Consider the following 57,671-nt stretch of genomic DNA (forward strand, 5'->3'; position numbering starts at 1 on the left):
TCAGTTTCGGCAGGTCGAAGGACATGAAATACGGGATCATCGAAAGCACGACGATCATCAATATCCAGAGTTGCTGCTTCTTGGTGTGCGTCCAGATATAGCGGGCTAGGCTGGGTTCCATATGCGGCTGTGGACCCTTCAGTTGGAAAGATGCAGGATGTAAAAGCACCTGCTGGCGAATAGCATATCGGCGATTTCTTCGTCGCCAGCGGCAAGCTCGAAGCTGCAGTGCACGGAGATTGTCCTGCGCTCAACGATGGCCGGAACCTGCGAGGCGGCGCGATCCAGTTCCGGCGCATGGTCGATGACAACGACGTGGGAATTGGCGATCAGCGAAGACTGCAGCTGGCCGAACGGTTCGCGGCTTCCGTAGGGTTTTGGCGAATAGCCGAGCGGCACGAGGCCCCGGCTGCGCGGCTGGTGCTGCCAGATGGACGCCGCTGCTCCGGACAGATGCAACAGGCTCTCTCCGGCACCGGGCAATGGCGAAGCAGCTTGCAGCATAATCACATCCGCGAATCAACAGCCTTGCGCGAGGCAAGATTGCGTTGTGTCGCCCGAAATCCCAACATACAAGGCGAATATGATGGATGTCACGCAACCACGCAATGCCGGCTTGGACTGGCACGAGCAAGCCTTGGACCTCACGCGCGGAATTGCCGCCTATGTCAACTGCCCTCTCGTGGCAGGGCTGGCGCGCGTCGTGACCAAGCATCCGAAGGCCGATATCGCCAACGCCTTCAACCACAAGCAGGTCGCCTGCAAGATGTGGGCGCTCGATAGGCTGTTCGAAAGCTGCGGCGGGCGGTTCGAGCGCATATGGGTTCTGGGTGGATGGTACGGCATATTGCCGGCAATGTTTTTCAACGACGCCCGCTTCGACATCGCGGCGGTCGATAGCATCGACATCGATCCCGAAGTCGCGCCGGTCGCCCGGACCCTCAACCGGGAAGCCGGCGACCGGTTCCGGGCGCTGACGGCAGATATGTACGCACTCGACTATGCGGCCGGGCGGCCCGACCTGACGGTCAATACGAGCTGCGAACACATAGCCGATCTGCGCGCCTGGCTTGCTCTGCTTCCGCGGGGCATGAATGTACTGCTACAATCGAACGATTATTTCAGCGAGCCAACGCACATCAACTGCGTGGCCTCACTTGCAGCCTTCGAAGCAATGGCGGCGCTACGGGAGGTGCGGTTCTCCGGCGAACTACCGACAAAAAATTATACGCGCTTCATGCTGATTGGAACTGTTTAATGCATTTCGCCCGCGTAGCGGTTTTGGGACAACGACGTGGATAAAAACAAGGACTTGAAGCGCGTCGCACGAACCTCGCCAGACGCGCGTTAGAATCCATCGTCTGTTTGATCATATACTTTTCCGAAACCGGGCCTCACTTTTAGGGACCAGGTTCGATACCGCTCACGCAGGATTTGCGCCGAGTGACGCGCGCCTTCCAGATCGAGACGATGCGCGGATGGCGTCGGTCCCACAAGCGCCTGTTCGATCGCTTGCGCCAAACCTTCAGGCGTCAGGTCATTTTCCATCAGCACCGTTGCAAGACCGAGTTCTTCGAGCATCAGGGCGCGAACCGTCTGTTCGGTTTCCCCGCCGGCTGCAAATGGAACGAGCAGGGAGCGACAACCCGCGCGCAGGACATCGCAGACCGTGTTGTAACCCGCCTGCGAGGCTGACAGGCGGGCGCCGGTCAGCAGGCTGGCGAAATCCTCGCGGAACCGGAAGATGGACAGGCCCGGCGTGGCATCGTGTGCGATCGCGTCAAACTCGTCTTTCGGCAGGTTTGGGCCGGTGATCAAACACCATTTCCAACCGTTGTTAGCATTCCGCGCCGCTGCGATGGTGGAGCTGACAAGGCTCTTTCCGGCAGCCCCGCCGCCAACCGACACCAGAACGTCGAAGCGCTCGGAGGTCGCGGGCGCTGGCGGCGCGGCAACGAGCCCTGTGTAGGTGACCTCGGTCCTGATCGCCCCAGCCAGTGGAAATGTCTTGTCGATGGTTGCGAAAGCCGGATCGCCGTGGACCATGACAAGGTCGAAATGCCTGTTGATGAGATCGACCGTTTCCTCGTTTCGGCCCGGCTTGACGCGCTCCTGAAGGATATCACGGACGGACGTCGCCAGCAGCGGTCTGGGCGATGTCGCGTCGATGGCCTCGATCAGCGGCAAGAGTTCGAAACGCATCTGCCGGCGTCCAAATGGAAACGCCTCGACAATGACAATATCAGGCCTGCAATCCCGGAATGCCTGCAGCAGCAGCTCCGAACGCCATTTCTTGAAATCATCATCGATGGGTTTGCCCTGCAGGTCGACGAGTCCGGAAAATCCTTCATCACCGGAGGTGACAGGTGGCAGGGTTACAGATTTTACACCCCGTCCCGGAAACCCCGCGATCGGCGCCCCGCCGGTCACGACGGTTACGTCAAACCCGTCATCGACCAGAGCCGCCGCAATGCGGCTGGCGCGCGCGAGATGGCCGATGCCGAGCAGGTGCTGGACATAGAAGAAAGCGCGCAGCCGCTTCATTCGGCGGCCCGCCACTCCCGCTCGAACAGTTCCTTGAGCTGTCCAATGCTTGCCATATGATCGAAATTGCCGCGCACGCGCCGCTCCGCGGCCTCGCCGAGGCGGGCGCGCAGCACGGGATCACGGATCAGGCGCTCCAGCGCCTGTGCCAGGGCAATTGGGTTTTCCGTCGGAACCAGCAGCCCGGTTTCATCCGGCGATAAGAGCTCCGGCACGCCGGAAATATCGGTCGACACGCAGGCAAGCCTCTGGCTGGCCGCCTCCACCAGAACATTCGGCAGACCGTCCCGGTCGCCATTTGCGGTGATCCTGCAGGCCAGGGCGAAGATGTCGGCGCCTCGGTAGTGCTCAAGCACCTCCTCCTGCGCAAGCGCGCCTTTCCAAGAGACGCGACCATCCAGTCCGAGCTTTTGCGCCAGCGCCTTGAGCCGTTCCAGTTCCTCGCCACCGCCGATATGCTCGAAACGCCACGCCAAATCACCAGGCAAGAGGGCGAGGGCCTCCAGCAACGTATCGTAACCTTTCTTTTCAACGGCGCGCCCGACACTCAAAACGATAACCGGTTCGTCCGGCGCCGAGCCATCATGCTGTTTTCGCGCCTCGCCGAAACTGCCGAAGCGATCAAGGTCGAGCCCATGATAGCTCAGATGCACAGAGGAGCTGCCGTTAGCGAGTTTTTTCAGACGGTCGAAGCCGGTTTTCGTGCAAGTGACTGTCCAGCGCGCCGAGGAAAGCTTGCCGGCCAGATCCCAGTCCGCCGAAGTCCAGATGTCCTTGGCATGGGCCGAGCAGCTCCAGGGCAGTCCACGAAGCTGGCTGGCATAGCGCGTCACCGATGCCGGCGTATGCGCGAAATGTGCATGCAGCCAGCCCGCGCCTTCCGGCCATTCGGCCGCCAGCACGAGCGCTTGCCCGAAGCGGCGCGCGCGATTGCGCGTAAAGTCGCGGGGGATATCGCTAGCCAGCGATCCGAGCGCGCGCCAGAAGCCCGGCCACAGCATACAGGCAAACAGCGAGCGAACCACGCGCAGCGGCTCTTCATGCAGATATTCCGGCAGATAGTGGACGAGCGCTTTGATCTCGTCATGCACGGGGTGGCGTTTTGAGTCGGTCGGCCGCCTGAGCGCGACGAGTATCAGGTCGAACCCCGCACGCTCCAGACCGAGCAGTTCCTGCGCGATGAAGGTTTCCGACAGCCGTGGATAGCCCTTCAGAACCACGACGATCTTGCGATGTTGCAACTCAGTTCATGCCTTCAATGACCGAAAGGTGATGGCCGGCCCGCCGGTCGAGCAGTTCCGCGACGATTTCGGAAATATGAGGCAGCCCTTCCAGCGTCAGATGCGGATTGCTCTGCGATGGGCGGGGCCGCTCCGGCAGCACCTTCAGTGCATTGGCAAACCGCTGGGAATCCTCGGCTTCTTCCGGCAAAAGCATCTCGATGAGGCCGAGTTCGGCTGCGCGCCGTGCGCGGATCAGTTGTTCCTCGCGGGGCGTGACGCGCGGCACGATCAGCGCCGGCTTGTCGAAAGATAGTATCTCGCAATAGGTGTTGTAACCGCCCATCGCCACTACCGCCTTGGCGCCGGCAATCAGGTCTTCCATGCGGTTGTCGAACTCGATCATCTTGATGTAGGGGATCTTGCACCCCTTCTTGAGCAGCTTGTTGCGCTTGCGCGCCGGCATGTAAGGCCCAAGCACGATCAGCGCCCTATGCTGCAATTGCGGATCCTGGTGATAGGCATCGATGACGTCGTGGATCAGGTCGGCGCCGTCACCGCCGCCACCGGTGGTAACGAGGATATAGTCGCCCTCGGGCCGGTGGCCGGGCAACTCGTTCCGCTGCAGGCTCCGTTGCAGGAACCCGACGAACCTCATCTTTGCCCTGATAGCCGGCGGCACATCCAAGCCAGTCAACGGATCGTAGAAATCCGGCGGACCATAGGCCCAGACCTTGTCGTAGAACAGGCCTATCTTGCGCATCACATCTTTGCGTGCCCACTCCGCTTCGAGCAGATGCGGCGCGTCCATCACCTCGCGCAGGCCAAGCACGAGCGTGGTGCCCCGCGTCTTGAGGTAGGACAGAGTGTCCTCAATCTCACCGCGCAGGCCGAGCGGTTCCTTGTCGACGATGAAGATATCCGGCCGGAAGGTCTCGGCGGTGTGGCGGATGATCGACTGGCGCATCCTTAGCGTCTCATGCAGATCGATATCCTTTTCCAGCGAGGTGTATTCGCCGTTGCGCAACTTGATGACGCTGGGGATCTTCACGAAGTCGACACGGGCGCGGTAGTCGAAGGCGCCAGCGATAGTCGCACCCGAAATGATAAGCACCTGAAGTCCGCGGAAATCCTCGACCAGCGAATGCGCGATTGTCCGGCAGCGCTGCAAGTGGCCGAGCCCGAACGTGTCGTGGCTGTACATGAGAATTCGAGCGTTTTGTACGTGATGGGTCATTGCTGAACGTCTTCTAGAATTCTCGCCTTGAGGACCGTAGGCGACCCCGCTTCGAAACCATCCTCGCGGGTCATCCACCGACCTGTTTGAAACATGAGGCCGCAATTTTCAATTTGTACTACCCAGGAGGTCCAAGGATGCCGCTCTTTTTGATCGTGTCTTCAAGCTGATCGTCGTCCGCTATACGACGTTCGACAATGTCGTCCAAGCTCATTAATCACCTCAAAGTTCGGGCTATTCAAGCCGCCGCGTGACAGCGCCTCGCGGCCGAAAGTGGCGCAAGCTATCACCAACTCGAAGGTATTCTGTGGAATGCCTGTTGGATAGGCTTTCTGATTGCCTGAGCCCGAAACTAGATGGAATGGCGAATATCGCCTCGGCAGGAGCGGGCCTAGATTCCGTATTATTGTCTTGGGGATGGATCGAAGGGAAACCCGGTGTCCCAAAGTTCGGCAGAAGCCATCCCTCTTGATTCCAATAAGCCCCGGTCTCTCCGAACTCCATTGGTTTCGGAGCGGTGAAGACGAATTCCGCTATCCTGCCAATATACCTAATTGCTTGATCGGCATACGAAACGACAAGGTCGCCGGGCGTCGCACGGCGCATATTGTTGTAGAACTCACTTCGCGCGCCATTGCTCTCGGTCTTGGGGGACCAAAGGTGCTGCCCATCAATCTCTTGAAGGGCGGTCTGATTATGAATCACCCACCAGAACTGAGCCATCTATCGCCCAGGCTAGCCGGAAATTCGGCAGGAATCGAGTGGATGCCAGCGCTCACAGCCGCCTGTAGTAGGATGTATGCAACACCGGTTGCTTGTCGATCGCGACGGCTTCGGCTAATGCCTTAGCTGGGGCGGTGACGGTACTTTTCGAGACGGCTTGGGCGCGGCGTCGAACGCTGCAAGGTGCAAAAAAATCGGCCGATTGGCCCCGATAGTTGGCGAAATCTCAAAATATCTTTTTGTGGCGATTTTCCCTTTAAAATCAAGAGCGTAATTTTTTGTCAATGAGTTATATGCTGTTTGAACAATCGAGTGGGAATGAGGGAGCGCGAATCTGGAATCCAGAAGATTGAGCTGGCCGCGTCGATCTCGATCAGTACATCGTCAGTCCGCAATGCTGGCTCCGGCATCTCGCTAAGCCGTTTTTCCTTTCTAAGAAGTTTTCTCTGGATAGAGCAGTTTTCGCGTCGATCTCGGCCGCTTATTCCTGGCGCTGCCAAATCTGCGAACGACCCAGCAATGACACGCCTATGTAGCCGCGCACGTTTAGCTTCTTGCCGCCATCGGTCACGTAGATCTTGCTGCTATAGGTTTTGCCATTATCCGGATCGAGGATTTGGCCGCCGGTAAATCCGGCGCCATCCTTTTTCAGGCCGGACAGGATCACCAAGCCGAAGACGGGCGCATTCTTGAGCGCGCCTTCGCACTTCGTACAGGTCGGGCTTTCGTTCGGGGCTAGGAAGACTTTCTCGATCTTGCCCTGCAAGCTCCCATTCGCTTCCGTGATGCGGATCAGCGCCCTTGGTTTGCCGCTGACGTCGTCGACGTTCCTCCACAAACCGACTGGCGAGGCATTGTCCGCCCTCGCTGCCGAGGACGCGAGCGCGGCGACCACGGTGAGCGCGATAACGGCAGATTGTTTCAGAATACGCATTGCGATGTTCTCCGAGAGGATAAGGTGCTGCCGTCGAGTTGGGATGGCTGCCGCGCAGGCGCGGCCCCGATGGGCTCATGGGTGGCTTGAGGCGGCGATCGCGGGATAGTCGGTATAGCCGGCGGAGCCGCCGCCATAGAGCGTCGCCGGGTTGAACTCCGCCAGCGGCGCGCGCGTCCTCAGCCGTTCCACAAGGTCAGGATTGGCGATGAATGGGCGCCCGAAGGCGAACAGGTCCGCCTTGCCGTCGGCAAGCTGCGACGCAGCGAGGTCGAGGTCATAGCCGTTGTTGGCGATATAGGTGTTGTTGAAGCGCCGGCGGAGCGATCCGAAGTCGAACGGCGCGACATCGCGCGGTCCGCCCGTGGCGCCCTCGACGACATGGACGTAGACGATGCCCAAGGCGTCGAGTTGATCGACGATATAGTCGAACTGCGCCTGGGGGGCGCCGCTCGAGACGCCGTTGGCGGGCGAGATGGGCGAAATCCGGATGCCGGTACGCTCAGCGCCGATCTCCTCGACCACCGCAGCCGTAACGTCCAGCATCAGCCGGGCGCGGTTCTCGACCGATCCGCCATAAGCATCCGTGCGGACATTGGCGCCGTCCTTGGCGAATTGGTCCAGCAGATAGCCGTTGGCGCCGTGAATCTCGACGCCATCGAAGCCGGCCTCAATGGCGTTCGCGGCTGCTTGCCGGAAATCGTTGACGATCCCCGCAAGCTCGTCGAGCGCCAGCGCTCGGGGCTCCGAAACCTCGACGAAGCCGTTGTTCACGAACGTCTTGGTCGCGGCCCGGATCGCCGAGGGCGCGACGGGCGCGGCGCCATGCTCCTGAAGGTCGACGTGCGAGACGCGGCCGACATGCCAGAGCTGCAGGAAGATCCGGCCACCCTTGGTGTGCACGGCGTTGGTGACCTTGCGCCAGCCGTCGATCTGCGCCTGGGAGTAGATGCCGGGCGTGTCCTGGTAGCCCTGTCCCTGCTGCGAGATCTGCGTAGCCTCGGAAATCAGCAGGCCGGCCGACGCGCGCTGGCCGTAATACTCCGCGGCGAGATCGCCTGGAACGAAGCCTGGGCCAGCACGATTGCGCGTCAGGGGCGCCATGACGATCCGATTTGAGAGGGTCAGCGAGCCGAGAGTATAGGGCTCAAACAGTGTTTTGCTCGTCATAGGTCACCTTTGTTTGTCCCCGCCGCGGCGGGGTCGTTTATCGAAGTGGCTGCGTTGGTGCTCAGGCGACCGTGCGGTACCGCTCGGCGGGATGTTCGTTCCGATAGTTCGGAAGCATGGCCTGGCGCGCGGCCTGAAGCGCGTCCCACTGCCCGGCATCGGGAAGCGGCGGGATGGTCACCGGTTCGCGGCGGTCGAAGCCGACCAGCGCCGCATCAACCAGATCGCCCACCTCCATCACGTTGGAAAGCGTGTTGATGTCGGCGCCGACGTGGTCCCAGATCTCCGTTCGCGTCGTGGCGGGAAGCACGGCCTGGACGTAGACACCCTTCGGCGCGAGCTCGAGGCTGAGCCCCTGCGACAGAAACAGCACGAAGGCTTTGGTTGCGCCGTAGACTGTCATGCCGAACTCCGGCGCCAGGCCGACCACGGAGCCGATGTTGACGATCGCTCCTTCGCCGGCCTTCGCAAGACGCGGGGCCATGGCGCTGGCAAGTCGCAAAAGTGCGGTCGTGTTGAGCGCAACGAGCCGCGCGACGTCGTCGGTACCCTGCTCGATGAAGCTTCCGCCGATGGCCGTTCCGGCATTGTTGACGAGGATCCCGATGCGGGCGTCATCGCGCAGCCTCGTCTCCACCGTTGCAAGCTCGGCAGGCTGCGTAAGATCAGCCTGGATGATGTCGATCGCCACGCCATTTTCCTGACGCAGACGGGTCCCCAGAGCCTCCATTCGTGCCATGTCACGGGCAACCAGCACGAGGTCGTGCCCGCGGCGCGCGAAGCGCTCGGCATAGGCGGCTCCGATGCCGGTGGAGGCGCCGGTAATGAGGACTGACGGGATGGTGGTCATGGCATTGCTCTTTTCTCTGATGGAACCTATATTCATGACGATCATCATGATTGAAGTTAAATATGATAGCCATCATGTAAATGTCAACAGGGGTCCGGCGGAGAATTTGAAATGAAGGTCAGTCGAGAACAGATGGCGGAGAACCGTCGCCGAATTCTGGATGTCGCGAGCCGGCTGTTTCGCGACAAGGGGTTCGATGCAGTCAGCGTGGCGGAGGTGATGAAAGCCGCCGGGCTCACCCATGGCGGCTTCTATGGCCATTTCAGTTCGAAGGACGACCTGATCGCGCAGACCCTTGCCCATGTCCTCGCCCTGGACGCAGGTGGAGAGGGCGATCTTCGCGCATATGTCGATGCCTATCTTTCGCCCCGTCATCGCGATAATGCCGCCGGTGGTTGCCCAACGGCGGGCCTTGTTGCGGCCATCCGCCATCAGACCCCGGCTACACGCTCGGCCATGACCGAAGGCCTTCGCTCGCAGATCGACCGTATCGGCAAGGCGCTCCCGGAGTTTGATGCGGCAGACAGACGCCGCGTGGCGATCGGAAGCTGGGCGGCGATGGTAGGAGCAGTGATTATCGCTCGGGCGATCGACGATCCCACGCTTTCGGATGAGGTGCTGGAACAGACACGTGCCTGGATCAATGCCGGGCTTGGTCAACAGTTTGCCTCTGCATGAAGCCGGGAGCCCTTAGTGTCGCCGCCACGGCCTGGCAGGCATAGCGAGCGACACGGACCTCACGAATGGGGCCTTCCATCCGCACTCCAAAAGACAGCGCTGGTTCTACGCGCCGCAGCCGGCAAGGCCGGCACCGACGCGCCGAGCAGGCCCACAGGTCGATCAGAGCGCGCTTAGATAGATCGACAGAATGTCCTGGCTCCCGAGCGGCCGGGGGTTGTTGTCGATCAGGCGCTTTATGGCAAAGGCCTCCTCGGCCCAAATCGGCAAATCTTGCCCCTGTCGCGCCATGGCGCGACAGACGCATTTCGATGCCGAGCGCCTGGCAATAGTCCATGGCGCTCGTCAGAATGTCGTTGGCACGCGCACCAGCGCCGAGGCCCAGCATAGAGGCGACGCCAGCAGTCTTGTCTGGGCAGGCAGACGCGTTGAAGGCCAGCACGTGCGGGAAGATGATGGCGTTGGCCAGCCCATGGGGAAGCTTGAGCCGCGTGCCCAGAGGATAGGCCAAAGCATGGCCACCGGCGGTATTGACCGGCCCAAGCACACCCCACCGTAGTAAGAGGTCAGCATCATCCCGGCCCGCGCTTCGGTATCCGCCCCGTCGGCGACGGCGCGCCAGGTAGCGGCCCACCAGGTCGATGCCGAGGCGGGCATAGCCGTCGATCAGCGGATGAGCCTTGATATTGGTGTAGGTGCTGTCGTCATGCGGCAAGAAATGTGGGCGAGATGACTGTGCGCCAAGGAGTTCAGAAGGATCTTGTCGCGATGATCATGGGTGTCACTGAAACAGCGTCATCCAGAAATCATGCTGCTTTGTGAAAGTGGATTGGCGCGGTCGATGGAAAGTCGATCGATGAGTTCCTCCACTTTCCCGAGGCTGAAGATATCCTCAAGCGCCAAATAAGCAGCGCCAAAAAGCGCACTGTCCTTCTGCGGATTGGCAAGTACGATCTGCAACTCGCGCGTGGCAAGTGGAAGGCATCGCTGGTAGACAAGCTCGCGGATACCCGACAGCAGAAACTCTCCACCCTTGGCGAGTGTGCCGCCCACCACGATCAGGCTTGGGTTGAGAATACTGACGACATCGGAGGCGACTTCCCCGATCACCCGCCCAGCGCTGCGCAGCAGCATCAGGGCTTCCGGCTTCTGCATTTCAACAAGCGATATGACATCACGGGCGTTCTCCGCCTGGAAGCCTTTGCTCGAGAGGTCCCGGGCAATCGCCCAGCCACCGGCGCGGGCTTCGACACAACCGAGCTTGCCACAGCGGCACAAAGGCGCGTTCTCGGAATTGAACTGGATATGGCCGATGTCGCCGGCCGCGCCCTGAGCGCCACGAAAGATCCTGCCGCCTGCGATAATGCCGCTGCCGATACCCGTTCCCGCTTTGATGAAGAACATGTCATCCACATGCGGGAAATTCTGGCGATGCTCGTGGATCGCCATCAGGTTAACGTCATTTTCGACATAGATTGGCACATCGAAGCGACGGCGCAGCCAGCCTATGATGTCGAATTCATCCCACCCGTGAAGGACCGAAGGACCGACGACGCGACCGCGTTTGAAATCGACCGGCGTGGGCATGCTGAGGCTGACCCCAAAAAGGGAGCCGTGGCTGGTTCGGGCCTTCGCTGCCAGGACGTCGAACCCATCGGCAATCTGCTCAAGGGAAGCCGCCGGTCCGTCCGACGCGTTGAACGGTATTGTACTTTGCGAGACAATCGCGGGTTCGAGGTCCATGGCGGCGAGATGGATGTAGGCTTCGCCAATATTGGCGACGAGAAAGAAACCCGCCCGTTCATTGATCCCAAGCACGCGCGTCGGCCTCCCGCCACTCGGCATGGTGCGCGCCGTCTCGCGGATCAGGCCCGAGTCAATCAGCGCATTCAGGCGCTGGGTGACAGTCACTCGCGACAATCCCGACGCGTCGAGCAACGCCGACCGAGACGTGGCAGCACCGGTAGCAATAAGCGAGAGAATTTCACCGCTGTTCGCAAGGGCGGGATGCTCCGCCGTACCATTTGTCCTGGCCATTCCGGTCTTCCCTGTTTGCCCGAGATTTAGCCACAAACCCAAGGGAGATAAAGGCTTGTCCGCAAGAAAGCCTTGTATATTTTGAATAAAAATATACAATACTACGTTGACTTATAGACATATCTATGGCTAAGAGGGCGCCTTCTGGGAGAACCAACGAACTTGCGTGGCTGACCCGCGCTGTTCCGACGTTTCTACGTCACTCGATCAAACGGGCCCTCACATGTTGTCAGCGCAGAAGGACTTCGCCCACCCAGATCTCCTGGCGAACGCCATTCGCGCGCTGTCAGTGGATGCAGTCGAGAACGCCACCAATCCCGTCTGGCCTGACCGTGATCGCGTCGTGCTCAGCAATGGCCACGGCTCGATGCTGCTCCAGGCAGTCGAGAAGGCGGTTTACAGGCCACTCGAGAAACAGCAGGCGAGATGACCGCAACCTACGTCATCGGACTGGACTACGGCACCGGGTCAGCCCGCGGCGTTCTGCTTGACGCCGCAACCGGCGAGCAGATCGGCAGCCACACGCATGCCTATCGCCATGACGTCATGACGCAAAGCCTTCTTGACGGCACGCCCTTGCAGCGGTCATGGGCGTTGCAGAACGCCGCCGACTATCTCGATGCGGCGGAAGAAATTCTAGGTGTGTTGGGGCGCGGACGGGTCATCGAGTCGATCGGGCTGGGCTTCTCGGCAAGCTCCCCGATGCCGACCACCACCGACGGCACAGCCCTCTCCGAACTTCATCCCGGCGAGCCCCATGCCTATGTAAAACTGTGGAAGCATCGCGCCGCGCAGCCCTATGCGGACGCGATCAACCGTGTCGGCGGATCCTTCCTGCGCAATTTCGGCGGCAAGCTTTCCGGGGAATGGCTGCTTCCAAAGGCCGCCCAGATCGCGGGCGAAGCACCGCACATATGGGGCGCGGCCGGCCGGTTTATCGAGTCCGGCGATTGGCTTGTCTGGCAGCTGACCGGCCGCGAAGTGCGAAGTCTGGGATTTGCAGCGTACAAGGCCCAGTATTCCGAGACCGAAGGCTATCCGCAGGGCATCGTGCCCGGCCTGTCCGAAAAGCTCTCGGTGCCGCACCGTATTGGCACGCCGGCTGGAAGCCTGTCTGAGGCATGGCGGGCGCGCACCGGAGTCGGCGGTCGCGCGATCGTCGCGGTGGCGGTCATTGATTCACACGTCGTGCTGCCCGCGGTTGGGGCCGTGTCGTCCGGCTGTCTCGTCGGTGCGCTCGGGACTTCGGCTGTCTATCTCTTGTTGAACGAACAGTTCCGTCCTTTGCCGCCCGGCATTGAAGGCGTGGCCAAGGATGGATCGGTTCGTGATCTCTGGTGCTACGAGGCCGGGCAGGCCGGGTTCGGCGACACGCTCGCCTGGTTCGTGAAGGCCTTTCCGCGTGGTGCCGACGAAGCAGAAAGTTTCCGTGTCTACAATCGCGAGGCGGCCGGGCTCGAACCCGGCGCTAACCATCTCGTAGCGCTCGACTGGTGGAACGGCAACCGCGTGCCGCTCGCGGATTCAGACCTCAGCGGCATGCTTGTCGGCCTCACCACCGAGACCACGGGCGTCGGCATCTACCGCGCACTGATCGAGTCACTGTGTTTTGGCGCTCGCACGGTGGTCGACCTCTTCGAGGCCGGCGATTTTGCTATCAACCGCGTGATCCTGACGAGCGGGCTGGCTCAGAACAATCCATTGCTGGTGCAGATCATGGCCGACGTGCTGGGGCGTGTCGTAGAGGTTCCAAGCATTGCCCATGCAACGGCCGTCGGCGCGGCGGTCCATGGTGCGGTCGCGGCCGAACTGGTGAACGGTTTCGCCGAGGGCACGGCCCGGTTCGGCGCGCGCACCTTCACGCCCTATCGGCCCCGTCGCGAAAGCGCGGCCGCCTACCGGTCTCTCTACAAGAATTATCGGCAGCTCAGCGACAGCCAGGCCGTGCGCAAGGCCATGCACGATCTGAACAGGGCGGCGTCTCTCGACCGGCCGGCGGAAGAAACGAAATCGGTGGCCTGAAAGGACGATTGCCACCCCGTCGATTTCTGTTGCGGAATCGCATCCTCGTCATGCAGAGCGCGCCCGAGGCGCGGCTAACACCTACAATAATGTATAAAAACATACATAATCATGGATATAATGTTTGACGGTATGCAAAACGTATGCGTTACTCAGTGGGCCTTTGGGAGAAGGGTTCAACAACTCGGGAGGAGTTTCATGTCCACTTTGCCTATGTCGACCGGCACCAAATCCGGAACCGTCGTGAGATCAACCGTTGCGGGCCTTGTGTTCTTCGGGACTGCCTTTGCAGTGACCGCCCATGCCTCGGCCGAGGAAGTCATTGTTGGCCTCGTCACCAAGACGGAGGTCAACCCGTTCTTTGTAAAAATGCGTCAGGCTGCCGAAGAGGCGGCCAAGGCCAAGGGCGTCAAGTTGATCGCCCGCGCCGGCAAGTTCGACGGCGACAATGAAGGCCAGGTCACTGCGATCGAGGATCTGATCAGCGCGGGCGCCAAAGGCATATTGGTGACGCCGAACAATTCGACCGGCATGCTGGGTGTCATCAAGAAGGCGCGCGATGCAGGGGTCCTCGTGATCGCGCTCGATACCGCGACCGAGCCGGCCGATGCCGTCGACGCGACGTTTGCCACGGACAATTTCGAGGCCGGCGTGGAGCAGGGCGCCTATGCCCGCAAGGCGCTCGGCGACAAGAAGCCGGTGCTTGCCATGCTCGATGGAACGCCTGGCGGCACGGTCGATACGTTTCGGCACAATGGATATCTGAAGGGCTTCGGGCTCGCCGAAGGTGATCCGGCTATTGCCGGCTCGGCCATTACCAACGGTGCGCAGGACAAGGGCCAGGTCGGCATGGAAAACCTGCTCTCGAAGAATGGCGAGATCAATGCCGTCTACACCATCAACGAGCCAGCCGCCGCCGGCGCCTACGCGGCGTTGAAATCCTTCGGCAAAGAGGCCGATGTCATGCTGACCTCGATCGACGGCGGCTGTGCCGGCGTTCGCGACGTCAAAGCCGGCAAGATCGCCGCGACCGTCATGCAGTTCCCCTACAAGATGGCGGCCATGGGTGTCGATGCGGTCGTGGACTATGCGACCAACGGCAAGAAGCCGAGTGGGTTCGTCAATACGGGGTCGTTCCTGATCACCGACAAGCCGGTTGAAGGGATTGACTCCAAAAATACCGAATGGGGCCTCAAGAACTGCTGGGGCGACTGATTTCTGAATCCTCCCGGCGGGACCATGCTGGACAGGCCGTCGACAAGGCGGTGTATCTGTATCGGCATGGTCCCGTTCGTTTCCGGCCCAACCCTTGAGGTCGGGAAACGTGGCGACCGTTCCAGAGGGCACTATGAATTCGGCATCAGCACTCTCTTTCGGCAGGATGTCCAAGATTGCCGCGAGGTTCGTCGGCACGCCATCGGTTGGTCCACTGCTTGTACTGCTCGCTTTCGGCCTGATCTTTTCCCTGACCAATCCGCGTTTTCTCGCCACACAAAACCTGTCGATCATTCTCCAGCAGACGGTGATCATCGGTACCTTGGCCATTGGCCAAACCTTGATCATCCTGACGGCCGGCATCGACCTCGCAGTGGGGGCGATATGCGTATTGGGCACCATCCTTGCCGGAAAACTGGCCAACAGCGGCTATGATCCGATTGCGGCCATGGGCTTGGCCGTTCTCGCCTGCTCGGCGGCCGGTGTCGCGGCTGGAAGCCTGATCAGCGGTCTGCGCCTGCCGCCCTTCATCGTGACGCTCGGTATATTGGGCATCATCACCGCCGCGCTCAGGCTGATTTCGGCGGGCGGGGCATTTCCGGTCACCGACGAATTTCTCGGCTGGACGGGAAACACCGTCCGCCTGAACGGCTTCATCGTCACCTACGGCGTCATCATCATGCTCCTCCTCTATGGAATGGTCTGGTTCCTTCTCAACCAGACCCAATGGGGGCGACATGTCTACGCGGTCGGCAACAATCCGGAAGCCGCCAGGCTTGTCGGCATACCGGTCGGCCGACTTCTCCTCTCGGTCTACGTCCTTGCGGCGTTCATTTATGGGATCGCGGCCTGGCTGGCGCTCGGCCGGATCCCCAACGCCGACCCCAATGCCTTGCAGACCGCCAATCTCGATTCCATCACCGCCGTCGTCATCGGCGGCACCAGCCTGTTCGGTGGCCGGGGCGGATTGATCGGCACACTGATAGGCGCGCTGATCGTCGGCGTCCTGCGCAACGGGCTGACGCTCGCCGGCATTGATCCGCTCTGGCAGGATCTGGTCACAGGCATTCTCGTGATCGTGGCGGTCGCGCTAGATCAATTGACCAGAGGGAGGCGGTGATGACGCCTGTCGAGCCGAGAGAGCCGGTGGCGACCGCTCCAGTTGGCGTCGTCCTCGAAGCGCGCAACGTGATCAAACGCTACGGGCACATCACCGCTCTCGACGGTGTCGATTTCGAACTGCGCTCCGGCGAAATCCTGGCGGTCGTCGGCGACAACGGCGCTGGAAAGAGCTCGCTGATCAAGGCGCTGACCGGAGCGATCGTCCCTGACAACGGCGACATCCTGCTGGACGGCCAACCCGTCCACTTCAAGGGTCCGCTGGACGCACGCAAGCTGGGCATCGAGACGGTCTACCAGGATCTCGCCGTTGCGGCCGCGCTCGATATCGCCAGCAATCTGTTTCTGGGTCGGGAACGCCGCCGCCCCGGATTCCTCGGCAATGTCCTGCGCATGCTCGACAAGAAGGGCATGCGAGCAGAGGCAGAACGCAGCATGGCGGAACTGAAATTCCGCCTGCCGTCGATCGGCAGCGCCGTGGAAGCGCTGTCAGGCGGTCAGCGTCAGGGCGTCGCTGTTGCCAGAGCGGCACTATTCGCCAAGAAACTTGCGATCATGGATGAGCCCACAGCAGCACTCGGCGTGCGGGAAACTGGCCAGGTTCTCGACCTGATCCAGGCAATCCGGCAGCGTGGACTGCCGGTAGTCCTGATCAGCCACAACATGCCGAACGTCTTCGAAATCGCCGACCGCATCCACATCATGCGGCTCGGCAAACGTGCGGCCGTGGTCAGTCCGAAAACCCACACCATGGCCGATGTCGTCGCCATCATGACCGGCGCGGCGAAGTTCGAAGAACCGGCAGCATCAGCTTCTCGGTAGGACCGCCGTCATAGGCCTCATCGGCAGGTATAGCCGCCATCGATGGGTAGCGACACGCCGGTGATCATCGAGGCCGTATCGCTGAGCAGGAACACGATCGGGCCGGCGATTTCGTCCTCTGTTGCCCACCGGCCGAGCGGCATCTGCTTCAGGAACGGTTCGGCGACATGCGGCTGGCTCCAGTGGCCGGATGAGATTGGTGTCATGACGACCGTTGGATTAACGCTATTGACCCGAATTCCGTATTTGCCCAACTCCAAGGCCGAACAGCGCGTGATGTTTTCGAGCGCCGCCTTCGAAGAGCCGTAGGAAATGTGCCCCTCGAGCGCGACGAGCGCTGCCTGGCTGGAGACGTTGACGATCGCGCCGCCCTTGCCGATGCGCACCATTTGCTGCGTTGCATATTTGGTGACCAACAACGCGCCACGCGCATTGATGGTGATGGCCTTGTCGAAAATCGCGATGTCGGTGTCCATGGGCGTTGCGATCTCGCCGCCGAAGCCGCCGCAATTGACCACTCCCCAGAGTTCGAGGCCTTCCAGGGCAGTTCGGATATCGTCTTCCGAGGCAAGGTCGAAGGTCACAGTGCGGCAGCCCGTCTCCTTTGCGATCGCAACGAGCGCTTCGCGGGAGCGTCCGGCCGCGATGACGTTGGCGTTTGCACGCACCAGGTGCCGCACGGTGGCGCCACCGATACCGCCGCTGCCCCCCGTCACCAGAATCTTTCTTCCCTGAAAATCCGTCATGATTTCCTCCTAGCCCCTGTTTGAAGTCTTGCGCTGGTGTCGCGGCAGCCCGATCAGTTGACACGCTCCTTGAGCAGGACGCGTTCCGCATGCGCGGCGGCTGCATTGGAAATTCTGTCTCCGGCCTCGTTGAAAAGGTGGCAGACGTCAGCCGGCAGCGTGATTGCGATGCGTTCGCCCGCCCGCACGATCCGGCCTCGGCTGTCACGAATGATCAGGCTTTCCTCGCGTTCATTGGCATGTATGAATGTGTCGCTGCCAAGCAGTTCGACCATGGAAGCCTGCACGACATGGGCATCGGCCTGTCCGTGGCCCGCAAGCACGACATGTTCCGGCCGAATGCCCAGCGTAACGCGATCGCCGGGCTCGACATGCCGCTCGACCGGAATGTCTAGTACCGGTCCCCAGGAAAGAGCCACGGTCACGACCATCTCGCGAATGGCAGCAACCTTGCCGTTCAGGAAATTCATCGCCGGCGAACCAATGAATCCGGCAACGAACAAATTGGCTGGCCGATGGTAAAGCTCGAGCGGTGTGCCGACCTGTTCGATGCGCCCGCCATTCATCACCACGATGCGGTCGGCAAGCGTCATGGCTTCCACCTGATCGTGCGTGACGTAGACCATGGTGGATGCCAGTTCAGCCTTCAGCCGCGCGATCTCCACCCGCATGCCGACACGCAATGCCGCGTCGAGATTGGAAAGTGGCTCATCGAGCAAGAAGAGTTTCGGCTTGCGTGTCATGGCGCGGCCGATCGCGACACGCTGGCGCTGTCCGCCGGAAAGCTCTCGTGGCTTGCGCTTGAGATAGGAACCGAGCCGCAGTTTCTCGGCAGCACGCCTTACGCGTTCAACGATTTCGGCGGCGGGCGTCCGTGCGATCTTCAGGCCGAAACCGATGTTGCGGCCGACATCCATGTGCGGATAGAGCGCGTAGGACTGGAACACCATGGCCACGCCTCTTGCCGGTGGCTCGGCACCGCTCATATCCGCGCCATCGATCAGGATACGGCCGGAGCTGATCGGCTCCAGCCCGGCGATGATCCGAAGCAGTGTGGACTTGCCGCAGCCCGACGGTCCCACCAGGACGCAGAACTCACCGTCCTCGATTGTCAGCGACAGTTCCGGAATGACGGTCGTATTGCCGAAGGCCTTGGTGACTTTGTCGATCGAAAGCGTTGCCATGGGTCTAGCCTTTGACCGCACCGGCGAGCAGGCCCCGCACGAAGGCGCGCTGCACCAGCACATAAAGGAGGATGAGGGGAAGTGCGATGAGCGTCAGGATTGCGAAGAGGGCGCCGGGATTGGCCATATAGAGGCCGGAGTACTGCATGGGCACGATGGTGAGCGTCTTCATCTCGCTCTTAGTGAGAACGATGAGGGCGAGGAAGAACTCGTTCCACGTCACGATGAACTGCCAGATCGTGACGAAGACCAGGGCCGGCCGCACCAGCGGCAAGGCCACGTGCCAATAGGTTTGCCAGGCGTTGCAGCCATCTACCCGCGCCGCCTCGAAGAGTTCACGCGGGGCATCTTCCATGAAGGACTTGAGGATGACCATGGCAAACGGCACGCCGAGCGCCGCGTAGGGCAGGATGAGTCCGATATAGGTGTTCACCCAGCCGAAATTCTGAAGGAGGATGGCGAGCGGCAGGACCATGGAGGCGAGCGGAACCATCAAGGTCGTGAGCAGCGTGGTGTAGAGGAAGATCGAGCCCTTCAGCCTCAGGATTGCGCAGGCGAAGGCGAACAGCGAGGAGACCGCGACCACGATCACCACTGTCGCAACCGTGATGATCAGGCTGTTCAGAAAAATGGCCCCCAGCGGATTGTCGCGAATGACGGTGACGAAGTTGTCGAAGGTCACCGGCCAGGTGAAGAGCTCTGCGTCGAAGGCCTGAGCCGGGGTGCGCAGCCCGATCGACAGCATGTAGATCTGGGGCACCATCCAGAAGCCGAGCACGATGAAGAGGACGGCATGGATGAGCATGCCGCGGATTCGGAGGCGGGTGAGGGGCATCATCACGGATGCTGCCTTGCCGCGGGCGTCAGGCGGGCGCCCAGCGCTGCGATCTGGATCAGCGAGAGGGTGAGCGCGATGACCAGCACGATGACGGAGAGCGCGGCCCCGCTGCCTGTGTCGCCCAGCACGAAGCTCTGCTTGAAGATGAATGTGCCGAAGACCTCGCTGGCCCGGTTCGGTCCGCCGCCGGTCATCAGGTGCACGATGGGGAAGGTCTGCAATGTGCCGATAACGCCCAGGAGCAGCAGGGATTTCGTTGCAGGGGCAAGCATCGGCACGATCACATGCACGGCAAGCCGCCAGCCCTTCGCTCCGTCTATGCGGGCGGCATCGAGCACTTCGCTCGGCAGGTTGGCGATGCCGGCGATGTACATGAGCATCGAGAAGCCGGTCCATTGCCAGATGTTGACGATGATCAGCGCATAGATCGCCGTCTCCGGGTCGCCGATCGGTGACGTCGCCATGACGATGCCGACGCGCTTCAAATACTCCTGGGCAATGCCATAGTAGGGCGCGTAAATTTGCACCCAAACCAGGCTGATGACCGAAACCGAGGTCACCACGGGCAGGAAGAACATGGTGCGAAAGAAGCCGCGAAGGGCGTGGGTATGGCGCTCGATGAAATAGGCGAGCAGCCCGCCAATCAGCATCTGCACCGGTATGGTGATGACGCCCCACAGAAACATGTTGCGCACCACGGTCCAGAAGGTCGGATCGCCGAGAACCGTCCTGTAGTTGGCAAGTCCGGCAAAGACCGCTCCGGCGCTTGTGCCGACATAGAGGCTCTGCCCGGCGACCCAGAGAATCGGATAGGCGATGAAGACGACAAACAGAAGCGTCGCCGGAAGCACGAAAAGATAGAGCCGCGAAGCTCTGGATGCCGATCGCCGCCCGACCTTCGCGATGGTGGATCCGGCTCGCATAGCTTCTGTGCTCATGATGCTTGCCATTTCAGAATGAAGCGACCGGGCGCGTCTGCGCCCGGTCGTTCGTCCCAGGTTACTTTGCAGCAAGTGCCTTCTCGGTCGCCGCCTGCACGGTGGCGAGCGCTGCTTCCGGCTCGATGCTGCCAGCCGCGACGCCGGCAAGCGCATTGTCGAGCGCCTCGGCGACTGCCGGCGAGGCAAAGCGCTGGTTTTCCGCCTTGGGCAGGTCTGCCATGAAGCGGGCCGACATCTCCTTCACGTGATCGGTAATGTCGCCCTTCGGCGAATAGCCCTCGAACGCCGGGAGGTCGTTGAGGTCATTCAACGCCTCCTGAAGGCCAACGCCGTTGGTGAGTTCGGCAAGAAAAGTCCAGGCTTCGGGGTTCTTGCCACCATTCTTGGTCAGGCCGTAGCCGATGTCGATGCCGCCGACGGGCGGGCTCGCTGGATTGCCGTCCTTGACAGGAGGCAGATAAAAAAAGTCGAAGCCGTCCATGTTCTGGACAAACTCGGACAGTGGGGGAGGGAACTTGCTTTCCTGCATCCACCAGGAGCCGAGCGCCATCATGCCGACCCTGCCCTGTGCAAAGAGCTGAGCGCCCGTCGGATAGGCATGCGCCCCAAGCGCTCCCTGTTGGAAGATGCCGTCGTCGAAAAGGCCTTTCCAGGCCTTCATCGCCTCGACGAGTTCCGGTGCTGTCCAGGGCGTTTCGCCCGCCTGGGCCTTGTCGACGATGCCCGGCGAGAACTGGTTGGCGAGCATGAGGAAAACGTTCTCGTTCTGCCAGCCGTCGGCCGCGCCCTGGAACATCGGAATATAGCCGTTGTCGGTCAGCGCCTTGGCCGCAGCTTTCAACTCGTCATAGGTCTTTGGTGCCGAAAGATTGAGCTTTTCGAAGACCTTGCGGTTGTACCAGATGCACAGAACCTGGGATTCCTGGGGGATGATGTAATAATTTTCGTCGCCCTTCGGATTGCCCATCAGCATCTGCTTGCGGTTGACCGGGAAGATCTTTTCCGCCCACTTGTCGCCCCACTGCTTGGCGGCGCGCTCGTTCACCGCTTCAAGATTTTCGCGATATTGTTGGGTGAGCGATCCCGGCTGCAGGCCGATCACGTCAGGCAGGCTCCCGGACGCCGCCGCCGCCTTCAGGGCCGTGATGTATTCAGGCGAATAGTTGTAGTAGGTATATTTCACCTTGACGTCCGGATGTGCCTTCTCGAAGGCGGCGATGGACTTGTTCATCGTGCTCTGCACGAACCATGACCAGACGGTCACCTCTTTCTGCTCGGCATTCGCCGAAGCAGAAAGAGCGGCGGCGAGGATCGTCGTCGCAAGAAACAGCATCTTCCTCATAGTATTCCTCCCTTTTTCTACCACGTAGTGAGCGTCGCGAGCCTCCTACTCGCGGGCGCAATGACCCATTGGAGGGTCGCTTTCCTAACCGACAGCGTTTTGCATGCGCCGCTCACCAGTTCCGGCGTCAGGCGGCCTTGGCGGCTGCGACCGTCAACACGTCTTCCGTGATCACCCGGTCGTCCGCGAGCGGGCGGTTTGGCGTCAGGCCGAGCTTCTGCAGGTCGCCGTGATAGGCGCGCACGGCTTCCTCCGGGCCAATTGTGCCGTCAGCAACCGCCCGCATCAAAACGATGAGGTGAAGCGGCGCCTCGGCGAGGTTGATCTTGCGGCCGAAGAGCGCCAGGCGAGCGCCATAGCGCTGCGACTGGGCGACGAGCTCGAACGTGTCGCGGGTGGTGCCAGCCCCGCCGCCGAGCACGCCGACGATCAACTCGGAATCGAAATTGGCGAGTTCTTCCATCGCCTTCGGCCCGTTATACGGTGTCTTCAGGAACAGCGGACGCTCGGCCTTCGGCACGCTCGCCAATGACTTGATGATGTTGTCGTTGACGAATTCGCCGATTTGCTCGCTGCTGAGACCGATATCGACGCTTGGATTGAAGACCTCGTAGAAATATTTGAAGTTGGTCCGAGCCGCCTCGGCGCGGAACTCGGCAAAGGCATTCAACGTGCGGATGTCGAGTTCGACATCGTTGCTGAAGGAAACTGAATAGAGAGCAAGGTCCGTGCCGCGCGTCGGATAGTTGGCGATAGCGCGCGAAAGATTGGCATCGCGGAATGGCGCCGACGGCTTCTGGGTATAGACGCCGTGACGCACGGCGCCCCAGCACATCGTTTCCAGATTGCCGCGGATCGCCGGTTTCATCTCACTGCCGAAGAAAGCGCCACGCTCGTCGAGAAGATCAAGGTTGGACTGCGACACCAGCATGATGTCGACGATGTCCTGTTTGATGATCTCCTCGATCTGGGCGATGAACTCCTGGCGGCTACGGCGGCGCGGCGGCTTGACCGAATAGTCGAAGCCTGTAGCGGTCACGCCGGCGCCAACGTCGCTGTCCTTGGCATCGGCAATGACGAAATCGGTCGGCTTGTAGCGGCCGGCGCGAATGTTTGCCAGCTTCCTGTCGAGTCTCGTGACCATAGTTGTTCCTCGGTGGACATGTTGGGCGGCTCTGTTGCCGCGCTCTTGCTTCGCCGTTCCAACGTCATAGGCAGATATTTCTCACAATCTGTCAATAGCTACCTAAATCTTTCTAATTTGCGTGATGAGGGCACGTGGCGGCGCGCCAATCTCATTCATCTGCCATAAGTTAGGATTTGCCTAGAATTAACACGTTGTTTTCATTATAAAATATTCAGGAGCCCCAATGAATGGCGCACTCTGAGCATTTGCACGAATTGCGTGCTGCGATGCCCATGAGCCGGCTCCGCAACGCCATTTCTGCGCAATTCCGGCGCGAAACTACAGAATTGCATTGACGCTGTGGAAGATAATGATAGCAATTGGCAGTGTCGGCAGAGGTGAGGAGGAGCGCGGCCGTGAGTGATGGTTTCGTCGCATCGTGCGCAGAACGCTATCGCGCCCTGATCGATCCGCGGTCCGGTTCGCTTGGCGCGGATGCCCTTGCGTCGGCGGGCCTGTTCCTGTGCGGCATCAGCGCATGTATCGATGCGCGGGTCGAGATGCACGACATGCAGCCGCTTCTGGGCGCACCGAACTGCAGCCCTGCGGCGCAACTCGCCGATCTTCTTCTTTCGCGTGCCGCGCGCGGGGTGGGCGGCGAGGTGCGGTTCGACTGGCCGGAAGGCCCGGCGTGGCTGCGCGAGCGCTTGCCGCTGCACTATGCACTGGGCGGAACCGGTCCTCAGGCGGCTTGGGTGCTAGGGCAACTTGGGGTCCGCTCCCTGGTCGCCATCGAGGATCGTCACGCGGCAATGCTGCGGTTGATACCGGCCGGCGTTCTGCTGGCGGAAAGCGGGACGCTCAAGACGCCGGATGCAGTGTCCCCGGCTGGTCCGCACATCCCGGAAATCTTCATTTTCGAATTCACCGCCGGCCGCGCGATCGGCGCCGTCGTGCCGACCCGCTCCTCACGTGTCATCGTCCGCTTCTGCGACCGCGGAATTCAGCATGACCAGGATTTCGAGACCATGTCGCGCCGGCTGGCGCCGTCAGCCGCAGCCGGGCTTCTTGCCGGGCTGAACGACGAGGCGGTGGAGAATGTCGGCGCCGCCAGCCGGCACGTCTTCGCTCTCAGCCGCGACTGGAAGGCAGCCGGCCTCAAGACGATCCATTTCGAGCTGGCGGGCTATGCCACGCAGCAGGCAGTCGAGGAGCTTTTTTCCCATTCCCGCGGTGCGATCACCTCGCTCGGAATGAGCCATTCCGAACTGCTCGCCATGAGCCCGTCCGCCCACCATCCCATGGAGGCTCTTGTGGCGCTAGGCGAGCGTCTCGATCTCGAGCGGGTGTGCGTGCATGCCGATACATGGGCCGCCGCCGCAACCTTAAACGATCCAAAGGAAGAGGAACGCGCACTGATGGCAGGCTGCGCTATCGCCAGCGCCAGGGCGGCGAATGGAGAACCCGCACGAACCATCGCGATCGCACCGGCGGCCGAATTCCATCCACTTCCTTTCGAAACGCCCGTCCGCAAGGGACGCTGGACCTTCGTTGCCTGCGCTTCTCCCTACTTGGAGAAGCCAGTGACGACGCTCGGCCTGGGTGACAGCTTCACCGCAGGCTGTCTGCTCATCCTCGGACAACACCGCCACGCCGACGCCGGTCCCGCACTCCAACGCGCCTGAAGGACAAATTCCATGTTTCTCGAACGGTTCCGACTTGACGGTAAAACTGCCTTCATCACCGGCGGCGGCCGCGGCATCGGCCTGTCGACGGCCGAAGCGCTCGCGGAGGCTGGCGCACGGGTTACCATATCGGACATGGATCCTCAGGTGTTGGAGGCGGGGCGTGACGAGCTAAAGCGGAAGGGCCATCAGGTCGAAGCGGTACAGCTCGACGTAACCGATTCCAAGGCCGTTGCCGCAGCCGCTCGATCTGCCAATGAGCGTCACGGCGCGGTCGATATCCTGATCGCCAATGCGGGGATCGCCTGGCCCGACACAGGCGGGGAGGATATGAGCGACGACGTATGGCTGAAGGTGATCGACGTCGACCTGAATGGCGCCTATTGGTCATGCCGGGAGTTCGCAAGACCCATGCTCGAACGTGGCCGTGGCGCGATCGTCACGCTGGGTTCCATGTCCGGATTGATTTCCAACAAGCCGCAGCGTCAGGTGCACTACAACACCGCAAAGGCCGCCGTTCACCACATGACACGCAGCCTTGCCGGAGAATGGGCCGAGCGCGGCGTGAGGATAAACTGTGTCGCGCCGACCTATGTCGATACTGTCATGTCGCGCGGCGGCTTCACTGACAACAAGCTGATGCCGGTGTGGATGGAGATGACGCCGATGAAGCGCGTTGCGCGCCCCGACGAGATTGCCGCTTCCATCCTCTTCCTTGCCTCGGATGCAGCGAGCGCTATGACCGGCGCGGTTGTGGTTGTGGATTGCGGCTATACGATTTGGTAGAGATTGAACGATCTGGCCTGAAATCCGTCGACCTCGCCGTCGGCTACCGAGCGGGTGAAGCATGGACTCTCCAAGCAGACGCGTCGAGATGCTTCCCGCCAAGCGGCGGGCTCTCATCCTGGAGCACCTGCGGGTCAGCGGGGCGGCCAGCATCCAGGAGCTCGCCGACACGATTGGCGGATCGCAATCAACGGTAAGGCGCGACCTCGAACACCTGGTGGAAAAGGGGTATCTCGAACGCACCCACGGTGGCGCACATTTGCTGCAGCCGATGCGCGCCACCTTCGAACGCGAGATGACCGTCAATGCGGAACTGCAGCACGCCGAGAAGGTAGCGATCGGGCGCGAGGCCGCGCAGCGGCTGAGTGCTCGCGACAGCGTCATCTTCGACAGTTCCTCGACCGTCATGGAGGTGGTGCGCGCCGCCGCCGAGCGGGATTTGCCGCTGACCGTGGTGACGAACAGTCTCCAGATCGCCGATTTCGCGGCCGACATCAAATCCTGGCGCATCATCCTGCCGGGCGGCACTGTCCGTCCTGGCTATCGGCACCTTGCCGGTGAGCCGGGCGAGAGTTTCATCAGAACGCTTCATGCCGACCTCTGCATGACCGGCGCTTCGGCCGTCACGGGCACGCTGCTGACGGAAACCTCGCTCGAGGTGGCGTCGCTCAAGCGCGCCATGATCTCTTCCGCCCGCAAGACGATCCTGCTCGTCGACAGCTCGAAGTTCACCGCACCTGGTTTCTGCACGCTTTCGGATATTTCCGAAATCGACGAGGTGATCACCGACGAGGGCATTTCCCAGGACGCACTTTCGTCCTTGCGCTCCGCTGAGCGAAAAGTGACGGTGGTTAGCGCCAGCTCTTTGCCGGCTTCAGGGCGTTCCAAATTGTGATGGCCTGACGACGGGACGCTCGGTTGATTCGAGTGCATCCGACGCGGCAAAGTGAGCGTTAGCGGTCGCGACCTGTTCGCTGCAGGCAGGAATTTTGTTGTCCCGTAGAGTGCGCCTCGCCGCGCGCAGGCGTAAGTTGCATGTCGATTGGCACATTGAAACGACGCGGGAAATTCGCCGCGCTTCTCCATCTCGTAGTTGTTGAGGCTTGAAATGGCGCTGGTCGGTTTCCACACCGTCGCCGGGCAGCTGCAGCCCGTCTCGCCGACCTTCGAATCCTTCCATCCTTTCATCGGGAAGGCTTGTCATCGGGAAGGCTTGGGCGCTGATCCCCCGCGATGCTATGGCGAGGCGGGTTCGCGCATCACGGCAACATCTCTGGCCGCCAGGAATGCGATGATCTCGTCGTCGATCGCCTGCATGTTGGCTTCGCGAAACTTGTCGTGCGTGCCCGGGACGACAACGGTTTTTATCCTGGTTTTTTCAGACGCCCAGCCCCTGTATTGCTCCACCGTTGCGGCGCTCCATTCCGAACTGGCGAGAACCAGGATATCGCAGGGGTAAGACGAAGGCGAGAATCCGGCAGCGGCGCGGACGAGGGCGCTCTTGAATGCTTTCTGCCGGGTGTGACGCCCGATGCGCGTTTGTCCCAGCCCAGCGGCATTCAAGCCGTCGCGAAGCAGGCGCCAATAGACGACCTTGCGCGTGATCTGGCGCCGCCTGCTGGCGGTCATGCGGTCGTCCGGTATCGGCTTCAGCCAGGCCGAGCCGAGCGGCGGCGGATCGATGAGCAGCAGCGCAGGCCGCTCGCCAGTCACTTCATAGGTGAGGCGCCCGACCTCGATCGCAAGCAAACCGCCAAGGCAGATACCGCCGATTATATGTGGGTGTCGGCCTGTCACTGAGGTCAGGCCTTCAAAATAGTTGGCGCTTATTTCGTCCAGATTGGAATACGGTGTTTCGCCGGGCTCAAGACCCATGCCGCGCACGGCCATCACCGCGTATTTCTCCTTGAGGCGCTTTCCGAAGCGATTGGCGAACAGCGCCGATCCCGAAATGCCGTGGATCATTGCGATCGGCTCATGGCCGGAACTGCCGGATACCGGCACAATGAGTTGCCGTGCGGGGTGGGTTGGCGTCAAGGACGCGACCAGCCTGCCAAATTCACGCGGCGTCGGCGCCGCCAGCAGGACCGAAGTCTGGAGCTTGATGCCGAACCGGTTTTGGACGGCAAGAACGAGAGTTTCGGCGGTTAGCGAATCGCCCCCGAGATCGAAGAAACTATCGTCGATGTCCGCGGTCGGAATTTGCAGTTCCGTGGCGAAGATGCCGGCAATAACATGCGCGGGACCGTCGCTCGGTATCGCACGGATAGGCTGGATAATTGGCCGCACGTTCATCGGCAAGCCCCCTGGATCGATGATCGTCCGCCTTTTGGGAAGCTTGGCGGTACATCGAATGCTTGCGTGCTTTTAACTCACAGCCTGTGCGGCTAACAAGGACTCATCGCAGCGACCAAGCGGGCGCTGTTCCTTTGATCGAGAGACGCAGCAGGTATGCCGATCCTGAATGGTCGCTCGCCTTTCACCGAATACCAGCCCAGGCAAAAAGCCCTTTCCATCTCTTGATCAGTTTTGCAGTTGGCCCGTTCACTTTCCTGTCGGACGATTGCGCGGTCTGGCCGTTGTTGGTGGGGCCACTAGGTGCCTGCAAATATTGCTGCAGAAGCAGCCTGTCTATCTTGCCGGTTGGCGTCAGCGGCAACGACTCGATCGCGTGGATTCGGCCCGGAATTTTCCACTGTGGGAGGATCGACCTCAAGCTGGCCCTTAATGCGTCAGTCTGAAACAAGGCTCCCTGTTTTATCACGACGAAGGCGGCAAGGGAGTGCGCATCCTGGCGAAGTTCGGTGATGACCGCGACTTCATTCACCATTGGAAGCAGCAGGAAAGCCTGCTCGATTTCCCGCGTTTCAACGCGATACCCGCGAATCTTGACCTGGTCGTCGCGCCGTCCGAGGAATTCAAGACCGTTGCTCGATAAACGCCCGATATCGCCGGTGTGAAACACACGCTGATCGGGAAAATTGAGGTCGGTGCCGAAATGCTTTGCCGTTTCGGACGCCTGCCGCCAATAACCGTCTGCCAGGAAAGCGCTGCGGACGACGAGTTCGCCGACGCCTCCCTGTTCGACCGGCTGGCCATCTTCATCGACGACCAGGAGAGACTTGTCCGCGACTGGTCGCGGCGCCGGTACCGTGCCTGGCGCGAGCAACTCGCCCGGAGCTACCGAAGCCACCGCGATGTGACCGGCTTCGGTGGAAGAGAAGCGATGGCGCAAGGCACAGGACCTCGCGAAGTGATGGCGCCATTGCTCGACGTCCGAGGCAACGACCGTTTGACCCGCCAGCGCCACCAAGCGTACCGATGGATGCAGGCCCGAGCCCGCGAGCATCGACAGATACTTGCGAAACAACATCACCGGAGGGTGCAGTAAGGTTACGCGACGCTTATCAATCCACGCCCCGAGACCACCGAGACCACCCGATGCAGCATCGTAGAGTTCCAGCGTGGCTCCGTTGAGAAGCGCGCCGAAGACGTCCGCCTCCGATGAGGCGAAACTGCAATATGTCAGGAGGGACTGCCGGTCTGTGGAGTTCACCCCGTCATACCGGGCACAAAGCCAGGCCCGATGCAGCACGGTGCGATGGCTTTTCACGACCCCTTTCGGCCGCCCGGTGCTTCCAGAGGTGTAGAAGATTGCGGCCGGGTCACCCGGGTCCATCGGAATATGCAACGCATCAGCCGAATAACGCGCGTCGATGTCCTCAAGCAGGAGAACCCGCCTGTGGTCATCGACAAGGTCATGCGCGGCAGGCGCGTGAGACGCATCGGTAAGCAGCAGATCCGGCGCCGCATCGCTGAGTATGTCGCGCTGTGCTGCAAGCGGCATACCAGGATGGAGGCAAAGGAATGCCTTTGCCGCCTTGAGCGCCGCCAGCGCGCAGATCACCATGTCCGGCGAATGGTCGACAAGATAGGCGACGCATCCGCGCCCGGGCTGCGTGTGCTCGAGGATTGCCCGGGCCAGCTGATTGGAGCGTCGTTTAACGTCGTCGTATGTCCATCGATGCCGGTCGCCGCCAATCGCCACGTGCGAGCCATACCTGCGGACCACTGTGTCGAAACGCGCCGGGATGGTCTGCTCCAACTCGGCCCGGTCGAACGCCATCATGCGACCATTCAGATCGGGCGCGGGATCGTGCAAGTGTTCAGCCATGGCCCTCTGCAAGCTGGTTTTCGGTCACGGCACTCAGTTCGGCGTCGAGCTTTGCCTTCCGTCCATAGGCGACGAGAGCCCTGTAAGTTGATGAGCGCAACCGCACACCTTCCCTCAGGCTCTCCTCGCGGGCGCGCAATTCCATTTCGCCGGGGATCAGGATTTCGGTGGCGCCTTCGGCACGTTCGCCGTTCCTGGTCTGCTCGATCAGGCGGTCGACGCGCTCGGTGAATTCCGACGCCGGCATGAATCGCTGTGGATCCAGCGCCATGAAGAAATGGCCGTAGTCGGGCGCCTGGGCGCTCTCGCGCAATCTGTCCTGATGGTGATCGCTGCCAAAACCCGCGCCGCTGAGCACGCCCGCAAGCACCTCCATCACCAGGGCCAGGCCATATCCCTTGTGTCCGCCGATCGGCACGCCAAGCCCTGCGGCGAGATCGCCGAGATCGGTCGAAGGGCGCCCCGACCGGTCGAGAATCCAGCCCGGCGGCAACGGACTGCCTTCCGCCACGGACAGGCCGATCTTGCCGCGAGGCGCGACGCTCATGGCGACGTCGAGAAGGATAGGGAAATGTCGCCCTGCCGGAATGCCGACACCGAGCGGATTGTTGCCGAATGTCGGCGTGACCCCGCCCGTCGGTGCCAGGATCAGCGGTCCGTTGGTCGTGCAGAGCCCGATGAGACCGTTCTTCGCTGCCTGCCAGACATAGTGGCCGGCGGCGCCGAAATGGTTGGAGCGGCGGACGCCGACAATTCCAACGCCGTGCCTGCCCGCCTTTTGAATGGCGAGGTCCATCGCCACCGTGCTGACCCACTGGCCCGGGCCGTTGTCGCCATCGATCCGCGCGATGGTGGCGGTCTCGTGCTCGATCCGTATTTGAGGATCGGCGTTGATCTTGCCCGAGGCAATCCGCACGGCATAACGCGGAATGCTGACCATGTCGTGCGTCGGCTGTCCGCGCAGGCTCGCCTCGAGTTGGACTTCCGCGACGATTTCCGCACCCTTGAGGCTCAATCCAGCCCGTGTCAGCGCTTCGCGACCGTAGACGCGAAGGCTTTCAATCGTCACCAGAATTTTCCCGCCATTTCCGCTCGATGCCGGTGCAGCCGCGACGGTTGGCCCGATGTCATGCCGTGCCTGGGCGACTGCGCGAGCCAGATCGGTGATCGTCTGATGCTGATAGAGCTGACGCAGATCGACGTGCAGACCGGCCCTGCTGGCTTCGACAACAACATTGATGCTCAGGATGGAATTGCCGCCTAGGTCGAAGAAGTTGTCGTGTAGCCCAACCTCATCGAGCCGCAACACCTTTTTCCAGACCCCCGTCAGGATCGTCTCGTCGTCGGTTGGCGCGACCACGCGCAGATCGACCCGGCTGGAGGGATGCGTCACGACAGTTGATCGAGCCGTCTGCGCCTCCTTGGTGAGCAGTGCCCGTCGGTCGACTTTTCCGTTCGACGTGCGAGGCAAGCGCTGCAGCATGACGATGCGTTGCGGCAGCATGTATTCCGGGAGCTGCTGCTTCAGAAATTCGCGCAGGCGCCCGGACAGAGCAGGCACTTGCGCATCATGCTGCTCATTGGCCGCAACGAAGGCCACCAGACATTTGCGATCGCCGATATTATCGTCTGTGGCAGCATCCTCCACCACGCCGACGACACATTCGCGCACGTCCGGGTGTGTGTGAATCGCAACCTCGATCTCGCCCAGTTCGATACGGAAACCGCGAATCTTCACCTGTTCGTCGGCGCGGCCGAGAATTTCGATCGTCCCGTCAGGCCGGTATCGGGCCAGATCGCCGGTTCGATGGAGCCGCGCGCCGTCATGCGGGCTGAACGGATTTCGGACGAAGTTCTTCGCCGTATGCTCCGGATGATTGATGTAGCCGGCTCCAATACCGCCGCCGCCGACATACAAGTGACCGCCGATGCCAACCGGCACCGGGCGGCGGGACGTGTCCAGCACATAGGCCTGCGTATTGGCAATCGGCCGACCGATCGGGACGACCTTCGCCGCGCCGCCCTCGGCCGGGACGGGATAGATCATCACGATCCCTGTCGTCTCGGTCTGGCCGAACATATTGATGAATCTTGTCCCGGGTCTGCAGAGGTGCCGCCATTTTTCTATCAAGGCGCTGGGCAAGGGCTCGCTGGCTGAAAGCACGAGCCGTAGCTGATTGTCGAGCAAGCTTGCCCGCACGGGTTGATCGAGCGACATCAAGACCTGCAGGCAGCCGGCCGAGAATGATGGAACAAGGTCCAGCACTGATACGCGCTGGTGGCGTACCATCTCGAACAGCAAATGCGGATCGCGGAGTTCCTCGGCCGAAGCAACGGCCACGGCCGCACCGCAGGAGAGCGGAACGGCAAACTGCCGTATCGAGGAGGAAAACGAGAACGAAGCCGTGTGCAGGTAGATGTCGTCCGGACGGATTGCGACAGCGCGGACCATCGCCTGCGCATAGTGGCCGACATTCGCCTGCGTGATCATCGCGCCTTTGGGTTTGCCTGTGGAGCCTGACGTGTAGATCACGTAGGCAAGCGCGTCGGACGCAGGGATGGTGCCAACGTTGTGACTGTCCTCCAGCGCTAGGGAAGCATGGCAGGCGTCGATGCAGATGGTTCGGGTGTGGTCGGAGCTGTCGATGGCCATCGACTGAAACGTGGAGGGGAATTTTGGCAGCAGCGATGTCTCGGTGATGAGCAAGCTCACGCCGGCGTCACGCAGCATAAAAGCAATACGTTCGGACGGATGTTCGGGGTCGAGGGGCAGAAACGCACCGCCGGCCTTCCACACCCCGAGCAGCACCGCCAGCATCTCGGCAGACCTCGGCAGGCAGATCGCTGTCAATGTCTCGCGGGCAACGCCGCTGCGGCGAAAATACCGCGCGAACCGGCTGGCTCGCTCGTTGAGCTCCCGATAAGTGAACTGCCGGTCCCCGCCCAGCACGGCTGTGGCATCAGGTGTTCGCTCGACCTGCGCTTCGAACAGCTGGACATAATCCTGCCCCAGCAATTCGCTGGCTTCGGTGTGGTTCCAGTCGATTTCGACCTGGCGGCGGTCGACCTCAGGCAACAGGGACAGTTCCGACAGTCTTTGCCCGGGATCGCTTCCTATGCTTTCGAGCAAGGTCTGGAAATGCCGTGCCAGCCGGTCGATCGCGGCCGGCTCGTACAGATCAGCGTTGAATTGCCAAGTCGCGGACATCCCTTCCGGGGTTTCCGACAGGTACAGAGTAAGGTCGAACTTCGCCGTCACCTTGTCGATGCGCACAGGTTCCGCTGAGAGACCTTGCGCGAGATCGAAGCAAGGTCCCGCCACGTGATCAGTTGCCGACTGAGCGGGCAAGACCGAGCCTGGCAACCCTGGGATGTTCTGAAACGCGAACATGACTTGGAACAACGGCGCGTGGCCGGGATCGCGCGGGATATTCAACTGTTCAACGATGCGCTCGAGAGGAACATCCTGGTGCGCGTAGGCGTCAAGCGCCGTCGACCGGACGCGGCCGAGCAATTCCAGGAATGACGGGTCGCCCGCAAGCGGCGTTCGCAAAACCAGCGTGTTGGCGAAGAACCCGATCAGCGGCTCCAACTCCTTGCTCGGGCGGTTTGCGATCGGCACGCCGACGGCGCAATCGTCTTGCCCGTTGTAGCGGTGGAGCAATGTCTTGAAGGCCGCCAGAAACGTCATGAACACGGTCGCATTATGGCTTTGACCCAGCGCCTTAAGTTGATCCGTCGTTTGACGGTCGATCAGGGCCTGTATGGTGCCGCCGCGATAGGATTGAATGGCCGGGCGAGGGCGGTCCGTCGGAAGCGTGAAGGCCGGCGGCATCTCCTTGAGCTGACGGATCCAGTAACCGGTCTGGCGCTCGAATTCGCCGGCCTCGACGCCGTGCTGCTGCCAGGCTGCGAAGTCGCCGTACTGAAGCGGCAAGTCGTCGAGCGGCGACGCCCTGTCGTCATGAAATGCTTCGTACAGTTGCCTCAACTCGGTGTAGAGGACGCCGATCGACCAGCCGTCGGAAACGATGTGGTGCATCGTCAGAAGCAGGACGTGCTCGTCGGATGTCAGCCGGATCAGCTTGGCGCGAAACAGGGGACCTTGCGCCAGGTCGAACGGTTCGCCAGCGTCCTGGCTGGCGAGGTGCTTTGCCTCGGCGGTTCGTGCGTCCGCCTTGTGGCCGGACAGATCAATCATCACCAGCCTGGTTTCCTGAAATTCGGAAACCACTTGCACTGGTCCGCCCTCGCGCATGTGAAAGGTCGTGCGCAGGATGTCGTGACGTCGGCGAATTTCGTCGAGGCACAGCGCCAATGCACGCTCGTCGAGCGGGCCTGTCAGCCAGAGCGAGGCCGACATATTGTAGGCGCCGCCGGCACCCATCCGATCAAGAAAATAGACGCGCTTTTGCACGGAGGAGAGCCGTGCGAGCGTTCCTCCTTGCCGCCGGGGGATGTGTTTCGCGGCCTGCGTAGAAGTCGTCGATCCTTGCTCCAGTCGCGCTCTGCCATCCGCTACGAGATCGGCCATCTGCTCGCCGATGCGCTCCGAAAGTCGCGCAGTGGTCGGGCGTTCAAACATGCAATCGATCGGCAACGTAACCTGGAATATCTCCTGCAACCTGGCGAGAACCTGCATGGCGATAAGTGAATGACCGCCCAGGTCGAGGAAATCGTCATGAATGCCGGGCGGTTCGATTCCCAGAACTTCGGCAAAAACCGCCGCCACCCGGCGCTCAGTGGCGGTTCGGGCAATCACTTTGCCAGTCTGTGGCGGATCGCGTTGAGCGTTCTGTTGTTGCAGAGCGAGCGTCAGGGCCAGATGTTTGCGATTGACCTTTCCGCTGGAATCGACGGGGATCTCATCCACCACAACGATCCACTGCGGCACCTTCGAGCGTGCCAGCCGCTCGGCGACAAAGTCGCGGATCTGCTGAACCGGCGTAAATTGTTTCTGCCCCGCCTTGAGCACGACCGCTGCGGCGACCGTCTCGCCGAGCACCAGGTGGGGAACGCCGAAAACAACCGCCTGTCCGATCGCGGCATGCTGGAGCAGGATCTGCTCCACCAGCCGCGGCGAGATCTTTTCGCCGCCGTGATTGATGATATCCTTCAGGCGGCCGGTGACGAACAGATAACCTTCGGCATCGAGGTGGCCTATGTCGCCTGTCCGCAGCCAGCCATCGATGAAAGCGGCTTGGTTGTCAGTGCGATCATCATAATCGTGCATGACATTTGGGCCGCGAATGACCACCTCGCCACTCCCGCCGGGCGGCAACAGACGTCCGGCTTCATTCATAATGGCAATTTCTGGACCGGCAGCCTTGCCCACGGAGCCTGGCTTGCGTTCGAACGGCGGAAGGCGATTGCTCGCAATCTGCGGCGCCGCCTCGGTCATCCCGTAGGCTTCGACAAACGGTACGCCGAACGCGCTTTCGGTATCCGCGATCAGCTGTGGCGGCATTGGCGCCGAAGCCGAGCGAATGAAGCGCAATCCGCTCTGGCGCGGGTCTTCGCGGCAGAGACGGATCTGATCGAGGATCGTGCGATGCACGGCCGGGGAAGCCGTATACCAGGTCGGCTTGAGGTCGCTGAGACAGCTAAAGAAGCGGTCGGCGGAAAAGCCCTCCACGCTGATATAAGAGCCTCCGCATACCAGCGATGACAAAAGGCTGCTGATGCCATGGATATGAAACAGGGGCATCATGCCCAAGCACCGGTCGGTGTGCCGGAGATCCACCGCCGCGCAAATGTTGCGCGCCGAAACGCAAAGGTTTCGATGTGTCAGCGGTACCAGCTTGGGCCGCGCAGACGTGCCCGATGTGAACAAGAGCAGTGCGGCATCGTCAGGCGCAGCCAACGGCTGGTCACCGCGATGCCCTCGACCAGCGGCTGTCAGCGAGAAGGTCCCGGCCGCCGCATCGGGCTGCGAAACGAGTTGCAGGATCCGGATGTTCAGTGACGCCGCCAAGGCGAGCAACGGCGATTCCCAGCCGTGCGGCACGATCAGGACTTGGGCACCTAGCGCGCTGAGCTGTGCTTCAAGCTCAGATGCGGGCCATGCCGGGTTCAGCGGAGCGCATGCCGCATTGGCTACCACCGCCACGATCGCAACCGCTGCTTCCGCTCCTTCGGGCAGGATGAGCGCGACGCGGCCCGTTGGCCCGACAGCTTCCAGCGCCAGCTTTTCGCCGACATAGTGGATCTGGCGCCCCAGCCCTTCATAGGTGAGGGGTGGGCGTCCCGCGGCCAGAACGGCCACCGATTGCGGATTGTGTCCGGCATGCCGGTCCACATGGCCACGTATAGTGTCCATCAGATACCGCTCCGGGATCGAGGTTGATTAGGAATAGAGCCCATGCCGGGTTCACTGAGTGCTGGCTGGCTGCGTGGCTGTCAATGCGCAGAGACGTCAAAACACGAGAACAAGGTTCCATCGCTGTTGCCGAAGCGGCCTTCAAAGCAGCCATTGTCGGCCGCCGCCAGGCGGCTTGATCGAATGACCATGGCTTTGGCGTTCTCCACATCCAGTTCGATACGAACATCATGAAACGTCAAAAAGCGCCGGTTGAGCGGGAAATGCATTTTGTAGAAGGCTTCCTTTATCACGAACAGAAGCTTTGGCAGGTCGTAGCCTAGGCGCCCTTCGATCACGTCCCGCTCTTTCAATTCCGAAGCACGCGACACCAGTTTTGTCAGTTCGTCGGAAAGCGGAGAATCTTCCTCGATGTCGATTCCGATGCCGAGGCAATCGGCGGACAATCCGACGGCGACAGCGCACAGGCTTCGGGTATGAGAGATTGAACCGACAATACCTGTCGGCCAGACCGGCGCCCGATCGTGTCCAATCGGGATGACGCTTTCAGGAATGCCCAGGCCCCGCAATGCCTGCCTTGCGTAAATGCGTCCGGCGCGAAACTCACGACGTCGCGCCGGCACGACATTGCCCAGAGACAGTTCTTCTTCGAGCAGCCAATCTCGATCTGCTGGTTTGAAATCGCCGCCCTCGATGACGATGCCATCCGCAACCAATTGTCGAATGGCTGCTATCAGGCGGGCTGGCGAAGAGTCGTCGCGGACTTTCGGTTCACCAGGCAATACCACTCCTTCACCGATCCAAACTGCTGCTGTCTTGCGTTGTAACAGAACGTCGACGAACCGGGCAACGCCAGGTTGCCCAGGGCACCCGTTTAGCGGGGCCCGCCAAGGTGCGCGTCATCGTAGTGGATCGGTTATGACGCAATCGGCCTGTCGATGCTTTTCATCGCCCACGATCTTCGCGTGGCGTCGGTAATCGCCAGCCGCGTTGTCGTCATGCAAGGTGAAAGATCGTGGAGAACGGGTCCGTGGAGCGGGTGCTTGCGCATCCTCAATCCGATTACACGCGTGCCCTGCTGGCTTCGGTCCCGGGACTTTCCTGGGAGCGTAGCCGCAGGGAACCAAGCCGGGATGCTGCTCTCCACGCGAACCTGCCGAAAGCGAGCCAACTGCCAAACGACCACATAAGTTTATTCGTTTTTGACCAATACGCGCCGGCGAATTCCTGTAATCTTCAGAAAAACACCGGGACAACCGGGCCAAACAGAAAGGTCGGGGAATGAAATACGTCGTCGATACGATCGGCGGTCCCGCAGGCGGTGATGCCTGGCAAGCCGCTGTTACCGAAGCCTATTTTCCGCTCGACACCGAGTATCGGAACCGTCGTGAATTTTCAGGCACGCTGGAAACCTTCTCTCTCGGGCTCGTCAGCGTGTCTAAAATGCGCTGCGATGCTGTAAGCTATCGTCGCCATCGCCGCCACTTCCTCAACGAGCGTGACGCCAGCCTGCTCGTCACCATCCCGGAGATGTCGGAGGTGAATTTCTCGCAAGGATCGAGGACCGTCAATTGCGGTCCGGGGGGCTTCCTCCTTGAGAGGGGAGATGCGCCTTACGAATTCTGGCACGGCAAGCCAAACGCGCTGTGGGTCCTGAAGGTGCCGTCATCGAGCGTTCGGGCACGGATCGGATCTGCCGAACGGCTCAGTGCACTCAGTTTCGACGCTACCCAAGGCATCGCCGCGCTCTTTCTCGACACGGTGCGAACCACGATCGGCCATGTCGATGAGATCACTGAAGTCGCTCGTGAGATGATGGGCAGGCACATCCTGGAAATGCTGTGCCTGTCGATCGTGAGTGACGATCGCGTGCTGGACAGCAGCATCTCGTCGATCCGGGCCGGCCATTTGCATCGCGCCGAGCAGTATATTCGCGACAACCTGAAGAATTCCGGCCTCGGCCCGCAGGCTGTGGCCGATGCCTGCGGCATCTCCCTGCGTTACCTGCAGGTTCTTTTTCAGGACAGCAACCAGTCGATCAACGGCTTCATCCGCGACGCCCGGCTTGAACTTTGCGCCGAGGAGCTGATGTCGGTGACCAACATCAGCAGCGTTGCCGAGATCGCTTACCGCTGGGGCTTCGCCGACCAGTCTCAGTTCTGCAAGCACTACCGGACGCGGTTCGGCTGCGCACCGACCGATACCCGTCGCGAAGCAGCGAGCCGGGCGGGTCGCGCTTCGACCTCGAGAGAGCGGCACTAGACCCGACGAAGTCCGGGCCAATTCCACCATTTACTGCGACGTCACCCCGGCAAGGGGCGATGGGGCCGGGCTTTGCCCGCAAAGACCCTACGAAGGAACTGTCATGAGCCGAATAAGAGTTGCCGTCGATGTCGGAGGGACCTTCACCGACATCTGTATCATGGACGAAGATAGCGGCGCGATCCGCATCGAGAAGACCGCCTCCACGCCTGATGATCCCATGCAGGCCATCATGAATGGCGTGGAGCAGGGCCGCATCGATCTTTCCGAGGTGACGATGTTCTCTCATGGCACGACGGTTGCCACCAATGCGCTGATCACCCGCCGCCTGCCACGCACCGCAATGGTCTGCACCGAGGGTTTCCGTGACGTTGTCGAGATCCGTCGCGCCAACAAGGAAGACCTCTGGGACACCTACAAGGATGTCGCCAAGCCCTATATCCCGCGCCGCGACCGGCTGACAGTCCGGGAACGGGTCAGTGCCGAGGGCACGATCCTGGAAGCGCTGGACGAAGAGGCTGCGCGCCGCGTCGCGGAAATTCTCGTGAAACGGCAGGTCAAGTCCATAGCCGTCTGCTTCATGAACTCCTATGTCAACGGTGCCAATGAGCGCCGCATGCGTGAGATCCTGAAGGAGGCCATGCCGGATCTGCCGGTCTCGATCTCCTCGGAAGTGATGCCGGAAATCTTCGAGCACGAGCGTTTTTCCACCACCATGGCGAACGCCGTCTGCGCCCCGGTCGTCGTCGACTACGTGTCGCGTCTCGGAGAAAAGCTTGCAGCGGCCGGATACAAGCGAGATCTCCTGTTGCTGCACAGCGGTGGCGGGGTCATGACACCCGCAAGCGTCAGGGATTTCTCAGCTCGGCTCGCAGGATCGGGCATCGCTGCCGGCGCGATCGCAAGCCGCTTCATCGGAAATCTCTGTGGCTTCCCGAACTCGATCGGCTTCGACATGGGCGGTACCAGCACCGACGTCTCGCTCGCATGGAACGGGGAGTCGCGCATCACAAAAGACTGGTACATCGAATTCGGATATCCGATCCGCTTTCCCTCCATCGAGGTGCTGACCATCGGTGCAGGCGGCGGGTCGTTGGCATGGCAGGACGAAGGCGGCAGCTTGCGCAACGGACCGCAGTCCGCCGGCGCTTTTCCAGGTCCGGCCTGCTACAAGAATGGCAACCGCACTGCCACCAACACCGACGCCAATGTCGTGCTCGGCCGTCTCGGCACCAGCCTTGCGGGCGGCAAGATCACGCTCGACCCCGCCTTGGCCGCCCAGGCGGTGCAGGAGACGGTGGCGGCACCCTTCGGCATGGAAATCCACAAAGCGGCCGAGGCGATCATCGCCGTCGCCAACGCCAATATGGGCAATGCCGTCCGGCTTCTCTCCATCAGCCGAGGCTATGACCCGCGCGACTTTGCGCTCGTCGCATTCGGCGGTGCAGGCGCATTGCACGGAGCGGCCGTGGCGAAGGAGCTTTCGATTCCAACCGTGATCGTGCCGCCCAATCCCGGCGTCACCTCCGCGCTCGGTTGCCTTCTCGTCGACGTGCAGCACGATTTCTCCGAAAGCTTCATGGCCGATGCTTCGACGGTCTCGCCCGCCGAGATGCAGACAGCCTTTGTTCTGATGGAAGAACAGGCCGTTGAGCGTCTGACCCATGAGGGCGTGGCGCGGGAAGACATGGCGCTGCAGCGTACGGTCGAGATGATGTACCAGGGACAGTGGCGCTCGCTTGCGGTGTCAGCGCCGGCGCGGATCGAGAGCATCTGCTCGCTGATCGAGGCATTCCACAACGAGCACGAACGCGAGTTCAACTACCGCCGCGAAGAGGCGCCGGTGTCGATCTTCCGCATCGCGGTCAAGGCGATCGGCATCGTCCCGAAAGCCGAGATACCGCGGCATGAAGTCTTGCCGCATAAGCCACAGCCGGTCGGCCGCCGCAGCGTCTGGTTCGACGGCGCATCTCATGACGCGGCCGTGTATGAGCGTGAGCAACTCAGCGCCGGCGCTGCCTTCACAGGGCCCGCCATTGTCGAACAGTTCGATTCCACCACCGTGGTTCCGCCGGGAATGAGCGCGACCGTCGATGGCTTCCTGAACATTCTCATCGTGACGAAAGGCTGAGACATGACAAAGCTGATTGAAACGAGCCCTGGCCTCGATCCGGTAACGTTCGAGGTGCTGAAGAACTCCTTCATCACCACTGTCGACCAGATGGCCGAACAGATGCTTCGCACCTGCTATTCCTTCGTCATCTACAACCGAGACTTTTCGAACGCCCTGCACGACGCCGATGGCAACTCTGTCGCCCAGGGCAACTACGACATCGCGGTCCATGTCGGCACGCTGCACAACACGTGCAAGGAGGTGATCCGAGTCTTCGAAGGCGATATGGCACCCGGCGACGTCTACGCAATCAACGATCCCTATGCCGGCGGTACGCATTTCAGCGATGTTCGGCTCGTCCGGCCGATCTTCGACGAAGACAAACTGATCGGCTTCTCCCAGTCGAACGGACACTGGTCGGATCTTGGAGGCTCAGTGCCGGGTTCCTTCGACGTCACCGCCCGCGACATGTTCCGCGAAGGCCTGCGGATCACGCCGTTGCGCCTTTTCCAGCGCGGCCGATTCTGCTCCGACGTCGCCAACATGATTGCGGCCAACACGCGCGATCCGGCATCGATCATTGGCGACATCCATTCCCAGGCGCAGGCGACGCAGGCTGCCGAGCGCGAGCTGTTGCGGCTGGTCAAGAAGTATGGGCGCGGCCAGGTCATGCGCGGTATGGAGGAGGTTCAGGACTACGTCGAACGTGCCGTGCGAAAGCGTCTCGCGGAGCTGCCCGACGGCACCTGGGAGACGGTCGACTACATCGACCGGGATCTCGGTGCCGGCGAAGGCATGATCCCGATCCGCATCAAGATGACGATCAAGGGCGACACGATCCACTACGATTTTACGGGAAGCCATTCGACCATTGCCTCGATGTACAATTCAGCCCCGGGCGCGACCTTCTCGGCCGTGGTCGCCGGCATGAAGACCTTCTTCCCGGACCTTCCACTCAACAGTGGGTTTTACCGGATGATCGAGGTGACCGCGCCGAAGAACAGCGTCGTCAGCGCGGAATGGCCGGTGGCGGTGACCGGGTTCCTGATGCCGTTCGAAAAGATCATGAACGCGATCTTCGAGATGTGGTCGAAGATCATGCCCGAACGCGCTATCGCCTGCGCCTTCAACCTAGAATATCTGCTGGCCGGGGGACGGGACGCGCGCAAACCCGAAAAGCCGATCTTCATGTTCTACGAATGGCTGCCCGGCGGTTGGGGCGGGCGCAACGGCAAGGATGGTGCCGATGTCACCACCGCCTGCTTCGGAACCGGGCTGATGTCGCAACCGAACGAAGGCAACGAGCGGGTGAATCCGACTCGGACGATCGAGTTCCAGATCAAGCAGGATTCAGCCGGTCCCGGCAAATGGCGGGGCGGCGTCGGCGTGCAGAAGACCTCGTTGTTGCTTGAGGCTGAAAATGCCGTCATGTCCTATATTTGCGACCGCGAGCGCGCTGTCGTCTGGGGTGTCGAAGGAGGCCTGCCGTCGATGCCACACGGCTTGACCATGAAGCGCGCGGGAGAAGAGACCGAGATCTGGCTCGGCTCCGTGTTCTCCGATTACTCCGTCCACACAGGCGACCAGTTCGCTCGTCCGACGGCCGGCGGCGGCGGTTTCGGCGATCCACTGGAGCGCGAGCCCCGCAAGGTGATGGAGGACGTGATCGACGACTATGTTTCTCTGGAGCGCGCCAAGATTGACTACGGCGTGGTGATCCGCGAAATCGACCGCGACCTGTGCCAGTACGAAATCGACGATATGGCTACCGAAGCCTGCCGTGCCGACATCCGGGCGAAACGGAAGGACTGGGCACGCATGGATCCTGAGGAGGTCGCGCGCAAATACCGCTCCGGCGAGATCGATACGCTCGATGCGGTTCGGCACTATGCCGTGATCCTCGATTGGGAGACTGGCGAACTCCTTCCCAAAACCACCGCCCAGTTCCGTGAGAGCTTTGAGAAACGGACGGTCAGTCACTGGGCCTGAGCGCTAGAGAGCGCGCCCCAAACCTTGCGGGCGCTCGCAGGAGTTATCTGTTTTTTAGATACCATTTTCAAGGAATTACTATTTCACAGGAGCCTAAAGCTGGAGCAACAATGTTGCAACGCTGCGAAAGTCGGCTGCTTCCGAGGGGTATGACAGATGGCAACAAGCGTGGGACGATTGTTCACCGCAGCCAGCACTATTGAAGAGGCAATGGCCGCACGCCGGCAAGGTGCGGCGGTGCTTGCCGGCGGCACCTGGATGATGCGTGATCCACGGCGTGGGGTCGACCTTCCCGAGGCGGTGGTCGCACTCCACCGAATACCGGCCTTGTCCAAGGTCGAAATCGGCTCGGACCATGTCGTGATCGGCGCAGCTGTTACCCACGCAGTACTTGGTCGCGAGTTGCACGGGGCAGCGGGTTTCGAAGGTTTGGTTGCCGCGGCGGAGGGTGCGGCCAATCCCGGCATCCGAAGGGTCGCCACCGTGGGCGGCAACCTTTGTGCCCTCGACTTTGCCGCCGCCGATCTCGCCCCTGTGCTTCTCGTCTGTGAGGCGACGGTGGAACTGGAGACGTTCAAAGGGCCAAAACTCCTTGGCATTTCGGATTTCCTCAAAGACAGGCATACGCTGCTGGCCGAAGCGATTGTGACGAGAATTCATCTGCGCCGCGACCTCGTCGCAAGTGCTCATATTCGCCTGCCGCTTCGGAAAGCCGGCGACTATCCGGTCGCCATCGTCGCCCTCGGGGTGGACAAGGACAAACGATGTCGCATCGCCGTCGGCTCGGTGGAGCCGGTAGCGCGGCGCTGGACGGCGCTCGAACAGGCCATGAGGGCAGGCCCGGCCTCCGCGCTCGATCCGGAACGCGCCGCCGAGCTTGCACTGGAGCACAATGATTTTCAGGGCCGCGACGGCAAGGAAGCGGAGGGTTGGTACCGGCGCCAGGTTCTTCCGCCGCTGGTCAAGCGCGGTGTTGCCGCACTTCTCAAGACCGGGGGCCTGGCATGACCGTGACATTCCAGCTGAATGGCGAGGACTGCCGCTTTGATGGCGATCCGATGACGCCGCTCGTCGACATCTTGCGGCAGGAACGATTCCTGACGGGGACCAAAGCCGTGTGCCGTGAAGGCTTTTGCGGCGCGTGCACGGTGCACGTCGACGATGAAGCGGTGCCGTCCTGCCTGAAGCCGGTTGGACTCGTCCATGGATGCGCGGTGACGACCATCGAGGGAATGAGTTCTGGAAACCAGGCGCTGCACCCGCTCCAGGTCAATTTCGAGGCGGCCGATGCCGTGCAATGCGGCATGTGTTTTCCGGGAATGGTCATGAGCCTTTCGGCGTTCGTGCGTGACAATCCGCATGCGAGCCGTCCCGAAATCAAGGCGGCGATGGTCGGCAACATCTGCCGCTGCACAGGATACGAGCGGATCGTCGACGCCGTGGCCGAATGCCTCGACCAAGCGCGGAAGGCTGGCCAGTTGGTGGGAGGCATCCATGTCTGAGCTGTCCGCCACGGTGATGAATCTTCCCCGCCGCGATGCGCAGGACAAGCTGCGCGGGCGGACGAAATACACCAACGACCGGATTCGCCCCGACATGTTGCATGCCGTGCTGCTGCGGTCGACCGTTCCCGCGGGGCGTATCCGCAAGCTCGACGTTTCGGCGGCACTTCGCTGTCCTGGCGTGCGCGCGGTGGCGACTGGCGCCGATGCGCCAGGGCTCTACGGCATCGGCATTGCCGATCATCCGCTCTTGGCGATCGACACGATCCGCTATCACGGCGAGCCAATCGCCGTCATCGCCGCCGAGACGGAGGAGCAGGCGCGGGCGGCACTTGCCGCCATCATGCTCGAGGTCGAGCCGCTGGCACCGGTGTTCACCATGGCCGAAGCGCTCCAGCCCGCCGCCCGCCTCGTCCACGAGGGCTGGCGCGGCTATGAGGTGATCACGGAGGGCGGTGCACGTGCCGGCAACATCGCATGGGAGGCAAAATCCAGCCGCGGTGACGTCGATGCGGCCTTCGCCCGTCCCGATATACGCATTGTCGAGAGCAGCTTCACCGTCGGTCGGCAGAGCCATGTGCCCTTCGAACCGCGCGTTGCCATCGGCTCCTGGGAGGACGGCCGTGCTCACATCCAGACCTCGACGCAGGTGCCTTGGACCGTGCGCAACGTCACCGGAAGGGTCATGCAGCTTTCACCCGGGCGTGTGCGGGTCACTGTACCCCCTGTCGGTGGCGGGTTCGGCCTGAAGTTCGATGCGTCCATCGAGCCTATCACGGCACTTCTGGCGCGGATGACCGGGCGCACGGTGGTCCTGGAAAACACCCGGCAGGAAGAGATGGCAACCTGCCTCTGCCGCGAGAATGCGGAAATCCGCATTCGGTCCGCTGTCACCGCCGAAGGATACATCGCCGGGCGCGAAGCGGTCGTGCTGATGGATTGCGGCGCGTATGGCGGTGAGCAGGTCTTCCTGACGACGATGACGGCGCACACGCTGGGCGGCAATTACAGGGTTGGCGCAACGCGGCTCGTCAGCCGCGCCGTATACACCAACACACCACCCAACGGTGCTTTCCGAGCTTGCAACGGCGTCTACAACACATTCGCGTTGGAGCGACACACCGACGAAATCTGCGGTGCGCTAGGCTTCGACCCAATGGAGTTCCGGAAGAAAAATGTCCTGGGAGATGGTGATCTCGGTGCCACGGGCCAGGTTTTCGAGGCCGACGTGCTGGGTCCGATGCTCGATCGTATGGAGGCGTTGCGTGCCAGTACCGGCACATCCGAAGCGAAGGCCGACGGCAGGCTCTATGGAATTGCGACCACGGTCGGCACATGGTTCGTGTTTGTCGGACCCTCGGCGGCAACGGTGAACTTGAACGCCGACGGCAGCGCAACGCTGGTCACGTCGGGTGTGGAGATCGGATCGGGCACGATGGTGCAATCCCTGCCGCAGATGGTGGCTGGGCAGCTTGGCCTCGCTCCCGACCAGGTGATCGTGCGCGAAGCCGATACAGATGCCGCCGGCCTCGATGTCGGCGTTGGCGGTGGGCGCACCACCGTGTCCATTGGTGCTGCGAGCATCGCCGCCTGTGCAGAGGTGCGGGAGAAGCTGCTGCGGACCGCCGGCGAGATGCTCCAGACCCGACCGGAAGACCTGGTGCTGCGGGACGGTCGTGTCGAGATCACCGGACGTCCCGGTTCCGGCATGTCGATCCCCGCCGTCGTCGCCCATGCGCAGGCCACCATCGGCCCGATCACAGGAAGTGGAGCCTTTACCGCCAGGAACACTCCGGCAATGTCCGGCTGCGCCATGGGGCATTTCATCGATGCGCTCGACATCCCCGTCTTCGTCGTTCACGAGGCCGAGGTGGCGGTTGATCCGGACACCGGTCATGTCGAGGTGCTGGCCTATCGCGTGGTTCAAGATGTCGGCCGCGCGCTCAACCCACGCGCCATCCTGGGCCAGATACAGGGCGGCGTGGTGCAGGGGCTGGGCTATGCGTTGCATGAGGAGGTGACGCTCACCGCCGACGGACGCATCGCACAGGACGATTTCGAGACCTATCGCCTGCCGCTGGTGCAGGACGTGGTTCCGGTCGCCGCCGACCTCTACGAGGGCGCGCCGTCGATGGGGCCTCTAGGCACCAAGGGCGCGGGCGAGGTCCCAATCCTGGCCGTGGGCGCGGCGATCGGCTGTGCGGTGGCGCGCGCCATCGGCAAGCCGGTGCAGCAACTGCCACTGACGCCGCCGCGCGTGCTTCGACTGCTGCACGAGCGCGAACCACCGCCGGAATTCCCGCACATCGCCCCCGGCTGGGCAGCAAACACTCTGGGCTGAGGCAAGCAAACCATGGTCACCCTGAACTGCGACATGGGGGAAAGTTACGGCAACTGGCGCTTCGGCGACGATGCCGGCATCATGCCTCATATCGATTGCGCCAACATCGCCTGCGGCTTCCACGCCTCCGATCCATGGACGATGCTGAAGACCGTGCGGCTCGCGCTTTCTCATGGAAAGCAGGTTGGCGCGCATCCTTCCCTTCCCGATCGCGAGGGGTTCGGTCGGCGCGAAATGAAACTTCAGCCGGAGGAACTGACAGCCGCCTTCCTCTACCAAATCGGTGCGCTGACAGGAATGCTGGCCGCCGAGGGCGGGCAACTCAGCCATGTCAAACCGCATGGCATCATCTACGGCATGGCCGCGCACGACATGGACACTGCCCGGGCGATTGCCGCGGCGGTCAAGCCGTTCGGCATCCCGCTCTTCGGCATGGCAGGAACCTGTCACGAGACGGCAGCAGTTGAACTCGGCGTTGCCTTCGTGGGCGAGTTCTTTCCCGATCTTGCCTACGCTCCCGGCGGCAGCCTGATCATCCCGCGCGTACAGTCGGCCATCGACCTGACGCTTGCCGAGCACCGCATGGTGGGGGCGCTTGCCCGACGCGAACTCGTCACCACAGACGGCACGGTCCGCCCGGTCGACTTCGACACCGTCTGCATCCACTCCGATCCGCCGAATGCGCGCGACGTCGCCGCGCTGATGCGGCGGATCATCGACACCCATTCCAAAAGCCTCCCATGATTCATTTTTCCGAATCGTGAAAGCTCCACGCATGGGATCGAGGACTATCTCGAACTCACAGCCCGAACCATTTCCACAAGCCGCTGAGGACTTCCATGGAAGCGCTTTCCAACTCTCTTGCCGCCGCCGACATCGCCACCACCATGCACCCTTACACCAACCTGCGTCAGCACGAAAAAGCCGGGCCGCTGATCATCAGCCGCGGCGACGGCATCCGTGTGTATGACGAACGCGGCAAGGAATATATCGAAGGGCTCGCCGGGCTCTGGTCGGTGGCCGTCGGCTTTTCGGAAAAACGGTTGGCCGACGCTGCCTATCAGCAGATGCTGAAGCTGCCCTACTACCACACCTTCTCCTCCAAGGCGCATGAGCCGTCCATCCGGCTCGCGGAGAAACTCGTGGAGATGACGCCGGAAAACCTGACGCGTGTTTTCTTCACGTCGTCGGGTTCGGAAGCCAACGACAGCATCGTCAAGATGATGTGGTTCATGAACAACGCGCTCGGCCGGCCCAAGAAGAAGAAATTCTTGGCGCGGACCAAGGGCTATCACGGTATCACCGTCGCCTCCGGCAGCCTGACGGGCCTGCCGATCAACCATCGCGACTTCGACCTGCCGGCGATTCCCGTTCGCCACCTGACCTGCCCGCACTTCTATCGTTTCGGCATGGAAGGCGAAGACGAGGCCGCCTTCACGGCGCGTCTGCTCGCCGAGCTGGAGGCGGTGATCGCGGAAGAAGGGGCTGATACCATCGCAGCCTTCATAGGAGAGCCGCTTATGGCAGCCGGCGGCGTTCTGCCGCCGCCGGTCGGGTACTGGGAAGGCGTGGAGAAAATCTGCCGGGCAAATGATATCATTCTGATAGCAGATGAGGTGATCTGTGGCTTCGGGCGGCTCGGCACGCCCTTTGGCTGCCAGAAATTCAGCTTCACGCCTGATATCATGACGCTTTCCAAGCAGATCACCTCCTCCTACATGCCGCTGGCCGCGGTGGTGTTCTCGGAGGCGATCTACCAGGCGATCGCCGACAACACCGCAACGATCGGCAATTTCGGCCACGGCTTCACGGCGTCGGGTCATCCGGTCGCCACGGCAGTGGGTCTCGAAAACCTCGCCATCTTCGAGGAGCGGGACTTGATCGGAAACGCGGCCCGCCTTGAGACGTCGTTCCAGCTCGGCATCCGCTCATTCGCCGATCACCCACTTGTCGGCGAAGCGCGGGGCACCGGTCTTATCGGCGCCGTTGAGCTGGTGGCAGACAAGGCGACGAAACGCCCCTTCGCCAAGGTTGGGTGCGCAGGGACTATCGCAGGAGGGATCGGCCACGAGGAAGGCCTCATCTTCCGCGCCATCGGCGACCAGCTCGCGCTCTGTCCGCCGATGATCTCGACAGAAGACGATGTGAAGGAAATCATGACGCGCATGGGCCGGACGCTTGAGCGCCTGACCGGTGCGGTTGCCAAGGAGGGACTTGAATGACCCGTATGAAAGCCGAACCGGTCGTCCATATCGACGACGAACGCTTCCGGGTCACCGAATGGCGCTTTGCCGCCGGGGCCGAGACCGGCTGGCACATCCATGGCTATGACTACGTCATCGTGCCGCTTACGGACGGCAAGCTCGGTCTCGAAGGCCCGGACGGCGCGCAATCGCAAGCCGCTCTCACCCAAGGGGTGCCCTATTCGCGGCGGACAGGTGTGGCTCACAACGTCATCAATGCCGGCAATGCGCCGCTCGCATTCTTGGAGGTTGAGGTCGTGGAGGCTGGCGACCTCACAGCCAGGCGGCTCGCCGTGCTCGACCGGTTCCTCGCGGCCTGGAACGCCCGGGACGTGGGCGCGCTGATGGACTGCATGGCTGAGAATTGCGCTTTCCACGGCTCGGCCGGCCTCGATGCCGAAGGGCGCAAGCATATGGGGCGTGACGCCGTGCGCGTCGCCTATGCAGCGCTGTTCGATGCCTTCCCGAAAGCCGTGTGGACCAGGGGACGGCACGTCGTGACGGGCGACACCGGGCTTTCATCATGGCGCTTCGTCGGCACCACGGCAGCCGGGCAGCAAATCGAAGTCGACGGCTGCGATATCTTCGCTTTCTCGGGGGAACTCATAGCGCTCAAGGATTCCTACCGCAAAGCGCGAGGGTAGCGAAAATTTGAATTCATCGGGCGATAAGGGTGGTCCGAGCGGGCCACCCTCATTTTTTGTCCAAAAGGCGAGATCCTCAAACGACGGAAGGCCCGGTCCCAAAGGAACAGGGCCTCTCGCATATAAAGGGCCGGGCTTATCCGGCCCATCTTCTATTACTTGAGCAAGGCTTCCATCGGTACCGGCTCCGAAATCGTCCAGTTGCCTACAACGCCCGGCTTGCCGGCCTTGGTCTCGACGATCAGGTAGCGCGTCTGGTTCTGGTGATGCAGTTCCGGCGTGAAGGTGCGAGGCCCGAACAGCGTCGGCTCATCCTTCATCTTTTCCAGTTCCGCGACGACTGCGTCGGCATCGGTCGTGCCTGCACGCTCCACCGCCTTGGCCCAGACGTCGACCATGACGTAGCCCGGAAAGACATACTGGCTCGAGGGATCGGCGCCTGTCTTCTCCTTGTATGAGGCATTGAACTTCAGCACGGCCGGATTGGGATCGTCGCCATAGATCGATCCCTGAACGGGGACGTAGAAGTTCGTCAGATCGGACACGGCCGAGAGCCAATAGCTACCGTCGACGCCCGAGCCGTTCAGGATCATGGAGTTGATACCCGCGGCGCGAAGCTGCTTGATGGCCGAGACAGCGCCCGGCATCATCGTGCAAAGCATGATCGCATCCGGCTCCTTCGGCAGAGACTTGATGCGGGTGATCTGCGCGGCGATGGAGGCGTCCTCGTTCTTGAAGGTGTCTTCACCGACAAGCTTCGCGCCCTGGGCTTCGAGCTTCGGCATCATCCAGTCGAAGCCGTCGCAGATGCCCTTGTTGTAGGCCGTCCAGGTATCGAGCAGACGGTAGAAGTCCTTTGCGCCCTTTTCCTTGAATGCCCACTCGGCCATGGTCGCTCCCTGCACTGCCGCCAGCACCGACGCAGAGAAGCTGTGCGGGCCGACACCCTGGATACCGGCCTTGACCGATTCCGCGCACAGGAAGAAGGAGATATTGCCCGCGTCCTCGGCCGCGAGCGCAGCCGGCGATCCGAAGTCGTAGTCGCAGGAGACGACCACGAGATCGGCGTCCTGGTCGAGCACGGAGAGGCCCGCCTTGGCGCCTTCGGCCCGGTCGGACTTGGTGTCGGCCTTGACAACCTTGATCTGCTTTCCAAGCAGACCGCCAGCCGCATTGATCTCGTCGATGCGAATCAAGGCCGCCTCTTGGGCAGGCTTGTCATAGGCTTCCATGAAGCCCGACTCCGCAGTGGCGAAGCCGATGACGATAGTCTCGTCATCGGCCAGGGCCGGGTATGCGATGGACATCGAGGCCAGAGCGGTTGCGACAATTCTCATTTTGTATGTCATGCACGTCTCCTTTTTTGTTTTCCGGTCGGGCTTGTGCCGCCGGTCACTTGTTGCGACTGCTGCGGGGTAAGGCGAGCTCGCGGTTGCCCATGAGTCCGGATGGGCGAAGCGCCAGGATCACGATCATGATGACGCCGAGGGCTATTTCCTGAACCCCTTTCGGGAGGGCGAAAGTGGACTCGCCGAGCGATACGCCTGCCTCCAGCCAGCGCAGCGCCTGGATGAGGGCGGACAGCAGGACGACACCCACCACACCCCCCGACAGGCTGCCCATGCCGCCGACGACGAGCATGGAAAGGGTGATGAAGGTGAGACCGAGATAGAATGTATCGGGTGTGACCACGCCGATGGAATGAGCCATGAGCGCACCGCCCAGTCCCATCACCGCGCCTGATACGACGAACGCCACCAGTCTTTCCCTGGGAATGTCGACTCCGGAAGCCGCGGCGGCGGTGGGCTCGTCGCGGGCAGCACGAAGGGCCAGGCCGGACCGGGAGATCGCGTGCGCCCAGGCGATGAAGATTGCGACCACGGCGCCGATGAGATACGGCCAGATCACGCGCACGATCGGAATGCCGACGACCGATGAGGTCGCTCCGGTCACGCTCTCCCAGTTGGAATAAATTGTGTTGATCATGGCGAGCATCGCGAAGGTCGCGATCGATGCTGCGATGCCCGATAGCCGCATCAGCACCCGCCCGAAAATGAGAGCGGCGAGGGCGGCGAACAACGCCGCCAGCACAGCCGATTGCCAGTACGGCAAACGGGTCGCCAGCAGCCATTCGGGCAGTCCCGGCAACGAACCGCGTTTCATCATCGGATTGATGGTGAGCCACGCGGCCGCGTAGGCGCCAAGGCAGGTGAAGCCGATATGGCCGAAGCTGAGAACGCCCGAATTTCCGATAAAGATGTATAGGCCCACGACGAGGATGACACGGACGAACACGTCGATCACAGTCTGGTTGAAGGGCCGCGATCCGGTCGTCACCGTGATCAGCGCGATGGCCAGCAGCAGCAGAGAAAGCAGGACCGGCGTCAGGATTGTGCGGCGGGCAAGCGCGAAGCGGGCGGGCTTTCGCTCGGCAGCCGCGGCACCGGCAGCGGTAGAGTTGGCAAGGGAGGCGGCGACAGCCATGAAATCAGACCCTTTCCTTGGTGCCGCGCGCGGCAATGAGCCCTTGCGGGCGGAAGAGGAGAACGAGGATGACCGCTCCATAGACAAAGGCATCGCGGAATGGCCGGGCGTCGATGGGCAGCATGACCTGCATGATCACCGAGGCGGCACCCAGCAGGAAGCCGGCGAGCACGGCCCCCCCGAGGCTGCCGAGGCCGCCAATGACGGTGGCGATGAAGGCCATCAACATGATCGAGGCGCCCATCTGGATGTCCAGCGTGCCTGTCTGGGCGCCAAAGATCAGCGCAATGGCTGCGGCCAACGCGCCGGAGAGGGCGAACGCTCCCATGATAACCCGGTTCGCACGCACACCCAGCATGCGGGCCATCGAGAAGTTCTCGGCCGCCGCCCGCATCTCCAGGCCGAAGCGGGTTTGACGCAGGAACAGTGTCAGGCCGATCAGGATGACCATCGTAGTGACGATCGTTATGAGCTGGAGGAGGGGAAGCCGGGCACCAAGGATCTCCACCGGTTGGGACAGTTCGGGCAACAGCGAGATCGATTTCGGCCGACTGGAGAAAAGCATGAGCAGGAAGTAGCGAATTACGAAACCGAGCGCGAAGGAGGCGATCATCATGGTTGCCGGATTTGCCTGGCGGAACCGCCTGAAGACGACGATTTCGCACAGCACCGACAGCCCGGCCCCGCAGAGGAGCACGAAGGGCACCAGCAGGTACCACGGCAATTGGCCGGCGAAGACGATGGCCATTGCGTCCGTAGACGGCCACAACAGGGCGAAGACGCAGAACGCGATGACGTCGCCATGCGCGAAGTTCACGAGCCGCATGACGCCGAAGATGAGGGCAATGCCGAGCGCCCCGAGCGCGTAGAGCGAACCAAGCGAGAGTGCGTCGAACAGGATCTGAAGCATCTCAATTGTCCTCGTAACCGAAATAAGCAGCCTGGATCGCCTCGCCGTTGCCGAGCGTCCGGGCGTCGCCATCGAGCACGATCTGTCCGCCACGCATCAGGATCATCCGCCCGCCCACCATCATCGCCCGGGCCGAGCTCTGCTCAACGATCAGGAGCGTGAGCTGGCGCTGCGCACGCAGCGCGATCAGCCGCTCGTAGACCTGGTCGTTGATGTTGGGGGCGAGGCCCAGCGAAGGCTCGTCGATGGCTACAAGCCGCGGATTGGTCATCAGCGCGCGTCCGATGACCAGCATTTGCTGCTGCCCGCCGGACAGCAATCCCGCCTGCCCGTGCCGCCTCTCTTTCAGCATCGGGAAGGTTGCGTAGACGGCTTCGAGCTCGTCGGCAGCTCGGCTGCGCCAGCCGCGTTCGCGGGCGTGCATGCCAGTTCCGACCAGGAGGTTCTCTTCGGTCGTCAGCGAGCCGAAGACATCGCGCCCCTCCGGCACCATGGAGAATCCGAGCCGGGCGATGTTCTCCGGCGCCTGGCCGGTGATCTCATGACCTGCAAGATCGATTCGGCCGCCCGCAACCGGCGTAACACCGGCGATCGCGCGCAGCAGTGAAGACTTCCCGGCTCCGTTCGGGCCGGTGATGAACAGGATCTCTCCCTCGTCCATGGAGAAGGAGACATTGCGGACCGCCGTGAGACGGCTGTAGCGGATGGTGATATCGGAAAGGGCGAGCAGGCTCATTCCATCGCCTCCAGCACAGGCAGGTCGGTGTTCGCGGCCGTGCCCATATAGGCGTGGCGCACCTTCTCGCTGTCGCGGATCGCGGCAGGCGGGCCTTCCTCGATGATCGCTCCGGAATCGAGCACGACGATATGCTCGCAAAGGCCGAGCACCAGCCCGACATTGTGCTCGATGAGCAGGACACCGCAGCCGAGATCGGCGGCGATGTGTCTTATCAGGGCCGACAGCTCCCGCGCCTCCAGCGCGCTCATGCCAGCCGCGGGCTCGTCGAGCAGGATGTATGCGGGCCGTCCCATCAGGGCGCGGCCAATGGCGACGCGGCGCTCGTCCGTATATGGCAACGTCCCGGCGATGCGGGTGCCCAGCGCACCGATGCCTATCCAGTCTAGCATCGCTTCCGCTTCGGCGATGGCAGCGCGCCGGCTCATTCCCAGACCAACGCCGGTTACCTCCAGGTTGTCCAGCACAGGCAGGTCGCGGAAGAGCCGCCCACCCTGGAAGGTGCGGGCGATGCCGCGCCGCCGGACCTGATGCGGCTTGAGACCCGTGAGTGCTGCCCCGTCGAGCTTGATGGTGCCTTCCGTTGGTGCCTGGAAGCCGGTCAGCACGTTGACGAGTGTGGTCTTGCCGGCGCCATTCGGGCCGATAAGGCCACTGATGCGGCCGGGCGTGATTTGGAGGTCTACCGATGACAGGGCCTTCAGCCCCGCAAACGATACCGAGACGTTCTCCGCGCTCAGATGACTCATGTCCCTTTCCTTCTTTTTACCGACGGAAAGGCGCGAAGCATCCAGCCTTGCGGCCAGTCACGTTGCAAATGTCTTCCCCTGTCGGTTCCGGCGGTCTCTAGCGGACTGCTTGGATGCCAAATTCACGCCGTTGCCCGGCGTCGTCTTGTCGTTTCGCGCACCGGATTTTGTCTTCCGCCACGCGCGGTCGGTTTTGGCCGACCGATCTCCTCGCCTCCGGCTCCTCCGCCGGCATTTTCCCGGCTGACGTCAGCCGGCCAGATGCCCTTCAGCACGCGCCAGCGCGGCGCGCTGTTCGGTTCGCGCGGCAAGCGCGTCTTCCAGCGTTACCGGAACGAAGCGCGCCGGGGTGTGCGGCTGGAGCTGGGCGATCAGGTCCATGTCGGCCGATATTACCACGCCCAGCATCATGTACCCGCCACCCGAAACTGCGTCCCGGTGAAGGACGATCGGCTCTGTGCCGCTCGGCACCTGGACGGATCCATAAGGATAGCAGGCATCGACGATGTTCGAGGGGTCGGAGCCTGCACCGAAAGGCTGCTCGCGCTCAACGAACTCCAGCGCCGTTCCGCCACGGAAGCGATAGCCGATGCGGTCAGCTTCGGGCGCGACCTTCCAGGTTTCCTCAAAGAACCGGTTGCCGGCAGCTTCAGTGATCCGATGCCAGTACATGCCGGGCAGCATTCTCAGTTCCGCCAAACTACTCCGCGCGCGGCGCAGATTTGCAGGCAGCGAAAGACCGGCTTTGCCGGAACCTTCGCCGACGGGAAGCTCATCGCCCGCCTTCAGCGTGCGGCCCTGATGGCCGCCGAGTGCGCCCAGAATGTAAGTTGAGCGCGAACCGAGAACCACCGGTACGTCGATGCCGCCGGAGACGGCCAGATAAGCGCGCGCGCCGCCCTTGAGGAAGCCGAAGGAAAGCCGGTCACCCGCCTTCACCGGAAAACTTTCCCAGGTCGGCCGTTCCTCGCCATTAAGTTTGGGTGGGAGGTCTCCTCCCGTGACGGCGATGATTGCGGATTGGGTGAATTCGAGTTCGGGGCCCATGAAGGTGGCTTCGAGCACCGCAGCATCCGGATCGTTGCCGACAAGCAGGTTTGCGATGCGTGTGGCAAAGCGGTCCATGCCGCCGCCTTCGGGAATGCCAACATGATAGTGGCCTGGTCGGCCAAGGTCCTGCACGGAAGTGGACAGGCCGGGAGAGATTACCTTAACGGCCATTGATAAGCTCCATCAGCTTTGCATTGGTGCCGTAAATATCGCTGTTGAAGTCCTTTAGGCTGAAGGTGCAATCGCGAACCGTCGGCTGCCACCGATTGGCTTCGATTTCCTCCAGCGTGGCGTCGTAGTCATCGCGGCCAATGGCCTTGAACTTGACGATGTCGCCTGGCTTGAACAGGCACATATCATCGGAGAGGTAGCGCACCTTCCTGGTCGGGTCGTAGATCGGGGCCGGGGTTATGCCATACATCTGGTAGCCGCCAGCGCCGCGCACCGAATAGATCGCTGCAAAGCAGCCGCCATGGCCAATGGTGAGCTTGGGAGTGTCGGTGCGTGGACGCAAGTATTTCGGCGCCTGAATCTGTTTCTTGCGCTCAACCATCTGGTACAGGAAGGGCAGTCCAGCGACGAAGCCGACCATGGATACGAACCAGGGCTGGCCGGAATAGGCAGCGATAAACTCTTCCACCGTGGCGTAGCCGTTGATGCGTGCCGAATATTCAAGATCGGTGGAGGACGGGTCCTGATGGCGCTCGCGGAAGCGCAAGCAGGTTTCACGCGTCCACGGATCCTGGAAATAAACCGGCAGTTCGATGATCCGGGTCTTCAGCACCGGGTCCGCCTTTGAGGCCGCCTCTTCCATCGACTTCAGTTCGCTGAGCAAATCCTGGGGCTTGACGATGTCGGGGTTGAAGCGAATCTGGAAGCTGGCGTTGGCTGGGCAGATCTCGGTGACACCTCGGATGCCTGCCGTACGCACCGCATTGGTCATCGAAAGGCCGGTAAAGAAGGAGGTGAGCGACATTTCCTCGGACACCTCGCCGAAGATATGTTCGTCACCGCCGAAGTTGAATCGTATCGACATCGATCCTCCTTAACCCGCCAATGCTGCGGCGTTTTCGATGAGCCAGCCTTCCAGCCAGCGGGTATGCACGTCTCCCGCCCGCACCGCCGGATCGGCGGCCAGCGCAAGAAACAGCGGCTTGGTGGTATTGAGCCCGCCGATCTTCAACTCGTTGAGCGCGCGGATCAGGCGCACTATCGCCGCCTCGCGCGTCTCTGCATGCACGATCAGCTTGGCAAGCAGCGAGTCATAAAAGGGCGGCACCTGATAGCCTTGGTAGAGCATCGAATCGAAGCGTACGCCCGGACCGCCGGGAATGCGAAGCTCGGCCACCTGCCCGGGGAATGGAGCGAACTCCTTCGCCGGGTCTTCGGCATTGAGCCGGACTTCGATCGCATGCCCCTTGACGGAGACATCGCCTTGCCGAATCCGCAGCTTCTCGCCGCCGGCGATGCGAAGCATCTCCGCAACGAGGTCGATGCCGGTGATCGCCTCGGTGACCGGGTGCTCAACCTGGATACGGGTGTTCATCTCGATGAAGTAAAAGCGGTCTGCTTCATCGTCATAAAGATACTCCACCGTGCCGGCACCAGAGTATTTGACCGCCTTGGCCAAAGCGACCGCCGAAGCGCAGAGCTCCTCGCGCAGCCTGTCGGAAAGTGCGCGCGACGGCGCCTCCTCCCAAACCTTCTGGCGTCGCCGCTGCAGCGAGCACTCCCGCTCGTAGCAGTGGATGGCATCGCTTCCGTCTGCCAGTACCTGCACTTCGATATGGCGGGCCTTGCCGATCACCTTTTCCATGTAGAGACCACCGTCGCCAAAGGCGGCGAGAGCTTCTGCTTCGGCCTGAGGAAAGGCTTGTTCGAACTCTGCGAGCGAGTTCGCAATGCGGATGCCCCGCCCGCCGCCGCCCGCCGCAGCCTTGATCATCACCGGAAAACCGGTTTCGGTCAGCACCTCGTGGCCAGCCTTGAGGCCCTCGACCCGGCCAGCCGAGCCAGGCACCACAGGGACACCTGCAGCGGCAGCGGCCGATCGCGCCGAGACCTTGTCTCCCATCATCCGGATCGCATCTCCCGACGGGCCGACGAAGACCAATCCAGCGCCTGTGACCGCGTCGGAAAACGCGGCATTCTCGGCAAGGAAACCATAGCCAGGATGAACGCTGTCGCAACCGGTGTCGCGGGCAGCCTTCAGAATTGCTTCGACGTTGAGATAGGACTTCTTTGCTGCCGGTGGGCCGATGTTGACCGCTTCGTCTGCAAGCTGGACGTGGAGCGATCCCGCGTCTGCGGCCGAGTACACCGCCACGGTGGCGATGCCCAGATCTTGTGCGGCCCGGATGATCCTGACCGCTATCTCGCCCCGGTTGGCAACCAGAAGCTTTTTCAGCATCAGTCGAGATCCGCAATAGGTGCGCCGGCCATGATGGGGTCCTCATTGTCGGCAATGAAGCGGATGTTCGTACCGGCCGTCTCGGCCCTCACTTCGTGGAACGACTTCATCACTTCGATGAGACCGATTACGTCTCCGGCAGAAACCGCGTCGCCATCCGCCTTGTAGGGCGGCTGGTCTGGCGAAGCGCTCCGATAAAAAGTGCCGGGAAGAGGCGAAAGGATCTGGGCCATAAAAAGCTCCGGAAAACTGCTGACAGGCTAATTTGTAACCGCCTGCGCGGGCGGTTTCGGTCGACTTCAGTGCCAAGGGGCGATTGCAGTGCGCACGGCCCTGGCTATTTCGATGGCGTTCGGCGTATCGGAATGCACGCAGATGGTTTCGCAGCGTACAGGGAAGAAACTGCCGTCCTCTGCGGTGCCCTCACCCTCGCTGATGGCGCGCACGCAACGCTCGGCCATCTCTGCGGGGTCCTTAGCGTCATGAACGCGTGTCAGAATCAGCTTGCCGGAGGCATCGTAGTCGA

General features: G+C 61.8%; 49 protein-coding genes (2 of these 49 cut by a window edge). 19 read left to right on the forward strand and 30 right to left on the reverse strand.

What is annotated here, in order from left to right:
- Both CIT25_RS05930 and CIT25_RS05935 read right to left on the reverse strand, forming a co-directional pair.
- On the reverse strand, positions 1 to 121 hold the 5' end (the start) of the coding sequence (locus CIT25_RS05930) for an ABC transporter transmembrane domain-containing protein (RefSeq protein ID WP_095483625.1). The gene continues 2,594 nt to the left of window position 1, outside the view; the window shows 121 of its 2,715 coding nt (coding positions 1-121); it begins with the start codon at positions 119 to 121; its stop codon lies beyond the left edge, outside the window.
- A gap of 17 nt (positions 122 to 138) precedes the next feature.
- Complete coding sequence (locus tag CIT25_RS05935; protein ID WP_095483626.1) at positions 139 to 504, reverse strand: hypothetical protein; 366 nt, start codon at positions 502 to 504, stop codon at positions 139 to 141.
- An 82-nt stretch (positions 505 to 586) separates the two neighbouring features.
- Between CIT25_RS05935 and CIT25_RS05940 the strand changes: the two genes are divergently transcribed.
- Complete coding sequence (locus CIT25_RS05940; protein WP_095483989.1) at positions 587 to 1,258, forward strand: class I SAM-dependent methyltransferase; 672 nt, start codon at positions 587 to 589, stop codon at positions 1,256 to 1,258.
- Positions 1,259 to 1,347: 89 nt separating this feature from the next.
- On the opposite strand, the gene CIT25_RS05945 is transcribed toward CIT25_RS05940, so the two are convergent.
- The 6 genes from CIT25_RS05945 to CIT25_RS05975 form a co-directional block, all read right to left on the reverse strand.
- Entirely contained in the window at positions 1,348 to 2,544 is a 1,197-nt protein-coding gene (locus tag CIT25_RS05945; RefSeq protein WP_095483627.1) for a glycosyltransferase family protein, read from the reverse strand.
- Positions 2,541 to 3,785 carry a glycosyltransferase gene (locus tag CIT25_RS05950; RefSeq protein WP_095483628.1) on the reverse strand — a complete coding sequence of 415 codons (1,245 nt, stop codon included), beginning with the start codon at positions 3,783 to 3,785 and terminating at the stop codon, positions 2,541 to 2,543. The genes CIT25_RS05945 and CIT25_RS05950 overlap by 4 nt, the downstream gene beginning before the upstream one ends.
- A 1-nt stretch (position 3,786) precedes the next feature.
- Positions 3,787 to 5,001 (reverse strand): glycosyltransferase family protein, encoded by a 1,215-nt coding sequence (locus CIT25_RS05955; protein ID WP_095483629.1) that lies wholly within the window; start codon positions 4,999 to 5,001, stop codon positions 3,787 to 3,789.
- Between the two features lie 1,204 nt (positions 5,002 to 6,205).
- On the reverse strand, positions 6,206 to 6,658 hold the full coding sequence (locus CIT25_RS05965; RefSeq protein WP_095483631.1) for a DUF2147 domain-containing protein: 453 nt from the start codon (positions 6,656 to 6,658) through the stop codon (positions 6,206 to 6,208).
- A gap of 75 nt (positions 6,659 to 6,733) precedes the next feature.
- Positions 6,734 to 7,828, reverse strand: a complete 1,095-nt coding sequence (locus tag CIT25_RS05970; protein ID WP_095483632.1) for an alkene reductase — start codon at positions 7,826 to 7,828, stop codon at positions 6,734 to 6,736.
- Positions 7,829 to 7,889: 61 nt separating this feature from the next.
- Entirely contained in the window at positions 7,890 to 8,678 is a 789-nt protein-coding gene (locus CIT25_RS05975; protein ID WP_095483990.1) for an SDR family NAD(P)-dependent oxidoreductase, read from the reverse strand.
- Between the two features lie 111 nt (positions 8,679 to 8,789).
- Here CIT25_RS05975 and CIT25_RS05980 point away from each other — a divergent pair, with 111 nt between their 5' ends.
- Positions 8,790 to 9,356: a TetR/AcrR family transcriptional regulator gene (locus CIT25_RS05980; RefSeq protein WP_095483633.1), complete on the forward strand. Its 567-nt coding sequence runs from the start codon at positions 8,790 to 8,792 to the stop codon at positions 9,354 to 9,356.
- Here CIT25_RS05980 and CIT25_RS05985 read toward each other — a convergent pair.
- Positions 9,319 to 10,071 (reverse strand): dehydroquinate synthase/iron-containing alcohol dehydrogenase family protein, encoded by a 753-nt coding sequence (locus tag CIT25_RS05985; RefSeq protein ID WP_095483634.1) that lies wholly within the window; start codon positions 10,069 to 10,071, stop codon positions 9,319 to 9,321. The genes CIT25_RS05980 and CIT25_RS05985 overlap by 38 nt on opposite strands.
- A gap of 80 nt (positions 10,072 to 10,151) precedes the next feature.
- Entirely contained in the window at positions 10,152 to 11,393 is a 1,242-nt protein-coding gene (locus CIT25_RS05990; protein WP_095483635.1) for an ROK family transcriptional regulator, read from the reverse strand.
- Positions 11,394 to 11,616: 223 nt separating this feature from the next.
- Here CIT25_RS05990 and CIT25_RS05995 point away from each other — a divergent pair, with 223 nt between their 5' ends.
- The 5 genes from CIT25_RS05995 (at position 11,617) to CIT25_RS06015 (ending at position 16,571) form a co-directional block, all read left to right on the forward strand.
- Complete coding sequence (locus tag CIT25_RS05995) at positions 11,617 to 11,823, forward strand: hypothetical protein (protein ID WP_095483636.1); 207 nt, start codon at positions 11,617 to 11,619, stop codon at positions 11,821 to 11,823.
- On the forward strand, positions 11,820 to 13,415 hold the full coding sequence (locus CIT25_RS06000) for an FGGY-family carbohydrate kinase (protein ID WP_095483637.1): 1,596 nt from the start codon (positions 11,820 to 11,822) through the stop codon (positions 13,413 to 13,415). The genes CIT25_RS05995 and CIT25_RS06000 overlap by 4 nt, the downstream gene beginning before the upstream one ends.
- Positions 13,416 to 13,613: 198 nt before the next feature.
- On the forward strand, positions 13,614 to 14,630 hold the full coding sequence (locus CIT25_RS06005; protein ID WP_245329772.1) for a substrate-binding domain-containing protein: 1,017 nt from the start codon (positions 13,614 to 13,616) through the stop codon (positions 14,628 to 14,630).
- A 133-nt stretch (positions 14,631 to 14,763) separates the two neighbouring features.
- Positions 14,764 to 15,750, forward strand: a complete 987-nt coding sequence (locus tag CIT25_RS06010) for an ABC transporter permease (RefSeq protein ID WP_095483639.1) — start codon at positions 14,764 to 14,766, stop codon at positions 15,748 to 15,750.
- Positions 15,750 to 16,571, forward strand: coding sequence for an ATP-binding cassette domain-containing protein (locus tag CIT25_RS06015; protein ID WP_095483640.1), 822 nt, complete (start codon positions 15,750 to 15,752; stop codon positions 16,569 to 16,571). Before CIT25_RS06010 ends, CIT25_RS06015 begins: the two co-directional genes overlap by 1 nt.
- A gap of 17 nt (positions 16,572 to 16,588) precedes the next feature.
- Here CIT25_RS06015 and CIT25_RS06020 read toward each other — a convergent pair whose 3' ends face one another.
- The 6 genes from CIT25_RS06020 to CIT25_RS06045 all read right to left on the reverse strand — a co-directional run bounded on the left by CIT25_RS06020 (position 16,589) and on the right by CIT25_RS06045 (position 22,766).
- A complete protein-coding gene (locus tag CIT25_RS06020) occupies positions 16,589 to 17,317 on the reverse strand; it encodes an SDR family oxidoreductase (RefSeq protein WP_095483641.1) in 729 nt (242 codons plus the stop codon).
- Positions 17,318 to 17,370: 53 nt separating this feature from the next.
- Positions 17,371 to 18,501 (reverse strand): ABC transporter ATP-binding protein, encoded by a 1,131-nt coding sequence (locus CIT25_RS06025; RefSeq protein ID WP_095483642.1) that lies wholly within the window; start codon positions 18,499 to 18,501, stop codon positions 17,371 to 17,373.
- A gap of 4 nt (positions 18,502 to 18,505) precedes the next feature.
- Positions 18,506 to 19,339 (reverse strand): carbohydrate ABC transporter permease, encoded by an 834-nt coding sequence (locus CIT25_RS06030; RefSeq protein WP_095483643.1) that lies wholly within the window; start codon positions 19,337 to 19,339, stop codon positions 18,506 to 18,508.
- Complete coding sequence (locus CIT25_RS06035; protein ID WP_095483991.1) at positions 19,339 to 20,277, reverse strand: carbohydrate ABC transporter permease; 939 nt, start codon at positions 20,275 to 20,277, stop codon at positions 19,339 to 19,341. Before CIT25_RS06035 ends, CIT25_RS06030 begins: the two co-directional genes overlap by 1 nt.
- A gap of 61 nt (positions 20,278 to 20,338) precedes the next feature.
- Positions 20,339 to 21,622 (reverse strand): ABC transporter substrate-binding protein, encoded by a 1,284-nt coding sequence (locus tag CIT25_RS06040; RefSeq protein WP_095483644.1) that lies wholly within the window; start codon positions 21,620 to 21,622, stop codon positions 20,339 to 20,341.
- Positions 21,623 to 21,749: 127 nt separating this feature from the next.
- A complete protein-coding gene (locus tag CIT25_RS06045) occupies positions 21,750 to 22,766 on the reverse strand; it encodes a hypothetical protein (RefSeq protein WP_095483645.1) in 1,017 nt (338 codons plus the stop codon).
- Between the two features lie 398 nt (positions 22,767 to 23,164).
- On the opposite strand from CIT25_RS06045, the gene CIT25_RS06050 reads away from it, so the two are divergent.
- The 3 genes from CIT25_RS06050 to CIT25_RS06060 all read left to right on the forward strand — a co-directional run bounded on the left by CIT25_RS06050 (position 23,165) and on the right by CIT25_RS06060 (position 26,114).
- Positions 23,165 to 24,433 carry an ADP-dependent glucokinase/phosphofructokinase gene (locus CIT25_RS06050; RefSeq protein WP_095483646.1) on the forward strand — a complete coding sequence of 423 codons (1,269 nt, stop codon included), beginning with the start codon at positions 23,165 to 23,167 and terminating at the stop codon, positions 24,431 to 24,433.
- Between the two features lie 12 nt (positions 24,434 to 24,445).
- Positions 24,446 to 25,219 (forward strand): SDR family NAD(P)-dependent oxidoreductase, encoded by a 774-nt coding sequence (locus CIT25_RS06055; RefSeq protein ID WP_095483647.1) that lies wholly within the window; start codon positions 24,446 to 24,448, stop codon positions 25,217 to 25,219.
- A 61-nt stretch (positions 25,220 to 25,280) separates the two neighbouring features.
- Positions 25,281 to 26,114 carry a DeoR/GlpR family DNA-binding transcription regulator gene (locus CIT25_RS06060; protein WP_095483648.1) on the forward strand — a complete coding sequence of 278 codons (834 nt, stop codon included), beginning with the start codon at positions 25,281 to 25,283 and terminating at the stop codon, positions 26,112 to 26,114.
- 341 nt (positions 26,115 to 26,455) lie between these two features.
- Here the strand turns inward: CIT25_RS06060 and CIT25_RS06065 are convergent, their stop codons facing one another.
- From CIT25_RS06065 to CIT25_RS06080, 4 genes are all read right to left on the reverse strand, one after another.
- Positions 26,456 to 27,514, reverse strand: a complete 1,059-nt coding sequence (locus CIT25_RS06065) for a thioesterase domain-containing protein (RefSeq protein ID WP_095483649.1) — start codon at positions 27,512 to 27,514, stop codon at positions 26,456 to 26,458.
- A 184-nt stretch (positions 27,515 to 27,698) separates the two neighbouring features.
- Entirely contained in the window at positions 27,699 to 29,393 is a 1,695-nt protein-coding gene (locus tag CIT25_RS06070; RefSeq protein ID WP_095483650.1) for an AMP-binding protein, read from the reverse strand.
- Positions 29,386 to 35,712, reverse strand: coding sequence for a non-ribosomal peptide synthetase (locus CIT25_RS06075; protein ID WP_095483651.1), 6,327 nt, complete (start codon positions 35,710 to 35,712; stop codon positions 29,386 to 29,388). Before CIT25_RS06075 ends, CIT25_RS06070 begins: the two co-directional genes overlap by 8 nt.
- Before the next feature lie 80 nt (positions 35,713 to 35,792).
- A complete protein-coding gene (locus tag CIT25_RS06080) occupies positions 35,793 to 36,494 on the reverse strand; it encodes a 4'-phosphopantetheinyl transferase family protein (RefSeq protein WP_158302518.1) in 702 nt (233 codons plus the stop codon).
- Positions 36,495 to 36,993: 499 nt separating this feature from the next.
- On the opposite strand from CIT25_RS06080, the gene CIT25_RS06085 reads away from it, so the two are divergent.
- The 9 genes from CIT25_RS06085 (at position 36,994) to CIT25_RS06125 (ending at position 48,806) form a co-directional block, all read left to right on the forward strand.
- Positions 36,994 to 37,974: an AraC-like ligand-binding domain-containing protein gene (locus CIT25_RS06085; RefSeq protein ID WP_095483653.1), complete on the forward strand. Its 981-nt coding sequence runs from the start codon at positions 36,994 to 36,996 to the stop codon at positions 37,972 to 37,974.
- Positions 37,975 to 38,077: 103 nt separating this feature from the next.
- Positions 38,078 to 40,105 (forward strand): hydantoinase/oxoprolinase family protein, encoded by a 2,028-nt coding sequence (locus CIT25_RS06090; protein ID WP_095483654.1) that lies wholly within the window; start codon positions 38,078 to 38,080, stop codon positions 40,103 to 40,105.
- A gap of 3 nt (positions 40,106 to 40,108) precedes the next feature.
- Positions 40,109 to 42,076, forward strand: a complete 1,968-nt coding sequence (locus CIT25_RS06095) for a hydantoinase B/oxoprolinase family protein (protein WP_095483655.1) — start codon at positions 40,109 to 40,111, stop codon at positions 42,074 to 42,076.
- Positions 42,077 to 42,232: 156 nt separating this feature from the next.
- Entirely contained in the window at positions 42,233 to 43,084 is an 852-nt protein-coding gene (locus CIT25_RS06100; RefSeq protein ID WP_095483656.1) for an FAD binding domain-containing protein, read from the forward strand.
- Positions 43,081 to 43,578: a (2Fe-2S)-binding protein gene (locus CIT25_RS06105; protein ID WP_095483657.1), complete on the forward strand. Its 498-nt coding sequence runs from the start codon at positions 43,081 to 43,083 to the stop codon at positions 43,576 to 43,578. Before CIT25_RS06100 ends, CIT25_RS06105 begins: the two co-directional genes overlap by 4 nt.
- Positions 43,571 to 45,919 (forward strand): xanthine dehydrogenase family protein molybdopterin-binding subunit, encoded by a 2,349-nt coding sequence (locus CIT25_RS06110; protein WP_095483658.1) that lies wholly within the window; start codon positions 43,571 to 43,573, stop codon positions 45,917 to 45,919. The genes CIT25_RS06105 and CIT25_RS06110 overlap by 8 nt, the downstream gene beginning before the upstream one ends.
- Positions 45,920 to 45,931: 12 nt before the next feature.
- On the forward strand, positions 45,932 to 46,663 hold the full coding sequence (locus CIT25_RS06115) for a LamB/YcsF family protein (protein ID WP_095483659.1): 732 nt from the start codon (positions 45,932 to 45,934) through the stop codon (positions 46,661 to 46,663).
- Between the two features lie 95 nt (positions 46,664 to 46,758).
- Positions 46,759 to 48,141, forward strand: coding sequence for an aspartate aminotransferase family protein (locus tag CIT25_RS06120; protein WP_095483660.1), 1,383 nt, complete (start codon positions 46,759 to 46,761; stop codon positions 48,139 to 48,141).
- Positions 48,138 to 48,806, forward strand: a complete 669-nt coding sequence (locus CIT25_RS06125; RefSeq protein ID WP_095483661.1) for a nuclear transport factor 2 family protein — start codon at positions 48,138 to 48,140, stop codon at positions 48,804 to 48,806. The genes CIT25_RS06120 and CIT25_RS06125 overlap by 4 nt, the downstream gene beginning before the upstream one ends.
- A 155-nt stretch (positions 48,807 to 48,961) precedes the next feature.
- On the opposite strand, the gene CIT25_RS06130 is transcribed toward CIT25_RS06125, so the two are convergent.
- The 10 genes from CIT25_RS06130 to pxpA form a co-directional block, all read right to left on the reverse strand.
- Positions 48,962 to 50,155 carry an ABC transporter substrate-binding protein gene (locus CIT25_RS06130; RefSeq protein WP_095483662.1) on the reverse strand — a complete coding sequence of 398 codons (1,194 nt, stop codon included), beginning with the start codon at positions 50,153 to 50,155 and terminating at the stop codon, positions 48,962 to 48,964.
- A gap of 43 nt (positions 50,156 to 50,198) precedes the next feature.
- Positions 50,199 to 51,290, reverse strand: a complete 1,092-nt coding sequence (locus CIT25_RS06135; RefSeq protein WP_095483663.1) for a branched-chain amino acid ABC transporter permease — start codon at positions 51,288 to 51,290, stop codon at positions 50,199 to 50,201.
- Between the two features lie 4 nt (positions 51,291 to 51,294).
- Complete coding sequence (locus CIT25_RS06140; RefSeq protein ID WP_095483664.1) at positions 51,295 to 52,200, reverse strand: branched-chain amino acid ABC transporter permease; 906 nt, start codon at positions 52,198 to 52,200, stop codon at positions 51,295 to 51,297.
- A gap of 1 nt (position 52,201) precedes the next feature.
- Positions 52,202 to 52,936 (reverse strand): ABC transporter ATP-binding protein, encoded by a 735-nt coding sequence (locus CIT25_RS06145; protein ID WP_013533157.1) that lies wholly within the window; start codon positions 52,934 to 52,936, stop codon positions 52,202 to 52,204.
- Positions 52,933 to 53,685: an ABC transporter ATP-binding protein gene (locus CIT25_RS06150; RefSeq protein WP_095483665.1), complete on the reverse strand. Its 753-nt coding sequence runs from the start codon at positions 53,683 to 53,685 to the stop codon at positions 52,933 to 52,935. The genes CIT25_RS06145 and CIT25_RS06150 overlap by 4 nt, the downstream gene beginning before the upstream one ends.
- A gap of 249 nt (positions 53,686 to 53,934) precedes the next feature.
- Entirely contained in the window at positions 53,935 to 54,906 is a 972-nt protein-coding gene (locus CIT25_RS06155; protein ID WP_095483666.1) for a 5-oxoprolinase subunit C family protein, read from the reverse strand.
- Positions 54,896 to 55,771, reverse strand: a complete 876-nt coding sequence (locus tag CIT25_RS06160) for a 5-oxoprolinase subunit B family protein (protein WP_095483667.1) — start codon at positions 55,769 to 55,771, stop codon at positions 54,896 to 54,898. Before CIT25_RS06160 ends, CIT25_RS06155 begins: the two co-directional genes overlap by 11 nt.
- A 9-nt stretch (positions 55,772 to 55,780) precedes the next feature.
- Complete coding sequence (locus CIT25_RS06165; RefSeq protein WP_095483668.1) at positions 55,781 to 57,145, reverse strand: acetyl-CoA carboxylase biotin carboxylase subunit; 1,365 nt, start codon at positions 57,143 to 57,145, stop codon at positions 55,781 to 55,783.
- Positions 57,145 to 57,378, reverse strand: a complete 234-nt coding sequence (locus tag CIT25_RS06170; protein ID WP_013533152.1) for an acetyl-CoA carboxylase — start codon at positions 57,376 to 57,378, stop codon at positions 57,145 to 57,147. Before CIT25_RS06170 ends, CIT25_RS06165 begins: the two co-directional genes overlap by 1 nt.
- Before the next feature lie 66 nt (positions 57,379 to 57,444).
- Positions 57,445 to 57,671, reverse strand: the 3' end of a protein-coding gene (pxpA, locus tag CIT25_RS06175; RefSeq protein WP_095483992.1) for a 5-oxoprolinase subunit PxpA. It continues 496 nt past the right edge of the window; the window shows 227 of its 723 coding nt (coding positions 497-723); its start codon lies off the right edge, out of view; its stop codon occupies positions 57,445 to 57,447.

The sequence above is a fragment of the Mesorhizobium mediterraneum genome (genome assembly GCF_002284565.1).
In the GTDB taxonomy this organism is placed as follows: domain Bacteria; phylum Pseudomonadota; class Alphaproteobacteria; order Rhizobiales; family Rhizobiaceae; genus Mesorhizobium; species Mesorhizobium mediterraneum.

What these genes read in the sequence shown, in the direction of transcription:
- CIT25_RS05970 (WP_095483632.1), bottom strand. Translation starts at nt 7,828, where the DNA reads ATGACGAGCAAAACACTGTTTGAGCCCTATACTCTCGGCTCGCTGACC.
- CIT25_RS06065 (WP_095483649.1), bottom strand. Translation starts at nt 27,514, where the DNA reads ATGAACGTGCGGCCAATTATCCAGCCTATCCGTGCGATACCGAGCGAC.
- CIT25_RS06040 (WP_095483644.1), bottom strand. Translation starts at nt 21,622, where the DNA reads ATGAGGAAGATGCTGTTTCTTGCGACGACGATCCTCGCCGCCGCTCTT.
- CIT25_RS06030 (WP_095483643.1), bottom strand. Translation starts at nt 19,339, where the DNA reads ATGATGCCCCTCACCCGCCTCCGAATCCGCGGCATGCTCATCCATGCC.
- CIT25_RS06055 (WP_095483647.1), top strand. Translation starts at nt 24,446, where the DNA reads ATGTTTCTCGAACGGTTCCGACTTGACGGTAAAACTGCCTTCATCACC.
- CIT25_RS06170 (WP_013533152.1), bottom strand. Translation starts at nt 57,378, where the DNA reads ATGGCCCAGATCCTTTCGCCTCTTCCCGGCACTTTTTATCGGAGCGCT.
- CIT25_RS05965 (WP_095483631.1), bottom strand. Translation starts at nt 6,658, where the DNA reads ATGCGTATTCTGAAACAATCTGCCGTTATCGCGCTCACCGTGGTCGCC.
- CIT25_RS06165 (WP_095483668.1), bottom strand. Translation starts at nt 57,145, where the DNA reads ATGCTGAAAAAGCTTCTGGTTGCCAACCGGGGCGAGATAGCGGTCAGG.
- CIT25_RS05935 (WP_095483626.1), bottom strand. Translation starts at nt 504, where the DNA reads ATGCTGCAAGCTGCTTCGCCATTGCCCGGTGCCGGAGAGAGCCTGTTG.
- CIT25_RS06005 (WP_245329772.1), top strand. Translation starts at nt 13,614, where the DNA reads ATGTCCACTTTGCCTATGTCGACCGGCACCAAATCCGGAACCGTCGTG.
- CIT25_RS06135 (WP_095483663.1), bottom strand. Translation starts at nt 51,290, where the DNA reads ATGGCTGTCGCCGCCTCCCTTGCCAACTCTACCGCTGCCGGTGCCGCG.
- CIT25_RS05975 (WP_095483990.1), bottom strand. Translation starts at nt 8,678, where the DNA reads ATGACCACCATCCCGTCAGTCCTCATTACCGGCGCCTCCACCGGCATC.
- CIT25_RS05995 (WP_095483636.1), top strand. Translation starts at nt 11,617, where the DNA reads ATGTTGTCAGCGCAGAAGGACTTCGCCCACCCAGATCTCCTGGCGAAC.
- CIT25_RS06155 (WP_095483666.1), bottom strand. Translation starts at nt 54,906, where the DNA reads ATGGCCGTTAAGGTAATCTCTCCCGGCCTGTCCACTTCCGTGCAGGAC.
- CIT25_RS06105 (WP_095483657.1), top strand. Translation starts at nt 43,081, where the DNA reads ATGACCGTGACATTCCAGCTGAATGGCGAGGACTGCCGCTTTGATGGC.
- CIT25_RS06010 (WP_095483639.1), top strand. Translation starts at nt 14,764, where the DNA reads ATGAATTCGGCATCAGCACTCTCTTTCGGCAGGATGTCCAAGATTGCC.
- CIT25_RS06120 (WP_095483660.1), top strand. Translation starts at nt 46,759, where the DNA reads ATGGAAGCGCTTTCCAACTCTCTTGCCGCCGCCGACATCGCCACCACC.
- CIT25_RS06045 (WP_095483645.1), bottom strand. Translation starts at nt 22,766, where the DNA reads ATGGTCACGAGACTCGACAGGAAGCTGGCAAACATTCGCGCCGGCCGC.
- CIT25_RS06130 (WP_095483662.1), bottom strand. Translation starts at nt 50,155, where the DNA reads ATGACATACAAAATGAGAATTGTCGCAACCGCTCTGGCCTCGATGTCC.
- CIT25_RS05945 (WP_095483627.1), bottom strand. Translation starts at nt 2,544, where the DNA reads ATGAAGCGGCTGCGCGCTTTCTTCTATGTCCAGCACCTGCTCGGCATC.
- CIT25_RS06085 (WP_095483653.1), top strand. Translation starts at nt 36,994, where the DNA reads ATGAAATACGTCGTCGATACGATCGGCGGTCCCGCAGGCGGTGATGCC.
- CIT25_RS06020 (WP_095483641.1), bottom strand. Translation starts at nt 17,317, where the DNA reads ATGACGGATTTTCAGGGAAGAAAGATTCTGGTGACGGGGGGCAGCGGC.
- CIT25_RS06015 (WP_095483640.1), top strand. Translation starts at nt 15,750, where the DNA reads ATGACGCCTGTCGAGCCGAGAGAGCCGGTGGCGACCGCTCCAGTTGGC.
- CIT25_RS06145 (WP_013533157.1), bottom strand. Translation starts at nt 52,936, where the DNA reads ATGAGCCTGCTCGCCCTTTCCGATATCACCATCCGCTACAGCCGTCTC.
- CIT25_RS05990 (WP_095483635.1), bottom strand. Translation starts at nt 11,393, where the DNA reads ATGGCCAGGACAAATGGTACGGCGGAGCATCCCGCCCTTGCGAACAGC.
- CIT25_RS06115 (WP_095483659.1), top strand. Translation starts at nt 45,932, where the DNA reads ATGGTCACCCTGAACTGCGACATGGGGGAAAGTTACGGCAACTGGCGC.
- CIT25_RS06035 (WP_095483991.1), bottom strand. Translation starts at nt 20,277, where the DNA reads ATGAGCACAGAAGCTATGCGAGCCGGATCCACCATCGCGAAGGTCGGG.
- CIT25_RS06095 (WP_095483655.1), top strand. Translation starts at nt 40,109, where the DNA reads ATGACAAAGCTGATTGAAACGAGCCCTGGCCTCGATCCGGTAACGTTC.
- CIT25_RS06160 (WP_095483667.1), bottom strand. Translation starts at nt 55,771, where the DNA reads ATGTCGATACGATTCAACTTCGGCGGTGACGAACATATCTTCGGCGAG.
- CIT25_RS06100 (WP_095483656.1), top strand. Translation starts at nt 42,233, where the DNA reads ATGGCAACAAGCGTGGGACGATTGTTCACCGCAGCCAGCACTATTGAA.
- CIT25_RS06070 (WP_095483650.1), bottom strand. Translation starts at nt 29,393, where the DNA reads ATGGCTGAACACTTGCACGATCCCGCGCCCGATCTGAATGGTCGCATG.
- CIT25_RS05955 (WP_095483629.1), bottom strand. Translation starts at nt 5,001, where the DNA reads ATGACCCATCACGTACAAAACGCTCGAATTCTCATGTACAGCCACGAC.
- CIT25_RS06060 (WP_095483648.1), top strand. Translation starts at nt 25,281, where the DNA reads ATGGACTCTCCAAGCAGACGCGTCGAGATGCTTCCCGCCAAGCGGCGG.
- CIT25_RS06025 (WP_095483642.1), bottom strand. Translation starts at nt 18,501, where the DNA reads ATGGCAACGCTTTCGATCGACAAAGTCACCAAGGCCTTCGGCAATACG.
- CIT25_RS06075 (WP_095483651.1), bottom strand. Translation starts at nt 35,712, where the DNA reads ATGGACACTATACGTGGCCATGTGGACCGGCATGCCGGACACAATCCG.
- CIT25_RS06000 (WP_095483637.1), top strand. Translation starts at nt 11,820, where the DNA reads ATGACCGCAACCTACGTCATCGGACTGGACTACGGCACCGGGTCAGCC.
- CIT25_RS06150 (WP_095483665.1), bottom strand. Translation starts at nt 53,685, where the DNA reads ATGAGTCATCTGAGCGCGGAGAACGTCTCGGTATCGTTTGCGGGGCTG.
- CIT25_RS05980 (WP_095483633.1), top strand. Translation starts at nt 8,790, where the DNA reads ATGAAGGTCAGTCGAGAACAGATGGCGGAGAACCGTCGCCGAATTCTG.
- CIT25_RS06110 (WP_095483658.1), top strand. Translation starts at nt 43,571, where the DNA reads ATGTCTGAGCTGTCCGCCACGGTGATGAATCTTCCCCGCCGCGATGCG.
- CIT25_RS06090 (WP_095483654.1), top strand. Translation starts at nt 38,078, where the DNA reads ATGAGCCGAATAAGAGTTGCCGTCGATGTCGGAGGGACCTTCACCGAC.
- CIT25_RS06125 (WP_095483661.1), top strand. Translation starts at nt 48,138, where the DNA reads ATGACCCGTATGAAAGCCGAACCGGTCGTCCATATCGACGACGAACGC.
- CIT25_RS06140 (WP_095483664.1), bottom strand. Translation starts at nt 52,200, where the DNA reads ATGCTTCAGATCCTGTTCGACGCACTCTCGCTTGGTTCGCTCTACGCG.
- CIT25_RS05940 (WP_095483989.1), top strand. Translation starts at nt 587, where the DNA reads ATGGATGTCACGCAACCACGCAATGCCGGCTTGGACTGGCACGAGCAA.